At 70.1% G+C, this 40,727-nt stretch carries 37 protein-coding genes, 2 tRNA genes and 1 pseudogene (1 of these 40 running past the window's edge); 14 read left to right on the top strand and 26 right to left on the bottom strand.

What is annotated here, in order from left to right:
• Positions 1-138, bottom strand: a pseudogene (locus QQZ13_RS11110) (IS3 family transposase); the annotation flags it as partial.
• A gap of 62 nt (positions 139-200) precedes the next feature.
• Positions 201-1,097 carry a helix-turn-helix domain-containing protein gene (locus QQZ13_RS11105; protein WP_284529164.1) on the bottom strand — a complete coding sequence of 299 codons (897 nt, stop codon included), beginning with the start codon at positions 1,095-1,097 and terminating at the stop codon, positions 201-203.
• A gap of 201 nt (positions 1,098-1,298) precedes the next feature.
• Between QQZ13_RS11105 and QQZ13_RS11100 the strand changes: the two genes are divergently transcribed.
• Positions 1,299-2,435, top strand: coding sequence for a zeta toxin family protein (locus QQZ13_RS11100; protein ID WP_284529162.1), 1,137 nt, complete (start codon positions 1,299-1,301; stop codon positions 2,433-2,435).
• Here the strand turns inward: QQZ13_RS11100 and QQZ13_RS11095 are convergent.
• From QQZ13_RS11095 to QQZ13_RS11070, 6 genes are read right to left on the bottom strand one after another with little or no spacing between them, the layout of a single operon-like run.
• Positions 2,432-3,658: a hypothetical protein gene (locus QQZ13_RS11095; RefSeq protein WP_284529161.1), complete on the bottom strand. Its 1,227-nt coding sequence runs from the start codon at positions 3,656-3,658 to the stop codon at positions 2,432-2,434. The two genes, QQZ13_RS11100 and QQZ13_RS11095, sit on opposite strands and share 4 nt — an antisense overlap.
• Before the next feature lie 8 nt (positions 3,659-3,666).
• Positions 3,667-3,945 carry a hypothetical protein gene (locus QQZ13_RS11090; RefSeq protein WP_284529160.1) on the bottom strand — a complete coding sequence of 93 codons (279 nt, stop codon included), beginning with the start codon at positions 3,943-3,945 and terminating at the stop codon, positions 3,667-3,669.
• 1 nt (position 3,946) lies between these two features.
• A complete protein-coding gene (locus tag QQZ13_RS11085; RefSeq protein WP_284529159.1) occupies positions 3,947-4,243 on the bottom strand; it encodes a glutaredoxin domain-containing protein in 297 nt (98 codons plus the stop codon).
• Entirely contained in the window at positions 4,243-4,704 is a 462-nt protein-coding gene (locus tag QQZ13_RS11080; protein WP_284529158.1) for a hypothetical protein, read from the bottom strand. Before QQZ13_RS11080 ends, QQZ13_RS11085 begins: the two co-directional genes overlap by 1 nt.
• Complete coding sequence (locus tag QQZ13_RS11075) at positions 4,704-5,363, bottom strand: ParA family protein (protein ID WP_284529157.1); 660 nt, start codon at positions 5,361-5,363, stop codon at positions 4,704-4,706. The genes QQZ13_RS11080 and QQZ13_RS11075 overlap by 1 nt, the downstream gene beginning before the upstream one ends.
• Positions 5,364-5,366: 3 nt before the next feature.
• Positions 5,367-5,651, bottom strand: a complete 285-nt coding sequence (locus tag QQZ13_RS11070) for an AlpA family transcriptional regulator (protein WP_284529156.1) — start codon at positions 5,649-5,651, stop codon at positions 5,367-5,369.
• Between the two features lie 76 nt (positions 5,652-5,727).
• Here QQZ13_RS11070 and QQZ13_RS11065 point away from each other — a divergent pair, with 76 nt between their 5' ends.
• From QQZ13_RS11065 to QQZ13_RS11055, 3 genes are all read left to right on the top strand, one after another.
• Positions 5,728-6,321, top strand: coding sequence for a hypothetical protein (locus tag QQZ13_RS11065; protein ID WP_284529155.1), 594 nt, complete (start codon positions 5,728-5,730; stop codon positions 6,319-6,321).
• A 124-nt stretch (positions 6,322-6,445) separates the two neighbouring features.
• Positions 6,446-7,471 (top strand): site-specific integrase, encoded by a 1,026-nt coding sequence (locus tag QQZ13_RS11060; protein WP_284529154.1) that lies wholly within the window; start codon positions 6,446-6,448, stop codon positions 7,469-7,471.
• Positions 7,472-7,481: 10 nt separating this feature from the next.
• Complete coding sequence (locus QQZ13_RS11055; RefSeq protein ID WP_284529153.1) at positions 7,482-7,790, top strand: hypothetical protein; 309 nt, start codon at positions 7,482-7,484, stop codon at positions 7,788-7,790.
• A gap of 140 nt (positions 7,791-7,930) precedes the next feature.
• Here QQZ13_RS11055 and QQZ13_RS11050 read toward each other — a convergent pair.
• The 5 genes from QQZ13_RS11050 to serS form a co-directional block, all read right to left on the bottom strand.
• Positions 7,931-8,019: transfer RNA gene (locus QQZ13_RS11050), tRNA-Ser, on the bottom strand.
• A gap of 173 nt (positions 8,020-8,192) precedes the next feature.
• On the bottom strand, positions 8,193-9,503 hold the full coding sequence (locus tag QQZ13_RS11045; protein WP_284529152.1) for an LCP family protein: 1,311 nt from the start codon (positions 9,501-9,503) through the stop codon (positions 8,193-8,195).
• Positions 9,504-9,544: 41 nt separating this feature from the next.
• Positions 9,545-9,629: transfer RNA gene (locus tag QQZ13_RS11040), tRNA-Ser, on the bottom strand.
• A 135-nt stretch (positions 9,630-9,764) separates the two neighbouring features.
• Positions 9,765-10,694 carry an HAD family hydrolase gene (locus tag QQZ13_RS11035; protein WP_284529150.1) on the bottom strand — a complete coding sequence of 310 codons (930 nt, stop codon included), beginning with the start codon at positions 10,692-10,694 and terminating at the stop codon, positions 9,765-9,767.
• Complete coding sequence (gene serS, locus QQZ13_RS11030) at positions 10,691-11,974, bottom strand: serine--tRNA ligase (protein ID WP_284529148.1); 1,284 nt, start codon at positions 11,972-11,974, stop codon at positions 10,691-10,693. The genes QQZ13_RS11035 and serS overlap by 4 nt, the downstream gene beginning before the upstream one ends.
• A gap of 144 nt (positions 11,975-12,118) precedes the next feature.
• Here serS and QQZ13_RS11025 point away from each other — a divergent pair, with 144 nt between their 5' ends.
• The 4 genes from QQZ13_RS11025 to QQZ13_RS11010 all read left to right on the top strand — a co-directional run bounded on the left by QQZ13_RS11025 (position 12,119) and on the right by QQZ13_RS11010 (position 16,265).
• Entirely contained in the window at positions 12,119-12,703 is a 585-nt protein-coding gene (locus tag QQZ13_RS11025; RefSeq protein ID WP_284529146.1) for a hypothetical protein, read from the top strand.
• A gap of 17 nt (positions 12,704-12,720) precedes the next feature.
• Positions 12,721-13,158 (top strand): hypothetical protein, encoded by a 438-nt coding sequence (locus QQZ13_RS11020; RefSeq protein WP_284529144.1) that lies wholly within the window; start codon positions 12,721-12,723, stop codon positions 13,156-13,158.
• 577 nt (positions 13,159-13,735) lie between these two features.
• The gene (locus tag QQZ13_RS11015; RefSeq protein ID WP_284529143.1) at positions 13,736-14,905 is read left to right on the top strand and encodes a diacylglycerol kinase family protein; all 1,170 of its coding nucleotides are present in this window, start codon (positions 13,736-13,738) and stop codon (positions 14,903-14,905) included.
• A 10-nt stretch (positions 14,906-14,915) separates the two neighbouring features.
• Positions 14,916-16,265, top strand: a complete 1,350-nt coding sequence (locus tag QQZ13_RS11010) for a deoxyribodipyrimidine photo-lyase (protein ID WP_284529141.1) — start codon at positions 14,916-14,918, stop codon at positions 16,263-16,265.
• A 218-nt stretch (positions 16,266-16,483) separates the two neighbouring features.
• Here QQZ13_RS11010 and QQZ13_RS11005 read toward each other — a convergent pair whose 3' ends face one another.
• The 5 genes from QQZ13_RS11005 to QQZ13_RS10985 form a co-directional block, all read right to left on the bottom strand.
• Entirely contained in the window at positions 16,484-17,377 is an 894-nt protein-coding gene (locus QQZ13_RS11005) for a carbohydrate ABC transporter permease (RefSeq protein ID WP_284529140.1), read from the bottom strand.
• The gene (locus QQZ13_RS11000) at positions 17,374-18,339 is read right to left on the bottom strand and encodes a carbohydrate ABC transporter permease (protein ID WP_284529139.1); all 966 of its coding nucleotides are present in this window, start codon (positions 18,337-18,339) and stop codon (positions 17,374-17,376) included. Before QQZ13_RS11000 ends, QQZ13_RS11005 begins: the two co-directional genes overlap by 4 nt.
• Before the next feature lie 133 nt (positions 18,340-18,472).
• Positions 18,473-19,843, bottom strand: coding sequence for an ABC transporter substrate-binding protein (locus QQZ13_RS10995; protein WP_284529138.1), 1,371 nt, complete (start codon positions 19,841-19,843; stop codon positions 18,473-18,475).
• Positions 19,844-19,895: 52 nt separating this feature from the next.
• Positions 19,896-21,548: an alpha-amylase family glycosyl hydrolase gene (locus QQZ13_RS10990; RefSeq protein WP_284529137.1), complete on the bottom strand. Its 1,653-nt coding sequence runs from the start codon at positions 21,546-21,548 to the stop codon at positions 19,896-19,898.
• A 250-nt stretch (positions 21,549-21,798) separates the two neighbouring features.
• The gene (locus QQZ13_RS10985) at positions 21,799-22,806 is read right to left on the bottom strand and encodes a LacI family DNA-binding transcriptional regulator (RefSeq protein WP_284529136.1); all 1,008 of its coding nucleotides are present in this window, start codon (positions 22,804-22,806) and stop codon (positions 21,799-21,801) included.
• A 111-nt stretch (positions 22,807-22,917) separates the two neighbouring features.
• Here QQZ13_RS10985 and QQZ13_RS10980 point away from each other — a divergent pair, with 111 nt between their 5' ends.
• Together QQZ13_RS10980 and QQZ13_RS10975 are read left to right on the top strand one after the other, a co-directional pair.
• Positions 22,918-25,242, top strand: a complete 2,325-nt coding sequence (locus QQZ13_RS10980) for a hypothetical protein (protein WP_284529135.1) — start codon at positions 22,918-22,920, stop codon at positions 25,240-25,242.
• A 61-nt stretch (positions 25,243-25,303) separates the two neighbouring features.
• On the top strand, positions 25,304-26,365 hold the full coding sequence (locus QQZ13_RS10975) for an LLM class flavin-dependent oxidoreductase (protein ID WP_284529180.1): 1,062 nt from the start codon (positions 25,304-25,306) through the stop codon (positions 26,363-26,365).
• 23 nt (positions 26,366-26,388) lie between these two features.
• Here the strand turns inward: QQZ13_RS10975 and pheA are convergent, their stop codons facing one another.
• Positions 26,389-27,342 carry a prephenate dehydratase gene (pheA, locus tag QQZ13_RS10970; RefSeq protein ID WP_284529134.1) on the bottom strand — a complete coding sequence of 318 codons (954 nt, stop codon included), beginning with the start codon at positions 27,340-27,342 and terminating at the stop codon, positions 26,389-26,391.
• 118 nt (positions 27,343-27,460) lie between these two features.
• Complete coding sequence (locus tag QQZ13_RS10965; protein ID WP_284529133.1) at positions 27,461-28,366, bottom strand: EamA family transporter; 906 nt, start codon at positions 28,364-28,366, stop codon at positions 27,461-27,463.
• A gap of 73 nt (positions 28,367-28,439) precedes the next feature.
• On the opposite strand from QQZ13_RS10965, the gene QQZ13_RS10960 reads away from it, so the two are divergent.
• The gene (locus tag QQZ13_RS10960; RefSeq protein WP_284529131.1) at positions 28,440-29,360 is read left to right on the top strand and encodes a LysR family transcriptional regulator; all 921 of its coding nucleotides are present in this window, start codon (positions 28,440-28,442) and stop codon (positions 29,358-29,360) included.
• Positions 29,361-29,506: 146 nt separating this feature from the next.
• Positions 29,507-31,186 (top strand): phosphoglucomutase (alpha-D-glucose-1,6-bisphosphate-dependent), encoded by a 1,680-nt coding sequence (pgm, locus tag QQZ13_RS10955; RefSeq protein WP_284529129.1) that lies wholly within the window; start codon positions 29,507-29,509, stop codon positions 31,184-31,186.
• A 169-nt stretch (positions 31,187-31,355) separates the two neighbouring features.
• On the opposite strand, the gene QQZ13_RS10950 is transcribed toward pgm, so the two are convergent.
• The 5 genes from QQZ13_RS10950 to QQZ13_RS10930 all read right to left on the bottom strand — a co-directional run bounded on the left by QQZ13_RS10950 (position 31,356) and on the right by QQZ13_RS10930 (position 38,016).
• Positions 31,356-32,870 (bottom strand): alpha-N-arabinofuranosidase, encoded by a 1,515-nt coding sequence (locus QQZ13_RS10950; protein ID WP_284529128.1) that lies wholly within the window; start codon positions 32,868-32,870, stop codon positions 31,356-31,358.
• A gap of 1 nt (position 32,871) precedes the next feature.
• Positions 32,872-34,647 (bottom strand): beta-galactosidase family protein, encoded by a 1,776-nt coding sequence (locus QQZ13_RS10945; RefSeq protein WP_284529127.1) that lies wholly within the window; start codon positions 34,645-34,647, stop codon positions 32,872-32,874.
• 108 nt (positions 34,648-34,755) lie between these two features.
• On the bottom strand, positions 34,756-36,105 hold the full coding sequence (locus QQZ13_RS10940) for a sugar ABC transporter substrate-binding protein (RefSeq protein ID WP_284529125.1): 1,350 nt from the start codon (positions 36,103-36,105) through the stop codon (positions 34,756-34,758).
• Between the two features lie 67 nt (positions 36,106-36,172).
• The gene (locus tag QQZ13_RS10935) at positions 36,173-36,982 is read right to left on the bottom strand and encodes a carbohydrate ABC transporter permease (RefSeq protein WP_284529179.1); all 810 of its coding nucleotides are present in this window, start codon (positions 36,980-36,982) and stop codon (positions 36,173-36,175) included.
• Between the two features lie 98 nt (positions 36,983-37,080).
• On the bottom strand, positions 37,081-38,016 hold the full coding sequence (locus QQZ13_RS10930) for a carbohydrate ABC transporter permease (RefSeq protein ID WP_284529123.1): 936 nt from the start codon (positions 38,014-38,016) through the stop codon (positions 37,081-37,083).
• 131 nt (positions 38,017-38,147) lie between these two features.
• On the opposite strand from QQZ13_RS10930, the gene QQZ13_RS10925 reads away from it, so the two are divergent.
• Both QQZ13_RS10925 and galE read left to right on the top strand, forming a co-directional pair.
• Positions 38,148-39,224, top strand: a complete 1,077-nt coding sequence (locus QQZ13_RS10925) for a LacI family DNA-binding transcriptional regulator (RefSeq protein WP_284529122.1) — start codon at positions 38,148-38,150, stop codon at positions 39,222-39,224.
• Complete coding sequence (gene galE, locus QQZ13_RS10920) at positions 39,221-40,198, top strand: UDP-glucose 4-epimerase GalE (RefSeq protein ID WP_284529120.1); 978 nt, start codon at positions 39,221-39,223, stop codon at positions 40,196-40,198. The genes QQZ13_RS10925 and galE overlap by 4 nt, the downstream gene beginning before the upstream one ends.
• A 140-nt stretch (positions 40,199-40,338) precedes the next feature.
• On the opposite strand, the gene QQZ13_RS10915 is transcribed toward galE, so the two are convergent.
• Positions 40,339-40,727 carry the 3' end of a LacI family DNA-binding transcriptional regulator gene (locus tag QQZ13_RS10915; protein WP_284529178.1) on the bottom strand. The gene runs 583 nt beyond the window's last position, so only the last 389 of its 972 coding nucleotides appear in the window; the start codon falls outside the window, past its right edge — the gene reads right to left on this strand; its stop codon occupies positions 40,339-40,341.

The raw sequence follows: 40,727 nt of genomic DNA, 5'->3' as shown, positions 1-40,727 counted from the left end.
CCGGTAGTACGTCTGCTCGGACACCACGAGCTCCCGGCACACCGCCGCGACGTCCTGACCGTCGGCGAGCATCCTGTCGGCCTGCCCGAGCTTACGGACGACCTGCTCCGGGGTGTGACGCTTCCTGCTGTTCGTCATGATCTGACCAGTCTCCCTGCCCGCGACCGCGGACAACAGGACGACTCTCATAACGACTGGACCTACGAAACGGGGTCAGCCCATTCCCTCCGACCGATGCCATCGACGTTCGACCGACGCTTCATGTTCTTTCGCACGGCTGCGAGCGCGTCCGCCGCCATTACGGGCAGTGGACCCTCGAACGTCACGTTGTCGAGGAACCGCGTTCCAGACACCACCTCGGGTCCCTCGTCGGTCGGATAAACCACTAAAGTCGCCGACAGTTGGGGGAATTGTTCCTGCGGGTACCGTCCCATCGCGAGCAGGCCGCCGAGAGTTGGTGCTAACCGACCGTCCTCGGTCGGTGCGAGAACCTTCGCCCTCACCAAGGCGTCTTCTCGTGGCAGGTTGGCGAATGCGTAGGGCCGGCTGCGCCGCAAACGGTCAACGAATTCTGTAGTCAGTTGCTCGTCGAGCTCATCCCCGGAGAGATCACTCAGCACGGTCACGTCCTCAAGCGGCTGGCCACGATTCGCGACCATCGCCTGCACCTCGTATGGAGTGAGTTTGTGGTCACCGTCATTGACACGGATGTACGATCCAGCGTTCATGCCTTGGCCTCTGTAGTAACAAGGCTTGAGCGACGCTTCAATTTCCGGGATCTCGGCAAGGAAGAGATGCACGCCCTCGTACTCGACTACGGAGGTCACGGCGCGCACAGGGGGCTCGAGCTCGGTTGCACACATCGATGCGAAGTCGGCGGCGATGGCCGCCGGGTCCTGGAGGCCCGTCGCCGCAAACTGGCTCGCTTCGTCGAGCCCGAGCACCACGAGGCCACCGGCAGTGTTCGAGAAGGACGACAGAGTCTCACGTAGGGACTTCGGCAGTCCGCCCTGCGCCCGCTTAACTTCTACGTCGGTCAGGTCACTGCCGATCGCGCGTAGCCGACGAATCAGATCGTCGACCTCAGACGCCTCCACGATAACCCTTCGTCCACATACAGATGAGGATAGCGATCATCATGTGGATCGATATGTGGATTGATATGTGAATCGACAGCTCGATGAATGCGCATTGGCAAGCGAGGAGCGAACTCGTTCGCCGCCCCGCCGCCCGCGGCGCGAGCTCCTGATGGACTACAGACGAGGCGTCGTTCATAGACTGGACACGAGGGGGGCAGGATGAGGAACCGCAGCAGTCGTTGGCGGGTCAGCGACGCCGCCGCGTACTCGGAGCTCCGGTCCTACGTCGTGCGCAACGCGACGGGAACGATGTCTGCCGCAGGCGATCCCGCCGGTAGTTCGCTCATGGCGCGGGCGCGGGGCCTCCGTGCGCGCATCCTCGGGCTTGATGCGTACGATCGCAATTCGGTCGATGCGTTGAGGACTGATCTCGCGTCGGAGTCTCCTCGATCTGCGAATCGCCCCATCATCGATGTGGACCGGCGAGACTACTTCGAGTCCGTTATCACGGCGATGCTGTCGCCCGACAACTTCGTGCCCACCGGATCCGCCGCGCTCGTCATATTGATTGATGAACTAGCGCCTGGGACTTCGAGGCTTACCACTCCGGCTCTCGCGCTAGCGCCGAGCGCTGTGGTTGTAGGCATGGAGGAGTTGCGCGCGCTCCATCCGAACTTCGCGTCGGCGTCGTCAAGCGCGGCCGTGCTCAAGGATGTCGACGGCGCGGCGCGCGAGTGGCGCACGGCGCTGCTGGGCAGGGCGCAAGAGGACGGGCGCAGCGTGATCCTCGACGGATGGAGTGGTTCCCTCGAGAGTCTCGCGACAGTGACGACCCAGTTCAGTAATGCAGGGTTCAAGACTGTGGCGCTAGTTTCCCGGGCAACGCGAGCGCAGATCTTGCTCAATGAGCTCGAGAGCGAGTTGGTGTTCGGCGATGCGATGCGTCTTGGCCGCGCCAGCGACAGGCATGTGAGACCGTCATCCGCTGCCCTGCGTGATGTCTTCGACGAGGTAGCCGATCTGGACGGTCGAGGTCAGCCCCGTGATCCCGCTCTGTCCAACGTTGGGGCGATGGCGACTTTGGAGTCGATGCAGTGGTTGAGTAGCCTCCGTCGGATCCATGAGTATGTCGCCGGCTCACGGCGGGCCGCCGCGACTTACGGGTCGGGTGTCGCCGAGCTCCATCGGCTGGCGCTACAGGAAGTTCTTCCTTCGCTGAACCTGCCCGCGGGCTCGGCGGTCGCCGAACACCAGAGGCGGCTTCTCGTCGCCCGGACAACCGAATGGCAGCGGACAGCCGTCATGCCCGAGCCGTCTCCGACACCGACGCTCGACACCGGTTCGATGCGCATCTAGCGGCCGGCGCCGGCGGCAATACCAGAATCGTCGGTGCGTGCCGCGCGACTCCGACCCGTCGGCTCATCGAAGAGAGTGGGATGCGCTTCTCGTGCGGCGTTCACGACCTTCATCGCGTCGGAGAGACGCAGGTGGCCGTGGGGAAGTCGGTCTTTGAGCGCATGGAACGCGATGTGATGGGCGAGCACGTCTATCCGCACCTGCGGTTTGCCTGCTGCCTCGCGCAACCGGTTCTCTAGGGAGGCTTCCCGGCGGAGCCAGTCGGTGCGTTGCTCGACGTATCGGATGATCGCATGTCGCAGGTCCCGCGCCTCGATGGCTGCGTGGCGTCGGTCGTGGAGCGCACGGACGTTCGCTATCACGTGTGCGATGTCATCGGTTGTGAGGCGTTCCATGGGGTGGCGTTCGATTGCCACTGCGGCGGCGAGGGCCATCGCGACGTCATCAACCGTGCCGCTGAAGAGACCCACGCGTTCGCGCGCGGCGATGCGGTCAACTGCGCGTCGCCGTAGATCGTCGGCCCGGTTCCAGGCGATGCGGTCGATTTCGTTCTGGAGCTTGGCGAGCTGCAGGTACTTCTGTCTCACGTCGGCAGATGTGAAGAACTGATGCGCGTCGGTCTGGTTCGCGCGCCGCTCCGCGGCAGTCGCGCGGTGGACGCGTTTGGGTGGGAGCTCGAGTGCGACGAGCCGGCGCTGCACCTTCCGGGCTTCGCGGTTCGACTGGAGTGTCTTCGCGTAGCGATCGGGATCCTTACGGTAGCTGCGCTGGTACTCGGTGATCCGCTCGCGATTTGCTGCGGCCCAGTCGGCGCGTCGTTGTTTGACGGCGGATTCGTTGGCGTCGCGGTATCGCTGGGTGCGCGCGGCGATCTCTTCCCGGTGACGTTGGTAGTAGCGGCGGTGATGTTCGCGCACACGCTCCGGATGGGCTTCCCGCCAACGGCGCTGCGTTTCGCGAGCTCGCTCCGGGTGCGTGCGCTTCCACGCGCGTGAACGTTCGTTGGCGGCGGCCTTCTGCCGCGTGACGCGGAGGTGGCGCTGATGCCGCCTGCGCATCGATTCACGATTCAACTCACGCGAGCGATCAGGGTTCCGCGCCTTCCAGTCTTTCCTCGATTGTCGGACGCGGTCGGCGTTGCGCTCTCGCCATGCTTTCGCGGCGGCGCGGCGACGCTCACGGTGTGCGTCATCGTCCGACGACCGCTTCCGGTCGGTAGCCATGACGGCGCCTACGCGGCGGGTTCGTCGGAGACGACGGCGGCGAGTACGTGGTCACGCAGCTGCTTGCGTGCCGTCGTCGGGTCGCTGATCGCGTGCCGGCAGAGTCGTCGAAGCTCGTCGAGGTCCTCTGCCGGTAGTTGTGCGGACTCAAGGTCTTCGAGGACGAAGTCGATGTCCTTCTCGATGCTGTAGTCGGCGCTGGCGGCGCCTTCTAGGGGGTCGTAGTAGATGGCGGCGATGCCGGCGCGCATGAGGATTTCGTCGGCTTGGGGTCCGGTGAGGTGCATGTCAGTTCCTTCCGAGGGACACGGTGGTAGCCGGGTCGGCGGGCGCCGAGGCGGTGGCGGCATGGTGGGCGAGGTTGCGGATGAGGTCGGGGCGGAATCCGGACCAGTGGTTCTGGGGGTCGCCGTCAACGATGACGACGGGAGCTTCGGTGTAACCGAGGTCGACGTACGCGAGCGCGTCAGGATGATCGCGGAGGTTGGTCTCCACGTAACCGATGCTGGCGCGGTCGAGGATCTGCCGTGTCCGCTGGCAGGCACCGCATTGCGGGCCCGTCGAGTAGAGGTGCACGGACACCATCACGTCACCTCGATCCTCGAACTCACAGAGTCCGGATCTCCGGATGGCACAAACCTCCGAACTCCGGAAGTTCGCGTCTCCGTGAGGACCGGACGCGCGAGGTCCGCGAGTTCGGCAGGTCCGGCGTCCCGACTCGTGGGACTGCCCGGGTGTCGGAGCCCCAGACTCACGGAGTTCCGAAGTTCGGTCTCCGTCGCGCCGCGCAACTGATCGGCCCTTTCGAGGACAAGATCGATGGCGACGCGGATGAGGGTGTTCTCGGTGATGCGTTCGGCTTTCCTGATCCGTCGGCTCATCAGCATCCTCGCGAGCGCGGTGAGTGCCGTGTACTGGTCGTCGCGCACGCGCGCCTCTTTGCGGATCAGGCTCTCGAACGGCGCGGGCGACCTCGCCTCTGTTGACTCGGCGGCAACCCGAGCGCGGGTGTCGGCGAGCTTGCCGGTGAGGTCGACGCGTCCCATCACCAGGCTCCGTTCATCGCCGGGCTGAGCTGCTCGGTCATCTCGTACCCGAGGCGGGTCACGTCCGCTATGGATCCCTGGGTCCGCCTGTTGTCGCCGGCGGACGTGACCAGCTGGCCGAGGACGGGTGCGTCCGCGTGGGTCTTGTACTGCCGGAGGTACCCCTCGAACCTGGGGACACCGAAGGTCTGATCCAAGACCTCCCGCCAGGTGTCCAACTGCGATCCCAGGCGCCCGTCGATGCGGTTCAGTAGGACCGCGTGCCGCAGGTGTCGGGGCTCGATGAGCCGGCTGATGGTGCGCATGGTGGGTTCCACCGCTAGCGGCTCGGGCGTCATCGGGACGATCACGAAGTCAGACGCGTCGAGCGCGGTCTCCAGTCGCGGGGTGTCTTCGAGGCTGCCGGGGGTGTCGACGATCACGACGTCGTAGTCGACACCGAGATCCCGCATCCGCGCGAGGACGTTCGGATGCTGATTGCCGGCGAAGTCGAACGGCAGGCGCGCCCGGGCGTTCTCCGCCCACCACACCGTCGACTGCTGCGGATCGACGTCCACCACGAGCACCCGGAGCCGGCGCGACATGATCGCCGCGAGCTGCATCGTGACCGTGGTCTTCCCGACGCCGCCTTTCTGGTTGGCGACCGCGATGATCTTCATCGCTCACACCCCATGCGGCTGCACGTGGAGGTTGGCTTCCAGCCACTCCTGCACGCTCTTGCGGACGTACAGCGGCCGGCGCCCGAGCTTCACGAAGTCCGGTCCGTGACCCTCGTACCGCCACTGGGCGAGCAGCCCGCGCGACACACCGGGCAGTAGCTCGAGCAACTGCTCAATGCTCATCAGCTCCAGACCCGATTCGTCTACTTCACGTGACGAGCGCGGGTCCTGATCCGTTACCAGTGCCATGACATCCTCCTGACGTGTGATCAACAGCCTGATTGACATCAGTAGACGCTTTAAGCGACACTCGTGTCAAGAGGCCGTCCATCGAGGGCGCGACGCGGCAAGGCAAACTAAGGGGGTGAAGGTCGACGTGAAGACACTCGAGGGCAACCCGATGACGGCAGACGCCGCCACCGAGCCGCTCGGAACCGCGTTGCGCATCGCACCCGCATTCGTCGCCAGCTCCCCTGACGAAGAGACGGGCGTGCTCACAGAGATCCGTGCCGAGTACCGGCACAACGAGGGCGAATACGTGATCACCTCGATCACCACATCCGCTCTCCGTCCTGACGTGACCGTCAAGACGCTTCGGCAGCACACCGCGACATCTCCGATCGTCGCAGCCGCCGTGCCCCACTGCCTGGCGATGCAACTCGATGACGATCCGGGCACACCGTGGCGAACCGTTTCGGATCTCACCTCCGCAGACGGGCGCCTAATCCCCCGTTGGCTTGCTCGTGAAGTGGTGAAGCGCGGCGCGCGCGACGCCCGCATGGACGTTGTCGAGATCATCTACGGCGCCGCCGCGCTCGCCGGGCAACCACCCGTTCGCGCTGTCGAACGGGAACTCGAGGTGCCCTACCGCACCGCGCAGGACTGGATCACGAAAGCACGCGCCGCTGGTCGGCTGGAGGGCATGCACTACGCCGTCGGCCGCCAGGCGGATGGGTAGCGTCAGCTCTTACCAGACGGCATCCGGCAAGCGGTACCGCGTTCGCTACTTCAAGCCGGACCACACTCACACGGACAAGCGAGGCTTCCGGACCAAGCGTGAAGCGGAGCTCTTCCTAGCGACAGTGGAGACCGCCAAGGCCGCCGGCACCTACCTGGATCCCACGCTGGGCCGGGTTAAGGTCAACGACCTCGGACCGACCTGGCTCGCGGCGAAACGGGCGACGCTCGAGCCATCCTCTTTCGCACCACTCGAAGTCGCGTGGAGACTACGCGTGCAACCGCGATGGGGTCGCGTCGCGATTGCGGACATCAGCCACTCGGCCGTGAAGACCTGGGTCGCCGAGCTCAACGAGCGCAGCGGCGCAACCGTCGTCATCCGCACCTATGGCGTCCTCGCCTCCATCCTCGATGACGCTGTCCTCGATCGCCGACTTCCGTTGAATCCCGCACGCGGCGGTCGTATGGGCCTCCCAAAGAAGACACCCGGACGACACATCTACCTCTCCCATGCCCAAGTCGAAGCTCTCGCACAAGCTGCCGGCAAGCACGGAACATTGATTCGCGTGCTCGCGTACACCGGACTGCGATGGGGTGAGGTCGCCGGGCTCCGCGTCGAGAACGTCGATCTCCAAAAGTCGCGCATCTGGGTGTCCGAGAATGCCGTCGAGGTGGGGGGCACTATTCACGTCGGCACACCAAAATCACACAAGGTCCGCTACGTCCCTATGCCGCGCTTCCTCCGCGACGAACTGGCAATCCGGATGGCCGCAATGAAGTGGGGCCAACTTGTCTTCCCCACCGACTCGGGCGGGCATATGAAACGCGTGCGCACAAGCCACGGATCCAAGTCGTGGTTCAAGACCGCAGCCATCGACATCGGTGTGCCAACCCTGAAAATCCATGGACTACGCCACACCACCGCGAGCCTGGCCGTGCAGGCCGGCGCAAACGTGAAGGCCCTTCAGCGCATGCTCGGCCATGCGTCCGCTGCGATGACACTCGACACATACGCCGACCTCTTCGACGACGACATCGATGCCGTCTCGCGCGCGCTCGACCACAGACGCGCGATGCAGCTTAGAGACCTGCGCCAAACTCTGCCCCCTCACGCCGGGCTCGACGAGGGTGGTGTCGGCCCGCTCCGATAGCTTTCGCAACGTGACCGAATCGACCTGCGCCGCATTGACGGCTGTCTTTCCACTCGTCCTGCTGGCTTTCCTCAGCGAGCGCCGAAGCCTGCGCAGGAAGCTGCGCCGCACGCGGGTCTACCGTCGCGTCAACGACTGGATCAGCATGGCGACCATCCTCGGCCTGGGCTGGACCCTTGTTGGCGTACAGCTCGGCGGACTCACCCTCGGTCCAGCAATCGTCGCTTGGGTGCTCACTGCGATCTCCCTCGTCGGATTGCTCGCACTCGCGGCAATGCACGCCGGCAGCGCGGAGCTCGACGAGAGCGAGATCAGATAGCCCGGTTCTGATGCCAGAACGGTTTCCCGCGTTCGTTGATGGACCTGATCGGTCGTCCAGATTGGGCAAATAATGGGCAAACGGCCCAGAAATGCCCTTCGAAACGCCGAAAACCCGCGGAAATCCGCGGGTTTCTGTTGCGGAGACGGAGGGATTTGAACCCTCGGTCCCCTTGCGAGGACTCCACCTTAGCAGGGTGGTGCACTAGGCCTGACTATGCGACGTCTCCAGGGTGTTCACGCGAGACGGCGCGAACACACCCGGCAATCATAACCGTTCCTTCACCCGATGCCGAACCCGCGGTGCCCACACGGTGGAGCGCCCGAGAAGGTGGCGCAGATGAGCGCTATGGATGCCGGGAGGCCACCGGATGCGCCACTTCGGCGCGGCGGCCGGCGCGGGTCAGCGCTCGGCCTGGGTGCAGGTGACGTCGGCGGCGGTCGAGCCCGAGATCGTCGAGGGGAGGTCCACGGCGGTCTCGGTCGGCTCGGGGGTCTCGCCGGCGTCCGGCGTTCCCGAGGCGTCCGGAGTGCCGGTCGCCGACCCGGTCGGGGTGGGCGTCGGCGACGCTTCGGCCTCCGCCTCGCCGATGACCTCGACGCCGTAGCCCGAGCTCGCGCTGCCGGTGATCTTGATGGGCTGGTTGTCCTCCAGCGCCTGGAAGAGCACCGACGCGGCGTCGGTCACGGGCAGCACGCGGCCGCCGCCCGGCGCGTAGACCGTCGGGTACTGCACGAAGACGATGTCCTTGTACGGCACGCTCTTGACGGCCATGGCGATCGAGACCATGCGCTGGGGGTTCGTGAGCGAGTCGCTCAGCACGAGCTGCTGGGACTGCACCTGCGCGACCGCCGTCGTGGCGAGGTTGAACAGCACGGACGGGTTCGCGAGCACGCCGTCGGACTGGAGCTTGCGCACCATCGAGCTCATGAACTGCTGCTGGTTGGAGATGCGGCCGAGGTCGGAGCCGTCGCCGATGCCGTGACGGATGCGCAGGAACTGCAGCGCCTCGGCACCAACGAGCGTGTGCGTGCCGGCCTTGAGGTCCAGGCCGGTGTGCTTGTCCTTGATGTCGTCGGCCACGCACACGTCGACGCCGCCGATGGCGTCGGACATGTTGATGACGCCGGTCCAGCGGATGGCGGCCGCGTACTGGATGTCGATGCCCGTCAGCGCCTCGACCGTCAGCACGCTGCACGGGAGCCCGCCGTACATGTACGAGGAGTTGATCATCTGCGCGCTCATGGCGGAGTAGCTGCCGCCGTCGCCGGTGGGGCACGACGGGATCGGGACGATCATGTCGCGGGGGAAGGAGACGACCGTCACGCGACGCGGGCTGTCGCTGATGTGCACCAGCATCGTCACGTCGTTGCGCTCGCCCCCGGCGTCGTGGGCGCAACGGGGGAAGAGCTTCAGATCCTGGCCCTCGCAGGAGTCGGTGCCGACGACGAGCATGTTGACGCCGCCGTCGATCTCGCCGATGGCGGGGAGCTGGTCGACGTCGTCGCCGATGTCGACGCTGTTGTCGGAGAGGGCGCGGGCGGCGTCCCACACGTAGAACGCGCCGACCGCGCCGACGCTCAGGACGACGACCGCCACGACCGCGCCGAGGATCGTCAGGATCTGGCGGAACGGGCGCGGCGAGGACTGGATGCCATGGCGCGCCAGGGGCTGACGGCGGCTGGCCGGCGGGGCGTCAGGCGTCTCGCTCACGGACATCTCTTTCTGAGGGCGGGTACGGGGCTCCCACGATGCGGAGGGTGTGGGATTCGAACCCACGGGACATTGCTGCCCACCGGTTTTCAAGACCGGATCCTTCGGCCGCTCGGACAACCCTCCCGAGCAGACGCACACGGCATCCACCCGACGAGCGTTGATTCTAGTGGACGGGGGTGCTCCCATTCTGGCCGAGCCCGCCTGTGGACCGGCTGTTAACCGCGTCTGACCGGGGATGCAGCCCCGGCGCCGCCCGGCTCAGAGGTCGCGGAGGATCTCTGCGACGCCCCCGGCGTGCACCGACGACGTCGTCTCGGACGCCTCGCGGAGCACCTCTTCGGGGCCCTGCGCCATCGCGATCGCCCGGCCGCCGTGCTCCCGCGCCCAGCGGAACATGCCCACGTCGTTGCGCCCGTCGCCCATCACGAGCACGTGCTCGGGGTCGACGCCCAGCCACGTCCGCACCCGCTCGAGCGCGGTGGACTTGTCCACGCCCTGCGGGGCGATGTCGAGCCACGCCGACCAGCCGACGGCGTACGACACCTTGTTGAGCCCGATCCGCCCGACGAGTTCGACGAAGTCGGCGTCGGTGTCGTCGGGCGAGACCACCACGACGCGGCACACCGGCTGCGCCGACAGCCGGGCGAACTCCACGCGCTCGGCGTGGACGAGGTTCCAGTCGTCCATCTCGTCGGTGTAGAGGCGGCGGCCGTCGGCGAGCTCGACCATGTAGTGCGCCTCGGGGAGGTGCTCGCGCAGGAGCTGCAGGACCTCGGCGGGGTCGAACGTCTCGACGTGGAACCGCTCGTACGCGAGCTCCTCGGCCAGATCGCCCTCGAGACGCTTCATGATGACGGCCCCGTTGGAGCAGACGACGTACTCCGGCGCGAGCTGCAGCACGCGGAGGATGCCGCGGGTGCCCTCCCACGAGCGGCCGGTCGCGAGCATCACCTCGTGCCCCGCACGGTGCGCATGGGCGATCGCGTCGACGACGCCCGGGCTGAGCGTCTCGTCCTCGAGGAGGACCGTGCCGTCGACATCGAGCGCGATGAGCAGCCGCTCGGTGGCGACCGTCGGGTCCTCGGTCTCGTCGGCGATCCGCTCGACGAGCTTGGCGGCCTTCGTGGGCCGCACGACCTTCACCGACCCCGTCGGCGGCAGGTGCGGCTGACCGGCCTCGTGCGTCACGCGATCGGCTCCGCGACCTCGAGCCCGCCGAGGTAGGGGCGGAGGACCTCCGGGATCACGACCGAGCCGTCCGCGCGCTGATGGGTCTCCAGCAGCGCCACGATCCAGCGCGTCGTCGCGAGCGTGCCGTTGAGCGTCGCGACGTGCGCGGTCTTGGACGCCGGCGTGCCGTCCTCGCCCACCGGGCGGTGGCGGATGTCGAGACGGCGCGCCTGGTAGGTCGTGCAGTTGGACGTCGAGGTGAGCTCGCGGTACGCGCCCTGGGTCGGGACCCACGCCTCGACGTCGTACTTGCGGGCGGCGGAGGACCCGAGGTCGCCGGCCGCGACATCGATGACGCGGTAGCTGAGGCCGAGGTCCTGCAGCATCGCCTCCTGCATCGCGACGAGACGCAGGTGCTCGGCCTCGGCGTCCTCGGGCGTCGTGTAGACGAACATCTCGAGCTTGTTGAACTGGTGCAGGCGGATGATGCCGCGGGTGTCCTTGCCGTACGAGCCGGCCTCGCGGCGGTAGCAGGTGGACCATCCGGCGTAGCGCTTCGCGCCGCCGCTCAGGTCGAGGATCTCGTCCATGTGGAAGCCCGCGAGGGGCACCTCGCTCGTGCCGACGAGGTAGAGGTCGTCGTCGTCGAGGCGGTAGACCTCGTCGGCGTGCTGCCCGAGGAAGCCGGTGCCGCGCATGACCTCCGCGCGCACCAGCGTGGGCGGGATCACCGGGATGAACCCGGCCGCGAGCGCGCGCTCCATCCCGAGATTCATGAGCGCGAGTTCGAGGCGGGCGCCGATGCCGGTGAGGAAGGTGAATCGGGCGCCGGAGACCTTCGCCCCGCGCTCCATGTCGATCGCGCCGAGCATCTCGCCGAGGGCCAGGTGATCGCGGGGCTCGAAGTCGAACCGGACGGGCTCGCCGTGCGTGCGGAGGGTGACGAAGTCGTCCTCTCCCCCGGCGGGCACCCCGTCGATGACGATGTTCTCGATCTTGGCGAGCGCCTCGGCGGCCACAGCCTCGGCGGCGGTCACTGCCTGCTGCGCCTCCTTCACACGGTCGCTGAGGGCCTTGGCCTCGGCGACGAGAGCGGCCTTCTCCTCCTTGGGGGCCTGTGCCACCTTCTTGCCGTGCGCGTTCTGCGCGGCGCGCAGCTCCTCGAACGCGGTGAGGGCGGCCCGGCGGGCGCGGTCGGCGTCGATCGCCGCATCCACCGACTCGGACGACTCCCCGCGCGCCTCCTGCGAGCGCTTGACGAGGTCCGGGTTGTCGCGGAGCAGAACGAGATCGATCACCGTTCGAGTCTAGTAGCGGCCGGTTCGAGGGCCACGGGCGGGGTGAACGGCGAGTTATGCACAGATTCATCATGCTTTCCCGCACTCGCATAAATGAGCGCTATCGTGTGGTTCTCCCCCTCTTCACATCGAAGGGAAGATCACTTGACGAACCGAAAGAACGCGATCCTCGCCACCGTTGTCGCCTGCGCCCTCCTGCTGAGCGCGGCCCCCGCGTGGGCCGCGGGCGCACCGACCGAGCGCCTGGCGACGGCAAGCGCCGAGAGCGCGTCGCTCACGGCGCTCTCCGTGCCGATCAAGGGCTGCAGCACATCCGCGTGGAGATACGACTCCACCTCGCGTGGTACGCGCACACTCACCCAGATCGGGCCCACCCAGGCGAATCGCAATCGCACCGCCAAGAGCATGAGAGTCACCCTCACCTCAGACGTCGGCGGCACCGTCAACGCCCAGTTCTCCGGGGCGACCAACGTCAAAGGGTCCGTGAAAGTCGCCGAGATCTCCGCGGAGTTCGGCGTCTCCGCGGGCCTCAGCGTCACGGCATCCGTCGGGAACTCCGTCACGTTCACTGTTCCCTCCGGAAAGACCGGATACGGCGACTACGGCGTCTGGAGCCTGCCCGTGAGGGGCAAGGAGTACCGCACCCTCGGTCCCGATTGCACCATTCAGTCGCGCGCCGCGAGCACATTGGCCCCCTTCCGGGTGGGCTGGGACGTGACGGTCAAGTGAGGCGGACGATGTGGGCGATGGTCGGCGCGCTGGCCGCGGCATCGCTGACCACCGGCTGCGTGGCGGGAGTCTCCGCTCCCGCCACGTCGCCGGCCTCCCCTCCCAAACCTTCGGCATCCGCCTCACCATCCCCTGCGCCTACCGAACTGACGGTCACTCCCGCGCCCGGTGAACCGCGCGTGGGAACCCTGTCTTCGATCCGCGGCGCCGCCTCTACGGAACCCGCGCCGACGAGGACAGGGCGCGTCGCCGTGTACATCCGCTGCTGGGGCGACGACATCATCACCGTCGAGATCGAGAACTCTGCGACCATCACCCAGCGATGCCTCCCCGACGTCGATGACCCGGGAACACGGAACACCCTCGACGTGGTGGGCGAAACGGTCCGCGTGACGGGTACGGCAGACGTGGCAAACCTGTGGGCGATCGCCATCACGGAGGTACCCGCCGATTGATAAGGGCATCATCGGGATCGCTGGCTGGCTACGCGCGACGCAAACTGGTTATCGGTGCCGTTCTCGCGGTCGCGGCGATCGTTCTCGGAGTCGCCGGCGCCCAGTACGGCAGCTCACTACCGGACGTCCCGAGCACAGGTCCGCGGAACTTCGCGAACCCGACGTACTCCGCGTTGATCGTGGCGGGGATCCTTGCCTGGGTGTGCGCATTAGCGGTCCTCGACCGCGCCTGGCGGTCACTCTTCGGCGCCAGCAGCACGCTGCGGATGGCGTCGACGGGACTTGCCGTGGCCCCGGTCGCCTTGTGGGGGGCTATGGCTCTCATGAGTCTCGTCGGAGGGGGATTCGTCTTTCTGGCCGGAGCATTGCTGCTCCTCGCTCTCGCCAGTCTGATCGTCGGCGTCGCCGCTGCGGCGGCGCTTGTCGCGACGCGTCGACGGTTCCCCCATCCGCCTCCTCGAGGCCGTCGCTCTAGGTCGATCGCACCTGCGGGTCGCGAGCTAGCGGCACGCTGACGCGCGCGCAAGCCCGCACGGTCGAGCGGCCCATCAGCGCGACAGCGCAATACTCTGTACGCATGGCGACCGACCCCGGCAAGGCCCACGGATCCGACGACGCGAAGGATCCCGAGGAGGCCGCCGCGCCCGACGGCGTGATCCGGGAGCCGGAGGACGTCTCCCCCGACACCACCGACGGAGAGACGGGCGAGGCACGCCGGGTCGACGAAGAGGGGCGCACCGAGCCGCTCCCCGACACCGACGGCCGACCGAGCCCGAAGGCCGCACTGGTCTACAACCCGACCAAGGTCGACGGCGACGAGCTGCGCGCGCAGGTCGCGGCGCGCGCGAAGGACGCCGGCTGGTCGGAGCCCCTCTTCTACGAGACGACCGTCGACGACCTGGGCGACGACGTCACGCGGCAGGCGCTGGATGAAGGGGTCGACGTCGTCCTCGTGGCCGGCGGTGACGGCACGGTACGGGCCGTCAGCGAGGCGATGACCGGCTCGGACGTGCCCCTCGCGATCCTCCCGAGCGGGACCGGCAACCTCCTGGCGCGCAACCTCCGCCTCCCCCTCGACGACGCCGACGCCATGATCGCCGCCGCATTCGACGGCGATCGCCTCGCGATCGATGTGGGCATCGCGACGCTCGCGCGTCAGGGCGGGGACAGTGAGAAGCGCGCGTTCGTCGTCATGGGCGGCATGGGACTGGACGCCGCGATGATCGCGAACACCCGAGGCGACCTCAAGAAGAAGGTCGGGTGGGTCGCGTACGTCGACGGCGCCGCGCGCTCGCTCATCGGCGCCAAGCCGTTCCCCGTCATCTACCAGGTGCCCGGACACAAGGTGCACCGCGCCAACGTGCAGAGCGTCGTGTTCGCCAACTGCGGCTCGCTGCCCGCGGGGCTCGAGCTGATCCCCGAGGCCTCCGTCACCGACGGCGACCTCGACATCGCGATCTTCCAGCCCAAGAGCGCCTTCGGCTGGCTGCTCGTCTGGCGCCGGGTCGCCTGGGACAACAGCTTCCTGCGCCGGTTCCGCGCGGGCCGGCAGATCCTGTCGCTGCGCACGAAGGACAACGCCGTGCGGTTCAGCCGCGGCGCCGGCATCGACCTCGCCACCGTCGCCGCCCAGCCGGTGCAGCTCGACGGCGACGAGTTCGGCGAGGCGACGCACGTGACTGCGCGGGTGGAGGCGGGCGGCCTCACCGTCGCCGTGCCCCGCGGACACACGGTGTCGGGGATCTGAGGGGCCTGCCGTGACCTCGCTCGTGTGGCTCCGCGACGACCTCCGGCTCGCCGACAACCCGGCGCTGCGGGCCGCCGTCGACCGCGATGAGCCGGTGGCGGTGCTGTACGTCCTCGACGAGGAGTCGCCCGGCATCCGTCCCCTCGGCGGGGCCGCGCGCTGGTGGCTGCACCACAGCCTGACCGAGCTCGCGGCACGCCTCGCCGAGCGCGGCGGGTCGCTCGTGCTGCGGCGCGGCCCGGCGTCGCAGGTGGTGCCGGCCGTCGCCGACGAGATCGGCGCCGACGCGGTGTTCTGGAACCGGCGGTACGGCGGTCCCGAGCGGGAGATCGACACCTCGCTGAAGGCGCGGCTGCGCGAGGAGGGCCGGGAGGTCGGATCCTTCGCAGCGAGTCTGCTCTTCGAGCCGTGGACGATCCGCACCGGCTCCGGCACGCCCTACGCCGTGTTCACACCTTTCTGGCGTGCATGCCAGGAGCAGCCGCCGCCGCGCGCACCGCTTCCCGAGCCACGGACGATCGAGGGGGCGGACGCACCGGGTGACGACCTCGCCGACTGGGAGCTGCTCCCCACCCGGCCGGACTGGGCCGGCGGCCTGCGCGAGGCGTGGGAGCCGGGCGAGCGGGCCGCACGGCAGCGGCTGCGGACGTTCCTCGCCGACGACCTCGGCGACTACGACCGCGCCCGCGACGAGCCCGCCGCCGGTGCCACGTCGCTGCTCTCTCCGCGACTGCGGTGGGGCGAGATCAGCCCCTACACCGTGTGGCACGACACGGTCGAGGCGGCGGGCACCGGCGCCCACGCGGCATCGGCTCACCGCTTCCTCTCCGAGCTCGGGTGGCGCGAGTTCGCCTGGCACACCCTCTTCCACTTCCCCGACCTCGCCACCCGCAACTGGCGCTCCGCGTTCGACGCGTTCCCGTGGCCGCGGCTGAAGCCGTCGCACCTGCGCGCCTGGCAGCGCGGCGAGACCGGCGTGCCCCTCGTGGACGCGGGCATGCGGGAGCTGTGGGCGACGGGGTACATGCACAACCGCGTGCGGATGGTCGTCGCCTCGTACCTCACGAAGAACCTCGCCATCCACTGGCAGCGGGGCGAGGAGTGGTTCTGGGACACCCTCGTCGACGCCGACGGCGCGAACAATCCGTTCAACTGGCAGTGGGTGGCCGGGTCGGGCGCCGACGCGTCGCCCTATTTCCGGATCTTCAATCCCGAGCGCCAGGCGGAGAAGTTCGATCCGCAGGGCCTCTACATCGCGCAGTGGGCGCCCGACAGCGCCGAGCGCGAGTTGCTGGTGGACCTCGCGGCGTCGCGGCGGGAGGCGCTCGACGCCTACGAGCACGTCAAGCGCGCCCGCTGACGGCGGGTTCGGCGGCCGCGGCGGGTACGGCGGCCGCGGGTCCGGCGTCGGCGGGTCCGGCGCCGGCGGGTTCGGCGTCGGCGGGTCCCGCGTCGGCGGGTTCGGCGGCCGCGGCGTTCACAACTCCGGAGATCTGCGCCGACCGGGAGCGGGCGCCCGCACGATTCCGCGGCCCGCTCCCGGTCGACGCGGCCGATCTTCCGGAGTTGCGAACCGGATCAGCCCTTGACCGCGCCGCCGAGCCCCGCGGAGCGCAGGAACACCGACTGGAACAGCAGGAACATCGCGATCGGGATGAGCGTCGCGATGGCGAGCGCCGCCAGGAACACGTCGAGCTCGGTCTGGCTGGCGACGTCCGGCAGGCGCACCGACAGCGGCTGGACGCCCGGGTCGGGCAGCACCAGCTTGGGCCAGAGGTAGTCCTTCCAGGCGGCGATGATGGCGAACACCGACACGACCCCGAGGATGGGCTTGGACATCGGCAGCACGATCGACCAGAACAGCCGGAACGAGCCCGCGCCGTCGGTCTTGGCCGCCTCGAAGACCTCCCGCGGGAGGGAGTCGAAGAAGCGCTTCACGAGCAGGATGTTGAACGCGTTCGCCGCCATGGGCAGCCACACGGCGAGGTAGTTGTTGAGGAGCGAGACCTCCAGCAGCGGCGGCCGCACGATCGTCAGGTACAGGGGCACGAGCAGCACGATCCCCGGGATGAACAGCGTCGCCAGCACGAGGCCGCCCAGAATCGGCGCGTACTTCGGCCGCAGCACCGACAGCGCGTACCCGGCGGTCGTCGCGACCAACAGCTGCGTGAACCAGGCACCGACGGCGATGACGATCGTGTTGAAGAAGAACTGGTCGATGTGGATGTCGGTCCAGGCCGTGGACAGGTTCTCCCAGTCCACGCCGTTCGGCCAGAGGGCGAACGGGGCGGTGATCGTGTCCTGCGAGGGGGTGATCGCGGCCTTCATGAGCCACAGGATCGGCCCGAGCCCGGCGACGACGAGCGTCGCGAACAGGAACACGTGGACGAGCCGCATGCCCAGCCGCGTGCCGGGCCGCCGGCGCTCGGAGGCCGAGATGATCGAGCGTTCGGCGAGGTCGTCGACCTTCATGAGGTGCTCCAGCGGTTGGTGAGTCGGAAGTAGAGCCAGGACAGGATCGCCAGCACGATCGCCAGCAGCACCGACACCGCGGTCGCCTCGCCGTAGTCGCCGCCGAGGCTGTTGCGGAACGCCTTGTCGTAGATGTAGAGCAGGACGGTCTTGGTGGCCCCTGCCGGCCCGCCGCCGGTGAACAGGAACGGCTCGAGGAACACCTGCGCGGTCGCGATCACCTGCAGGATCAGCATGATGAAGAGGATGCCGCGCAGCTGCGGCAGGGTGACGTGCCAGATCTTCCGCCAGATCCCGGCGCCGTCCACCTCGGCGGCGTCGTAGAGCTCGGGCGGGACGCTCAGGAGAGCGGCGAGATAGATGATGATCGAGCCTCCCGCGGCAGCCCACGTCGCCTCGAGCACGAGCGAGGGCATCGCCTGCGCGGCCGAGGACAGCCACGGCTGGGGCGGGATGCCGACCCACCCGAGGACCGTGTTGAACACGCCGTTCGGCGACGCGTCGTAGAAGAACTTCCACAGCAGCACGGCCACGACCGGAGGGATCACGACCGGCAGGTACGCGAGCGCCGAGTACAGGCCCTTGCCGCGCTTCACCTCGCTCATGAGCACGGCCATCAGCAGCGGCAGCGGGAAGCCGAGCACGAGCGCGAGCACGGCGAAGTACAGGGTGTTGACCACGGCGCGACCGAGTTCGGGATCGCTCAGCACGGTGGCGTAGTTGTCGAACCCGACCCACTCGGAGACGATCAGGTTCGTCTTCTGCAGGCTCATGATCACCGACTGGACGATCGGCGACCACGAGAAGAAGAAGAACACGAACAGCATCGGGAGCACGAACAGCAGGTTCGTGAGCCCGCCGCCGCGCAGCCATGTGAGGGGCGTGCGGCGGGCGCGACGGCGCGCGGGGGCGGGGGGCGGGGCGGATGCCGTCACGCGGCGCTCCGGGACTGTCGTGGTCATGAGTGGCCTTTGCGGTGGAAGTGGGGCGTTTCGCCTGTGCGTTTCGTCTCGCTCCGCTCGCTCAACGACCGGCGTCACACACCGGCCGTTGAGCGAGGAGCGAAGCGACGAGACGAAACGCCCCGGGGGGGGCTCAGCCGTCGAGCTTGGCCTGCGCGTCGGCCTGGGCCTGCGCGAGCAGCGCGTCGATGTCGGCGTTCTCGTCGGTGAGCACGGTCTGCACCACCGCGTCGAGCAGGGCGTAGACCTCCTGGGTCTGCTTCTTCGGCTCGCCGACCGGCGTCTGGTCCCAGATCGAGTCGATGAACGGCGTCATCTGGTCGCGCGGGACGTTGATGTACGGCTCGATCCAGCCGAGCGACTCCTCGTACAGCTCGCGGCTCAGCACGGGCAGCACCGGGGTGCCCACCGCCTGTCCCGATTCGTTGAGGGTCTTCGCGTCGAGGATGGCGGCGTCCTTGTCGAGCAGCTTCTGCATGTAGTACCAGTCGATCCAGGTGACCGCGGCGGCCTTGGTCGCGTCGTCGACGGTGGGGCTCACCACCGCGATGTCGCCGCCGCCGAGCGTGCCGGGCTCGGCGCCCTCGGTCGGCACGACGGTCAGGCCGTACGACTCGGGCTTCAGGCCGAAGTCGCGGACGAGCGCGGTGTAGACGTCGGAGCCCGAGGTGTACATGCCGATGTTGCCCGCGGCGAACTCCTGGTTGATGGTCCCCCAGTCGAGGTCGACCTTGGCACCGAACGAGTCGTCCTCGAACCGGAGGGCGTGCAGGAACTCCAGGGTCGCCTTCGTGCCCTCGTTGTCGATCGTCGACTGCGCCGTGCCGTCGGCGTTGTCGACCTGCGTGCGCCCGCCGCGGGCGACGGTCTGCGCGGTCAGCTGCCATCCGCCGGTGTTGTTGATCGCCATCTGCGCGTACCCGGCCTTGCCGGTCTTGTCGGCGATCTGCTTCGCGTACTCGCGCACTTCGTCCCACGTGGTCGGCGGAGCATCGGGGTCGAGCCCGGCCTGCTCGAAGAGATCGCGGTTGTAGTGCAGGCCCATGGCGTAGGCCTGGCGCGGGAAGCCGTAGATCCGGCCGTCGCCGTCGGTCACGCCGTCGAGGATGATCGGGTTGAAGCTGTCGGTGTAGCCGAGCTCGTCGATCTCGTCGGTGACATCCATCAGCTGCCCGTTCTCGAGCAGCGTCTTCGAGTCGGTGAACGGGACGGTGAACACGTCGGGCAGGCTGCCGCCGGCCAGCTGCACGGCGAAGGTCGGGCCCTCCCACTCGTACTCCACCCCGATGATGTCGATGTCGGGGTGCTCGTCCTCGAACTGCTTCTCCTGGGCGGCGAAGGCCTCGTACGCGGCGGCGTCGGCGCCGGGCGGGAAGGTGGCCACCCGCAGTTCGAGCTTTCCGCCGGCCGTCTCCTCGCCGGTGCCGGCCGAGCATCCGGCGAGGGCGCCGATGGTCGCCGCGGCGGCGAGGCCGGCGATCAGGACGCGTCCTGGTGACTTCATTGTCTTCTTCCTTTCGTGCTGTGTGGTGCGGAGGTCCGAGGAGCGGCCGGGCTCAGAGGTCGAGCCAGACCGTGGTGTCAGGAGGCAGCGCACCCTCCTCGAGGGGCGCGCTGCAGAGGACCACCCCGCGGTGCGGGGGGAGGCTGATCGGCTCGGAGCCGAGGTTGGTGATCGACGCCAGCCGGTCGCCACGGCGGAATCCGAGCGCGTCGGGGCCGACGTCGAGCCATGCGAGCGCCCCGCTGCGCAGGTCCGCGGACTGGCGGCGGAACGCGAGGGCATCGCGATACAGGCTGAGCATCGAGTCGGGGTCGGCCTCCTCGGCGGCGACCGTGTAGGCCGACCAGTCCGCCGGCTGCGGCAGCCAGCTGCCGCCCGCCCCGAAGCCGAACGGCGCGGCGGCGCCCGCCCACGGCAGCGGCACGCGGCATCCGTCCCGCCCCGGATCGACCCCGCCGGAGCGGAAGTGCATGGGGTCCTCGATGACCTCCCGGGGCAGCTCGACCTCGGGCAGGCCCAGCTCGTCGCCCTGGTAGACGTACATCGTGCCGGGGAGGGCGGCCACCAGCAGCGCCGCAGCACGGGCGCGCCGGGTGCCGACGGCGAGGTCGGTGGGAACGCCGAAGCGCTTGCGGTCGAACGCGAACCCGGAATCCTCGCGGCCGTACCGCGTGACCGGACGGGTGACGTCGTGGTTCGACAGCACCCAGGTGGCGGGAGCACCGACCGGCGCGTGCTCGGCGAGAGTGCGCGCGATGGAGCGGCGCATGAGCTCCGCGCTCCACGGCTGCGACATGAAGTCGAAGTTGAAGGCGGTGTGCATCTCGTCGGGGCGGAGGTAGCGCGCGAACCGCTCCGCATCCTCCAGCCAGACCTCGCCCACGAGGATCCGCGTGCCGTCGTACTCGTCGGCGACGGCACGCCAGCCGCGGTAGATGTCGTGGAGCTCGTCGCGGTCCAGGTGGGGATGGGCGCCCGGTGCGGGAGCGGTGGGAAGCTCGGGAAGGGCGGGGTCCTTCACGGGCAGGGCGGCCGAGTCGATGCGCACGCCGGCCACGCCCCGGTCGAACCAGAAGCGGAGGATGTCCTCGTGCTCGCGCCGCACGTCGGGGTGGTTCCAGTTGAGGTCGGGCTGCTCGGGCGTGAACAGGTGGAGGTACCACTCGCCGGGAGAGCCGTCGGGGTTCACGGTGCGGGTCCAGGTGGACCCCTGGAAGCTCGAGACCCAGTGGGTGGGCATCTCCGACCCGTCCTCGCCGCGGCCCGGATGGAACCAGAACCGCTCACGTTCGGGACTGCCGGGCCCGGCGGCCAGCGCCGCCTGGAACCACGGGTGCTGATCGCTCACGTGGTTGGGGACGATGTCGATGATCGTGCGGATGCCGAGGCCCAGCGCCTCCTGCACGAGCGCCTCCGCCTCGGCCAGCGTGCCGAAGGGGGCGTGGATGTCGCGGTAGTCGGCGACGTCGTAGCCGCCGTCCGCGAGGGGGCTCGGGTACCAGGGGTTGAACCAGATGGCGTCGACGCCGAGGGCCTTCAGGTACGGCAGGCGGGCACGGACGCCGGCGAGGTCCCCGGTCCCGTCGCCGTTCCCGTCGGCGAAGCTCCGCACGTAGACCTGGTAGATCACGGCGTGCCGCCACCACGGGGGGTCGGTCTGCGGTGCCGCCGGCGCGGCGGCGCGGGTCTGGACCTCGGTGTCCACGGTGCTCCTCGTCGTTCCCGCCGGGTGTGGCTCCGGCGCGACACCGAATGTAGCCATATCGATCATCTATTGCAAGAACCTGCGTGATGATTGCAATTTCATGATTACGCAAGTGCCCGCAAGATCGCGCAAGCCGCCCCCTCCGCCGGGTTGTCCCACTTTCGGCGGCTGATGTCCCACTTTCTGCCGCTCAGGGGCGCAGGAAACGACCGAATGTGGGACATGGCCCCGGCGGGCGGGGTGCGGGGGGTCAGGCGGAGAGCGGCGCGGTCGACGCGCGCAGGACGAGCTCGGGCTCGAAGAGGAGCTCGTCGCCAGCCTCGGCGCCGCCCTGGATCTGCGCGAGCAGGAGCTCGATGACCGTGCGGCCCATCGACTCGATCGGCTGGCGGACCGTCGTCAGCGGCGGCTCGGTGCAGCTCATCAGCGCCGAGTCGTCGAACCCGACGACCGACAGGTCCGCCGGCACCGACCGGCCGCTGCGCCGCGCGGCGCGGACCGCCCCCAGCGCGAGCAGGTCGCTCGCGCACACGATCGCCGTCGCGCCGGCGGCCATCAGCCGGGTGGCGCCCGCCTGTCCGGACTCGAGCGAGTACAGCCCGCGGACCAGCAGATCGTCCGGCAGCGGGGCGCCCAGCCGGTCGAGCACCCGCCGCGCGGCGGCGAGCTTGCGCTGGGACGGCACGTGATCGGCGGGGCCGAGGAGCAGGCCGATCCGCCGATGCCCGAGCTGGTGGAGGTGGATGACGGCCTGCTCGGCGGCGGCCGCGTCGTCGGTCGAGACGGTGGCGAACGGCAGCGCGTCGATGCGGGCGTTGACGAACACCGTCGGCAGCTTCACCCGGCGCAGGCGCTCGTAGTGCTCGTGCGCGGCGTCGGTCTGGCTGTAGTTGCCGCCGAGGAAGATGACCCCCGACACCTGCTGCTGGAGCAGGAGGTCGACGTAGTCGGACTCGGTGATCCCGCCGGCGTTCTGCGTGCACAGCAGCGGCGTGTAGCCGTTCTGCGTGAGCCCTCCGCCGACGATCTCGGCGAGCGCGGGGAAGATCGGATTCGTCAGCTCGGGGAGCACGAGGCCCACGAGACGGGCGCGCTCGCCGCGCAGCTTGGTCGGCCGCTCGTAGCCGAGCACGTCGAGCGCGGTCAGCACGGCCTGGCGCGTCGCCTCCGAGACGCCCGGCTTGTCGTTGAGCACGCGGCTGACCGTGGCTTCGCTCACCCCGACCTTGCGGGCGACCTCCGCGAGACGCTTCGACATGCGCGTCATCCTACGCAAGTGCTTGCAGGATCGCGCAAGTGCTTGCAGGCCTCTTGTCGGGCGGGCGAGGCCGCAGTACTGTGCCCGGCAAGGCGCGGGAAGGGGAATCCGATGCGTCGCTGGGGGATCTTCGCCGTCTCGATGGCATTCACGGTCGCCGCGGGAGCATTGCTGGGCGGGTGCGCCGCAGCCGAGCCCGCGTCAAACGGCGAGAGCCCGCCGGCCACCGTCTGCGACGCGGCCGCTGCCTTCGTGGAGGACGGCGATCCCGAAGCGGCGATCACCCTCATCGACCGCTACCGTGCGCCGGCGATCGCGCGCCTCGAGGCCGGCGCCGGGATCGCGGGCGACGCCACCCGCGCCGTCGCATGCGAGGCGCAGAGGGACGAGGCCCTGCTGACGGCTCCGAAGCCCGACGAGCCGACCCCACCCGTCGGCGCGGTGGACGCGTGGAACGCGACGCTGACGTCCTGGCTGACGCCGCTCGGCACGCTCCTCGCCTGGGCGCTCGGGCTCACGGCCGCCCTGATCGTCTTCGCCCGCCTGCTCGTCTTCGTGGTCCCCTGGCCGTCGCTGCCGCCACGGTGGCGCCGCTCGGCGCCGTTCACCTTCCCGGGATCGTGGTGGCCACTGCCGGTCCTCTTTCTCGGATCTGCCGTTCTCGTGGGGGCGTGGGGTTTCCTCGCCGGCAACCCGGCGCAGTGGCCGGTCGCCGTCGCGGGCGGCCTCGTCGCCGCCTTCGCCACGTGGCGCACCGTGCACTGGTTCGGCGGCAGGCCGCGGGTCGTCGTGGCCGCCGTCGACAAGGAGGGGAACCCGTCGGCGGTCCGGTCGGCGCAGGTCGCCGCACTCACGGTGGAGCTCGGGGCGGGCGGCCCGGGCAGCGTCGACTCCGGGTCGAGCGACCTCAGCCAGCTCACCGACGCCACCGCGAAGGTGTCCGACAACGCGCTGGTCTCGTTCCTCACGGGCGTCGCGGACTTCGTCGTCAACGTGTCGCCGTGGCATGTGGGCGTGACGGAGATCGACGACACGACCTCGCTGGTGGACATCCGCTGGAACGGCCGCCCGGTGGGGGCGGCGACGATCCGCTCCTCCGCCGTGCTCGACGGCGTCGCAGACGCCCCCGCCGATCTGATGCAGCGGCTGCAGGCGGCGGTGGTGGCAACGACACTGGCGGCGCACTACTCCGACATGCGCGGGCTCTACGGCGCGACCAACTGGCGCAGCGTCGGGCTGGCCTTCGCCGCGACCTCCGCGAGCGGCGCAGCCGGTCTCCCCCTCCTGACACGTGCCGTGGAGATCGATCCGGCGAACGCGCTCGCTCGACGGCAGCGGGACAACCTGCTCTACGCCGACCCCGAGGACATCGCCGCCACCGACAGGTATCTGCGTGCACTCGAACGCGAGGCGAACCTCGTCGCCCCGCTCTCGGGCGACCGCGGGCCGTTCCCGTTCGCCTCGGATTGGTCACCGACCGGCACTCCCGGCGGAGCCGCGGCAGAGGCCGACTACCCCGCCCCCGGTCACCTGCTCGCCCGGACGCTCCTGCTGTGGGCGACCGCGCTGTGCAACCGCATCGCGCTGGCAATGGCGGACCCGACCACGTCCGCCGACACGCCCCCTGCGACGGCCGCGGCGCACGCCCGCGTGCTCGGCCAGCTGGTGGACCTGGTCGCACGTCTCCGGGCCGACAACACCGCGATTGCCGACCCGTCCTCGGTGTCCTCGTTCCTCGGGGCGATGCGCGGCCGGACCGCCATCGTCCTGCGACGACTCCACGACAACCCCTCCTACCGCGCGCACGTCGCGCATCTGCTGCCACCCACTCAGGGCTGGTACGACACCGCAGCGGCATCCGGCGACCCCGGGATGAGCTACCGGCTCGCCTGCCGCGCGGCCATGCGCGGGCAGCCCGTCGACGATCTTCTCGCCGTCGCCTTCCTCCGGAAGACCTACGTCGAGTGGGCGCCCAAGGATCCCGAGCTGTATTCGCTGCGCGACGCGCGCTGGGCGCTCCTGCACCCGGACGCACCGGTCGACGTGTGGGAGATCGAGCCCCTCGCGACCCATCGCGACAGGCTCGCCGAGATCGGCATCCGCACCGCCGCCGATCTCGCCGACGCCGGGCGCGACGCGCGCAAGGCGCTCGCGCTCGATGCGGCGTCGTTCGCGCACCTGCGCCGGGTCGCCCGCTTGGCGAAGCGGCTCGAGGAGCGGACGCCGGCGCCGTGGAAGGAGCGCGTGCCGCTCATCTTCGCCGCCCTGGTCGCACAGGACATCGACACCGTGGCGCTCCTGCGCGCCACCGGGCCGGGCGAGCTCATCGTCCCGCTGACGGATGCCGTCCGCGGGGTTCCGAGCCCCGCCGCGCCCGGCTCGTTCGTGCCCCCGGAGGAGGCCGTCGCGACGCTGTACGCCGCGTGGACGAGCTGACCGGCCGTCCCCGCCACGCCGAGGAGGAATGACCGCCGGCCGCCCGGCGTTGTCGGTGGTGATGAGCACTCCCCCGCCTCCCGCCCTGTCCGTCCTCGACCTGGTACCCGTCCGCACCGGTCAGACCAGCTCCCAGGCGGTGACGGCGTCGCTCGACCTCGTGCGCCGGGCCGACGAACTCGGCTACCGGCGGTACTGGTTCGCCGAGCACCACAACATGCCGGCGGTCGCCTCGACCACGCCGCCGGTGCTGGCCGCCGCGGCTGCGGCGCGCACGACGCGGATCCGCGTCGGCAGCGGCGGCGTCATGCTCCCCAACCACGCCCCGCTCGTCGTGGCGGAGCAGTTCGCCGCCCTCGAGGCCATCGCGCCGGGACGCGTCGACCTGGGCATCGGGCGCGCCCCCGGAAGCGATCCCGTGATCACGCAGCTGCTGCGGATGACGGGCACCACGAGCGATGTCGACCGCTTCCCCGAGCACATCCGCGACATCCTGGGGCTCGTCTCCCCCGAGGGCGCGAGCGTCCGGCTCGTGAGCCGGCCGGGCGGATCGGGCGAGCCGTACGCGGTGCACGCCACGCCGTCGGCGACCACGTCGCCCGAGGTGTGGCTGCTGGGCTCCAGTGACTACTCCGCCGGGCTCGCCGCGGCCTTCGGCCTGCCGTACGTCTTCGCCAACCACTTCTCCGGAGAGGGCCTCGAGCGCGCGCTCGACCTGTACCGGTCGCAGTTCACCCCGAGCGAGCACCTGGACGCGCCGCGGACCTTCGTGACCGCCAACGTGGTCGCCGCCGCATCCGACGAGCTGGCGCAGGAGCGCATGCTGCCCCAGGCGCGGATGATGGCGCGACTGCGCGGCGGACGACCGCTCGTCGCGCTCGAGACCGTCGAGCAGGCGGCCGCCGCCGAGGCGGAGGACCACCTGGCGTCGGCGATGCTCGACACCCTCCGCAGCCGCTGGTTCGTCGGCGCGGGCGACGACGTCCGCGCCCGGGTGGCCGCGTTCGCCGCGCAGCACGGCGTCGACGAGGTCATGGTGTCGCCGGTGGCCGCCGCCTACGACGGCGAGCCGATGGACGCCGCGGCCGGACGCGCCGAGACCCTCGAGCTCCTCGCAGCCTGACGGCGCGGGCCCAGGCCCCCGCCTCAGGCCTCGGGCTCACCGGAGATGAGAGCGCGCAGCCAGTCCCGCGCCTCGACGAACACGTCGTCGGAGTAGCGGTCGGGGTAGTGCACGATGGCGCGGTCGGCGCGGGGGTACGACCCGAGGTAGATCACCTTCGGGCTGAAGCGGCGCAGGCCCAGCAGCGCATCCGCCATCCGCTCGTCCTCGATGTGGCCGTCGGCGTCGATGACGAAGCGGTAGCGTCCGAGCGCATCGCCGATCGGGCGCGACTCGATGAGCGACAGGTTGATGCCCCGGGTGGAGAACTGCTCGAGGAGCTCCAGCAGGGCTCCCGGATGGTCGTCCGGCAGCTCGGCGATGAGCGACGTCTTGTCGGCGCCGGTCGGGGCGGGCGGGGCGACGGTGCGGCTCACCAGCACGAAGCGGGTGACGGCGTTGCGGTTGTCGCCGATGTCGGACGCCAGCAGCTCCAGGTCGTAGTGCTCCAGGATGCCGGGAGGGGCGATCGCGGCCTGCGCGGCGCTGTCGCCGTCGACGATGCCGACCGCCGATGCGACGTTGCTCGCGGCGGGGAGGTGGGCGTGCTCCGGAAGGTGGGCCGACAGCCACTGCAGGCACTGCGCATAGGCGACGGGATGCGCGGCGACGAGCGACACGTCCTCCAGCCGGGTGCCGGGACGCCCGACGAGCACGAAGTTGACCGGCACGAGGTATTCGCCCACGATGCGCAGTCCCGGCATGGTGGCCAGGGCGTCCTGCGCGGTGGACACGCCGCCGTCGATCGAGTTCTCGATCGCGATCATCGCCGCGTCCGAGCGGCCCTCGACGACGTCCGTCAGCGCCTCGCCGACGTTGCGCACCGGGCGCCACACCTGGTCCCGCGCTTCGGCGACCTGTCCGAGGGCCGCCTCGGTGAAGGTGCCGGCCGGCCCGAGATAGCTGTAGGTGCGGCGCGGGGCGGGGTCGACGGTCACGGGGGCAAGCCTAGTGCGCTGGACTCGGCGCGACGCCGATGCGCACCACTGCTTCGATCCGGCCTGCGGCGGCGCGGATCCCGGGTGGTTGCGGCCCGCTCGGCGGGTGACGAGGGAGTCACGCCGGTCCGGCGGCGGCGACCTCCCGCACCCGGATGCCACGGCGGATGCCGGTGACGAGCACACCGACGACGAGGATCGCGCCGCCGATCGTCTCGGCCGCGTTCGGGATCTGCCCGAGGAGGAGCGCCGCCGAGACCATCGCCACGACAGGAGCGAGGAGCACCCAGGGGACGACGGCTGCCGGGGGGTTCCGGGCGAGGAGCCCGTTGAAGATCGCGTAGCCGATCACCGTGCAGAGGATCGCGGTGTACAGCGTGGACAGGGCCGCCGCCCACCCGAACGATGCCAGGCCGGCGCCGACCGCCGCGGACCCCTCGACCGCGAGCGACAGCGCGAACGCGGGGACGGGCACCACGAGCGCCGACCACACCGTCAGCGACAGCGCTCCACCGCGTCCAGGACCCCGGACGTCGCCGGCGCGGCGGGCGATCACGTTCCCGACGCCCCACGACAGGGCGGCCGCGAGCGCGAGCACGACCGCGATCGCCGGCGCGTCTCCCCCGCGTCCGAGCGCGACGATCGCGAGTCCGGCGCAGCCGAGCAGGACGCCCACGATCTGCGCCGCCGTGGGACGCTCCCGCAGCACCCCTGCGGCGATCGCGATCGTGAAGACCACCTGCGCCTGCAGCAGCAGCGCGGCGAGCCCGGGCTGCAGGCCGAGTGCCATGGACGTGTAGAGGAGACCGAACTGGCCCAGGCTCATGAAGATGCCGACCCCGACCACGACACGCCATCCGGTGGCCGGGCGCGGGACGACCACGGCGAAGAGCGCGACGACGCCGAACCGGATCGCCACGAACAGGAGCGGGGGGATGCCGGTCATGCCCCACGCGATCACCACGAAGTTCACCCCCCAGAGGGAGGCCACCAGGGCGGCGAGGACCATGTCGCGTCGGCTCATGGCCTCCATCCGACCGCTGTTGGAGGTGAAGCACAAGCGATTGTTTTCGCGTCGAATTCGGTAGCATCGCTACATGATGGATCTGGATGCCGTCGTCTCCCTCCGCACCATCGCGACCGAGGGCAGCGTCGCCCGCGCCGCCGCCATGCTCGGCTTCACGCCGTCCGCCGTGTCGCAGCAGGTGAAGCGCCTCGAGCGGGAGACCGGCGTGGTGCTGCTCGAACGCGCCGGCCGCGGGGTCGTCCTGACCGACGCCGCCACGCGTCTGGTCGTCGCCTCGACGCCGGTGCTCGCCGACATCGAGCGCATCCGCGCCGACATCCAGTCGCTCGCCGAGGCGCCCGACGCGCTCGTCGGGGAGATCCGGATCGCCGCCTTCTCGACGGTGGTCCGGGGCCTCCTGCTTCCGGTGCTCTCCGCGCTCGGCGATCGGCATCCCGCCCTCCGGCTGCCGCTGCGCGAGAGCGAGCCGTGGGAGACGATCGCCCTCGTCGCGTCCGGCCAGCGCGACCTGGGCGTCGTGCACCGCTGGGGCGGAGTGGCCCTCGCGATGCCCGACCATCTGATCGAGACGCCGCTGTTCACCGATGTCGCGGACGTCATCCTCCCCCGGACCCATCGCCTCGCCGACCGCACGTCGCTCCGCCCGGAGGACCTCGCCGACGAACCGTGGGTGGCCACGTTCGACTCGACCATCTGCCGCCAGTGGCTGCGACGCCTCTTCGACGGGGTGAGCGGTGCTCCCCGCATCGTCCACGAGTCGATGGAGTTCCAGAACCACCTCGAGCTCGCCCGGGCCGGCCTCGCAGTCGCCCTCGTCCCCCGTCTCGGCCGCGGCGATCTCGGCGACGACCTCGTCGCGATCCCCACCGAGGGACCGGCGTCGGTCCGTGCGGTCAGCACCGTGCATCGCCGCACCCAGGCGGACTCCCCCGCGCTGCGCGCCGTGCTCGACGAGGTGGCCACGCGCGCGATCGACCTCGGCCGTTCGTAACTCCGGAATCCCGCACGCGTCCGGGGCCTCGGGGCCTCATCCCGTCCCGTCGACGGGCGGTCTTCCGGAGTCGTGGACGCGCGCCGGACGCCACGGAGTCTGTCAAGACCGATGCATCCCCGTCGCCGGGAGGGCAGACTGGACCCATGAGCCGCGCAGGACAGCCCGCCGAAGCATCCGACCTCATCGACATCGACGATCTGATCGCCGCGTACTACGACCGAAAGCCGGATGCCGGGGTGCCCGAGCAGCGGGTCGCCTTCGGCACGAGCGGTCACCGCGGCTCGTCGCTGTCGACGAGCTTCAACGAGGACCACATCCTCGCCACCACGCAGGCGATCGTGGAGTACCGCGCCGCGCAGGGCATCACCGGCCCCCTCTTCCTCGGACGCGACACCCACGGGCTCTCCCGCCCCGCCGAGCGCACCGCGATCGAGGTGCTCGTGGCGAACGGCGTCGACGTGCGCGTGGACTCCCGCGACTCGTGGGTGCCGACGCCGGCGCTCAGCCACGCCATCCTCACCTACAACCGCGCCCTCCGAGAGGCACAGGGATCGGATGCGGCACAGGGATCGGATGCGGCACAGGCGGGCCTCGCGGACGGCATCGTGGTGACCCCGTCGCACAACCCGCCGCGCGACGGCGGCTTCAAGTACAACCCGCCGCACGGCGGTCCCGCCGACACCGATGCCACCGGCTGGATCGCCGACCGGGCCAACGCCCTCATCGCAGAGGGCCTGAGCGGCGTGCAGCGCGTGCGCTTCGCCGACATCGCCGCCGGCCACGTGGGCTCCTACGACTTCCGCGAGGGGTACGTCGGCGATCTCGCGAACATCATCGACGTCGAGGCGATCCGCCGCGCCGGGGTGCGAATCGGCGCCGATCCGCTGGGCGGCGCCTCGGTCGAGTACTGGGCCCTGATCGCCGAGCGCTACGGGCTCGACCTCACGGTCGTGAACCCCGAGGTCGATCCCACCTGGCGGTTCATGACGCTCGACTGGGACGAGAAGATCCGGATGGACCCCTCGTCGCCCTCGGCGATGGCGTCGCTGGTCGCGCGCCGTCACGAGTACGACATCCTCACCGGCAACGACGCGGACGCCGACCGGCACGGCATCGTGACGCCCGACGCGGGGCTCATGAACCCGAACCACTACCTCGCCGTCGCGATCGACTACCTCTACTCGCACCGCCCGGGGTGGCGCGCCGACGCCGCCGTCGGCAAGACGCTCGTGTCGTCGATGATCATCGACAAGGTCGTCGCCGCGCTCGGGCGCCGGCTCGTCGAGGTGCCCGTCGGCTTCAAGTGGTTCGTGCCCGGCCTGCTCGACGGCTCGGTCGCCTTCGGGGGCGAGGAGTCGGCCGGCGCGTCGTTCCTGCGGACCGACGGGGAGGTGTGGACGACCGACAAGGACGGCATCCTCCTGTGCCTGCTGGCGTCGGAGATCCTCGCCGTCACCGGCAAGACCCCGTCGCAGCGGTACGCGGAGCTCGAGGCGGAGTACGGCGCCTCGGCGTATCAGCGCGTGGACGCACCCGCCACGCCCGCGCAGAAGGCGGCGCTCGGCAAGCTCGCCCCCGAGTCGGTGTCGGCGACGACGCTGGCCGGCGAGCCGATCACGGCCAAGCTGTCGCACGCACCCGGCAACGGCGCGGCGATCGGCGGCCTGAAGGTGCAGACCGAGCACGCGTGGTTCGCCGCCCGCCCGTCGGGCACCGAGGACGTCTACAAGCTCTACGCTGAGTCGCTGCGCGGCCCCGAGCACCTCGCCGAGGTGCAGGCCGAGGCGCGCGCCGTCGTCAGCGAAGCCCTCGGCGACGCCTGAGCCCGGCCCCGGGCCCGGTCAGGGACGGCGGTCAGGGACGGTGGTGGTGGCAAAAGCAGGGCCATCCGGGGCTGGCCACGGCTGACCGCCGCCCGCGGGGCGCTGCAGCCTGCTTTCGCCACGCCACGCCTCGCCACGCCGCGCGGCCGGCACCCGAGGTCCCGCCGGATCAGCTCAGGCGCACGGCGGCCCACGACACGGCGGGAAGCGGCAGCACGAGGACGCCGTCCTCGACCCTCACGCCGTCGAGCGCGCGGGGCGCGACGCGGCCCGGGTCGCCGAAGGTGTTGGCCGCGTCGGCGTCGTCGTCGTGCAGGAGATGGGCCTCGGTCACGGTGAGAGCACGCCCGCCCGCCGCAGCGGACAGATCGAGGCGCACCTCGGTGGCGTCGGTCGTCGAACGGTGGGCGACGAACACACTGATCCCGGCATCGTCGACGGTCGCGACGGCGTTGACGGTCGGCACCACGCCGAACCGCGTGCTCTCGAACGTGGCGGATTCGACCGCGATCCGCCGCACCTGCTCCCCCGCAAGGCGGGACGTCAGGGCGAACGGGAAGAACGTCGTCTGCCGCCAGGCGGGGCCGCCCGGCTCGGTCATGATCGGGCCGATGACGTTGACCAGCTGCGCCAGCGACGCCGACCTCACGCGGTCCGCGTGCTGCAGGAGCGTGATGAGGAGGTCGCCGACGACCACGGCGTCGCGCACGGTGTACACGTCCTCGAGCAGGCGCGGGGCGACCGGCCACTCGTCGCGCGGCTGCGAGCCCTCGATCGCGTTCCACCGCGACTGGTACCACACGTTCCACTCGTCGAACGAGATCATGATGCGCTTGTCGCTGGACCTCTCGGCCGCGACCTCGTCGGCGATGCGCACCACCTCCTCGATGAAGAGGTGCATGTCGACGGCCGAGGCCAGGAACTCCTGCGCATCGTCGCCGATCGGCTCGTAGTACGCATGGCAGGAGATGAAGTCCACGTCGTCGAACGTGTGGGCGAGCACCTCGCGCTCCCACGCGCCGAAGGTCGGCATGGTGCGCGACGACGAGCCGCACACGACCAGCTCGAGGTCCGGATCGAACCGGCGCATCGCCTTGGCGGTGCGGGCCGCGAGCTTGCCGTAGTCCGTGGCGCTCCGGGCGCCCACCTGCCACCAGCCGTCCATCTCGTTCCCGAGGCACCACATGCGCACCCCGAACGGCTCGGTGCGGCCGTTGGCCGCGCGGGCCCGGGTGTGCGCGGTGTCGACCTCGGCGTTCGCGTACTCGAGGAGGTCCAGCGCCTCCGCCGTGCCGCGCGTCCCGAGGTTCACGGCGAGCATGAGGTCGGAGCCGACCTTCTCCAGCCACGCGGCGAACTCGTGGAGTCCCACCTCGTTGGTCTCGGTCACGTGCCAGGCGAGGTCGAGCCGCCGCGGACGCTCCTCGCGCGGCCCGACGCCGTCCTCCCAGCGGTAGCCCGAGACGAAGTTGCCGCCCGGGTAGCGGATCGTCGAGACGCCGAGCTCCCGGACGAGCTCCACGACATCGGTGCGGAACCCGTCGGCATCGGCTGACGGGTGGCCGGGCTCGTGGATCCCGTCGTAGATGTGCCGGCCGAGGTGCTCGACGAAGCCGCCGAACAGGCGCCGGTCGAGTGTGATGCCGGGGCCTGTGTCGACGGTCCCGATCGCGGGGCTGGTCATGTCAGTGCTCCGTGTGTCCGAGGGCGAGGTCGTCGAGGAACCGGAGCGCGTCGATGTCGAGCGCTTCCAGTTCCAGCACCGTCAGCGTATTGGCCCCCGCGCGGGTGAGCGGAGCGGGGATGTACAGGGAGGCCTGGGGGCCTTTGCGCCAGTAGCGGCCGAGGCAGGTGTCGCCGATCCACACGAGTCCCTTGCCGAGCCCCGCGGTCGAGAGGGAGAGGTCGGCGGGCTCGTCGAGGGCGAACGTCGCCTGCCACACCGTCGCGCCCACGCCCGGGGCGCCGAGGGCACCGTCGCCGCCCGCCGGTTCCGCGGCGGGGACCGCGTCGAGCTCGACGGCGGACACCTCCCAGGCACTCAGCGGCGAGCCGTCGAGCGTCGCCGGTCCGATCAGGCCCTTCGGCTCCCCGATGCGAGGGCCGTAGTTCACGCGGCCCTCGTCCTCGACGAGGATCTCCAGCAGGCCCCGCCCGGAGGGGAGGGTCAGCGTGCGCTCGTGCGCTTCCCGTGCGAGGGAGCCGACGGGCGCCCCGTCGAGGAGGACCCACGCGCGGTCGCGCACCTCTCCGACCGACAGGACCGCCGGCCCGGCGGCGCCGGCGAGCGCGGTCCGGTAGCGCGCGAAGCCGCGCCAGATGCCGACGGCGTCCATCGTGGGAAGCCCGTCGTGGGTCGTCCACACCGCCGGGGCGACCTCGGCGAGGGTGCCGATCGGACGCAGCGGCGCAGGCTCGGGCACGACGAGAGCGGTGCTCGCCGTGCGCTCCAGCGGCGGCACGGGCGCGTAGCGGGAGATGACCTCGCGGAAGGCCCAGAACTTCTCGGTCGGGCGCCCGGCCTCGTCCAGCGGGGCGTCGTAGTCGTAGCTCGTGACGGTCGGCTGGTAGACGCCCTTGTCGTTGGCGCCGTTGGTCAGCCCGAAGTTCGTGCCGCCGTGCAGCATGTAGATGTTCACCGACGCTCCCGCCGCGAGCAGCGCGTCGAGCTCGTGCGCGGAGGCCGCCGGGTCGGTCACGTGATGGTGGGCGCCCCAGTGGTCGAACCAGCCGCACCAGAACTCGCTGCACATGAGCGGACCGCTCGGCTGCTGCGCGCGCAGGGCCGCCAGGCGCTCCGGCACGCGTGAGCCGAACGAGCCGGTCGTGAGCAGCTCGGGGAGCGTGCCCGCCGCGAGCATGCCGGGGTGCGGCTGGTCGACGGTCGTGAGCGGCACCGTCACGCCGCACGCACGGTAGAGGTCGGTGAGCGCGCGCAGATAGTCGTGGTCGGCGCCGTAGGCCCCGTACTCGTTCTCCACCTGCATCAGGATCACCGGCCCTCCGCGATCGATCTGCAGCGGCACGACGATCTCCATCACGCGCCGGAGGTACTCCGACACCGCCGCCATGTACTGCGGCTCGAGGCTGCGGACGCCGACCGGTCGCGCCTCATCGGCGGCGCGGAACAGCCAGGCCGGCAGGCCGCCCCCATCGAACTCGGCGCAGATGTAGGGGCCGGGGCGGACGATCGCGTGCATCCCCTCCTCGTGGACCGTCTGCAGGAACCGCGCGAGGTCGAGGCGACCGGTCGTGTCCCACGTCCCCTCCTCGGGGGCGTGCTCGTTCCACGCGACGTAGGTCTCGATGGTGTTCAGACCCATCCGCCGCCCCCAGCGGATGCGGTCGCGCCACTGGTCCGGATGGATGCGGAAGTAGTGGAGGGCGCCGGAGATCACGCGATGGGGAGAGCCGTCGAGCAGGAAGTCGCGGTCGCCGATCTCGAAGATCGGTGCGGTCATGGGTACTCCAGAGAGGGGCCGGAGGCGGCGGCGAGGGGGGCGGGCAGAGGCGGGCGGCCGGATCCGGACGTGGATCCGGCCGCCCGTGGGACGTCCCGGGGGACGAAGTCACTCCGAGACGGTGAAGCCCTGCTCCGAGCCGTACGTCACGTTCTGCTGCTGCCACGCGGCGAGGCCGTCGGCGATGGACGTCTTGTTCAGGTAGGCCTGTCCGACGGTGTCGGCGTAGATGCTGTTGGCGTAGGACTGCCAGGGCAGGTACTGCCATCCGGTGCTGACCGAGTTGGCCGCCTCGACGAGCACCTCGTTGATCTTCTGACCGCCGAAGTAGTCCGACTCGTAGTTGAGGAAGTCGTCCGAGTTGAGGTCGGCGACCGTGGCCGGGAACCCGCCGCTCTCGAGGAACACGTCGATGGAGTCCTCGGACGAGTTGAGCCACTTGAGGAAGCCGGCCGCCAGTGCAGGGTTCTTCGACTGCTTGGTCACCGCCTCCGAGCTGCCGCCGTTCTCGGCCGTGACCGCCGCGCCGCCGTCGTAGGTCGGCATCGGCGCGACGCGCCAGTCGCCGGCGCCGTCGGCAGCGCCCGACTCGAACACGCCCGGCATCCACGCGCCGATCGGCAGCGTCGCGATCTTGCCGCTGGCCAGGCCCGCGAACCACTCGTCGGTCCAGCCGGAGATCTGGCTCATGAGGTCCTCCTGCACGAGGGTGTCCCACGTGCTCGCCCACTTCTGGGTGCCCTCGTCGGCGAGGTCGACGGTGATGTTCTCGCCGTCCGCCTGGAAGGGACGCCCGCCGGCCTGCCAGATCATCGACGTGCCGAAGCCGGCGTCGGTGCCGGAGTCGTTGGTGATGAAGTACTCGGGGTCGGCGGCCTGCAGGGCGCGGCCCGCCTCGATGTACTCGTCCCAGGTGGTCGGGACCTCGAGGCCGAACTCGTCGAAGACGCGCTTGTTGTAGAACAGCGCCATCGGGCCCGAGTCCTGCGGGAGGCCCCAGATGCCGCCCTGCTGGGCGACCGCGCCCCACGGGCCGGGGGTGTACAGGTCCTCGAGCTCGCCGAAGCCGTAGTCGGTGAGGTCCAGGAGCGAGTCGGAGAGGATGAACTGCGGCAGCGACTGGTACTCGACCTGCACGACGTCGGGGGCGCCCGACCCGGCGGCGATCGCGTTCTGGAGCTTGAGGTTGTTGTCGTTGGCGCTCGCGGTGTTGACCACGGTGACCTCGACGTTGGGATAGGCGTCCTGGAACGCCTCGACCTGGGCCTCGGCGGAGGGGGTCCACGTCCAGTAGGTGAGCTCCCCGCCCTCCTCGAGCGCCGCCTCGATGGCGTCGGCGCTGCCGGGCTCCGCGTCGTTGCCGGGGGTGGTGTCGCCGGCGCAGGCCGCGAGGCCCGCGCCGATCAGGAGGGCGGCGGCGCCGGTGGCGATGCCGCGGACCAGAGTGCGCTTTCTCATTTGCTGTGTCCTTCCGCTTCTTCGGAGTCGGATCGTTGGGGAGGATGGTTCGACGGTCAGCAGTCCCCTACTGCTTGACGCTTCCCGCGCTGAGCCCCGACTGCCAGAACCGCTGCAGCAGGAGGAACGCGATCACGATCGGGACGATCGTGAGAAGTGCACCGGTGATCACCAGGTTGAAGATCGGGTCGGACCCGACGCCGGTCGCCTGCATGTTCCACTGCTGCAGACCGATGGTCAGCGGGAACAGGGCGGGGTCGTTGAGCATGATCAACGGCAGGAAGTAGTTGTTCCAGGTGGCCACGATCGCGAACATCGCGACGGTCACGATCCCGGGGGCCAGGAGCTTGATCGAGATGGTGAAGAACGTGCGCAGCTCGCCGGCGCCGTCCACGCGCGCCGCCTCGAGCAGCTCGGTGGGCACCGAGTCGACCGCGTACACCCAGATCAGGTAGAGGCCGAACGGCGAGATCAGCGACGGGATGATGATCGCCCACCCGGTGTTCGTGAGGCCCATCTGGCTGAACATGAGGAATGTGGGCACCGCCAGCGCCGTTCCCGGCACGGCGATGGCACCGAGCACCACCGCGAAGATCGCGCGCTTGCCGGGGAAGGTGAACTTGGCCAGGCCGTAGCCGGCGAGGGTGGCGAGGATCGTCGCGCCGCCGGCGCCGGCGACGACGTAGAGCAGGGTGTTGCCGAGCCAGCGGACGAAGATGCCGTCGTTGTAGGTGAGCGTCTCCACGACGTTGTCGAAGAAGGCGAACGGACCCGAGAACCACAGCCCGAACGACGTGTAGAGCGATTCCTGCGTCTTCGTCGAGCTGATGACGAGCCACGCCAGCGGCAGGAACGAGTAGACGAGGAAGAGCGACATCGCGATCGTCAGGCCGACCGAGCGGCGGGGACGGTCGAGCAGCCCCGGGGAGCGGTCGAGGGCGCGCGCCCGGCGGCGCGAGACGGTGGTCGTGGCGGTCATCGCAGCTCCTGCCGGTTGCCGCGCAGCTGCACGACGTAGGCGATCACGGCCGTGACGACGCCCATGATGATCGCGACCGTGGCGGCGTAGTTGACCTGCTGTCCGAAGAAGCTGAGGTTGTAGGCGTACATGTTCGGGGTGAAGTAGGTGGTGATGAGGCTCGGCGCCAGGGGGCGCAGGATGTTCGGCTCGTTGAAGAGCTGGAAGCTGCCGATGATCGAGAAGATGGTGGCGATGACGATCGCGCCGCGCAGGGCCGGGAGCTTGATGCTCCAGACGATCCGGAACTGCCCGGCGCCGTCGAGGGCGGCGGCCTCGTAGATGTCGCCCGGGATGGCGCGCAGCGCCGAGTAGAAGATCAGCATGTTGTAGCCGACGAACTCCCAGGTGACGATGTTGCCGATCGCGACCAGGATCCACTGCTGGGTGAAGGGCGTGATGAGGTCGAAGCCGAGCAGGTTGTTGACGTTGCCCGCCAGCCCCATCCGCTCCGAGTACATGAAGCCCCACATGAGCACGGCGACGACGCCGGGCACCGCATAGGGCAGGAACAGGCCGATGCGGAACAGGGACGATCCCGCGAGGCGGCGGGAGTCGATGGCGAGGGCCGCGACGAGCGCCAGCGCCAGCATGATCGGCACCTGCACCGCGAGGAAGAGCGAGACCCGCAGCGCCCCCTCGATGAACTTCGGGTCGGTGAAGGCCTGCAGGTAGTTCTCGACGCCGACGAACGAGTTGCCGCCGACGAGCTTGTTGCGGAAGAGGCTGAGGTAGATCGAGTACGCCACGGGCGCGAGGAACGTGACGGCGAACACGATCAGGAACGGGGCCACGAATCCGAGGCCCGCCCATTGCCGCGTGGTGGTGCGACGTCCGCGGCGGCGGCCGGCGGCAGCCGTTTCTGCGGGAACCGCGGGAGCGATGGTCGACATCCTCGTCTCAGTCCTCTTCGTCGGGGGTTCGGGCGCTGGCGATGTTTACGTCAACATCGTCGGGGCGAGAGTAGCATGTTCACGTCAACATCTGTCAACCCCGATTCGTCCGAAGGCCTAGAGTGAGGCTGATGTCCCTGGCCAACGAGCACCCCCGATCCGTCTCCCTGCGCGAAGTGGCGCAGCGTGCCGGTGTCTCCGGGCAGACGGTGTCGCGGGTCGCGAACAACGTGCCGAACGTGGCCGAGCCCACCCGCCGCAAGGTGCTGGCCGCCATGAGCGAGCTCGGCTACCGGCCGAACGTCGCCGCGCGCGCTCTGCGGCGCGGCTCGTTCGGCTCGATCGGCGTCGTGGTGTTCACGCTCGGCACCCTCGGGAACATCCGCACGATCTCGGGGATCGTCGCCGAAGCGGCCCGCCGCGACTACGCCGTGGAGCTGATCCAGGTGCAGCCGGCGACCGAGAACGACGCCACCGAGGGACAGGTGTCCTCCGCGCTGTCGCGACTCGGGCAGGACGCCGTCGACGGCATCATCGTCATCATCGAGTCCCACCTGATCTCCAAGTCGGCGCTCGAGTTCCCCGACGGCATCCCGAGCATCATCGTCGAAGCCGGCGCCCGTCCCGACCGGCCGTCGATCAACGGCGACCAGACCGCGGGGGCGCGCCTGGCCGTGCAGCATCTGCTCGACCTCGGGCATCCCACGGTGTGGCACGTCGCCGGACCGGCCGAGTCCAACTCCGCCCGCGAGCGCACCGAGACCTGGCGCGACACCCTCGTCGCCGCGGGGCGTCCCGTCCCCGAGCCGTTCCAGGGCGACTGGAGCGCGGAGGCGGGCTACCGCGCCGGGCTGCGGCTGGCCGAGATCCCCGAGGCGAGCGCGGTGTTCGTCTCCAACGACCAGATGGCCCTGGGGCTCCTGCGCGCGCTCCACGAGCGCGGCATCCGCGTGCCCGAGGATGTCAGTGTCGTCGGGTTCGACGACATGGACGAGGCCGCGCACTTCTGGCCGCCCCTGACCACCGTGCACCAGTTCTTCGAGGATGCGGGATCCTTGGCCGTGTCGCTCATCATCGACGAGATCCAGGGCCGCGACCTCGAACCCGGGGAGCGCAAGGTCGGCATCGAGCTCGTCACCCGCCAGTCCAGCGGCCCCTACCGGGGACCGCACCCCCTACCCACCCCCATCCCGCAGGAGGATTCATGAGCTGGCTCGTCACCGGAGGCGCCGGGTACATCGGCGCCCACATCGTCCGCGCGCTCTCGGACGCCGGCATGTCGCCGGTCGTCCTCGACGACCTGTCGAGCGGGCACGCGGAGTTCGTCCCGGAGGGCGTGCCGTTCGTGCGGGGATCGATCCTCGATCACTCCCTCCTCGTCGAGACGCTCCGCAGTCACCGGGTCGCCGGGGTCATCCACGTGGCGGGCTACAAGTACGCGGGCGTCTCGGTGCAGCGCCCTCTCCACACCTACGAGCAGAACGTCGAAGGGACGCGGGTCGTCCTGGCCGCGATGGCCGAGACCGGCGTCTCCCACCTCGTGTTCTCGTCCAGCGCGGCCGTCTACGGCACCCCCGACGTCGAGCTCGTGACCGAGGACCTCCCCAAGCGCCCCGCCTCCCCCTACGGCGAGTCCAAGCTCATCGGCGAGTGGCTGCTGCGCGATCAGGCGGTCGCCACGGCGTCCTCCGACGCGCCGCTGCGGCACACGTCGCTGCGCTACTTCAACGTCGTGGGCTCCAGCGACCCGAGCGTCTACGACACGAGCCCGCACAACCTCTTCCCGCTGGTGTTCGAAGCCCTCATCGAAGGGCGCACGCCCAAGATCTTCGGCGACGACTACGACACCCCCGACGGCACCAACGTCCGCGACTACGTGCACGTCGGCGACATCGCGGCGGCGCACGTCGTCGCCGCGCAGCGCCTGCAGGCCGGCGAGCCGGTGGAGCCCGCGTACAACCTCGGCTCGCGCAACGGCCTGTCGGTGCGACAGATCATGGACGCCATGGCACGCGGCACCGGCATCGACTTCGAGCCCGAGATCGGCCCGCGCCGGCCCGGCGATCCCGACCGCATCGTCGCGACCGGCGACCTCGCCGCCCGCGACCTCGACTGGCAGAACCGCTACACGGTGGACGAGATGGTCCGCTCGGGCTGGGAGGCCCGCCGCGCCGCCGGCTGATCCCGCCTCACCCTGCTCGTCGCCGACCCCACCCTCTCGCCCCGACCCCACCCTCTCGTGCGCGCACGCACGCGGTGGGCTGGGCGGTACGGGGTGGGCTGGGCGCCGGTGGCGGGGCGGGGCGGCGGGGCTGGGCGGGGCTACGCGGAGGCGCGGGGGACGAGCGTCGTCGGGACGACGGTGTGCGTCGCGGGGGTGTTCGCGATCGCGGCCACGAGCGCGCTGACGGCGGCCTCGCCGAGCGCGTCGAAGTCCTGGCGCACGGTGGTCAGCGGCGGGCGGAACTCCGCGGCGTCCGCCACGTCGTCGTAGCCGACGACCTGCACGTCGACGCCGACGACGCGGCCCGCCTCGGCGAGCGCCCGCAGCAGACCGAGGGCCATCTGATCGTTCGCCGCGAACACGGCGGTCACGCCGGGGCGCGCTGCCAGCTCGACACCGGCGGCGAAGCCGGAGGCGGCCGACCAGTCGCCCCGCACGAGCGGCGGCACCACCGCACCGGCGGCGACGAGCGTCTCGCGCCAGCCGC

Origin of the sequence: Microbacterium sp. T2.11-28, assembly GCF_950097975.1 — a bacterium.
Lineage (GTDB): Bacteria > Actinomycetota > Actinomycetes > Actinomycetales > Microbacteriaceae > Microbacterium.
Note: the sequence above shows the minus strand (reverse complement) of the source record. Positions and strands in the feature narration are given on the sequence as shown.

Bases quoted from the DNA above. Each gene is read 5' to 3' on its own strand.
- QQZ13_RS10985 (WP_284529136.1), bottom strand. From the start codon at position 22,806: ATGTCGAAGCGTCTCGCGGAGGTCGCCCGCAAGGTCGGGGTGAGCGAA.
- QQZ13_RS11005 (WP_284529140.1), bottom strand. From the start codon at position 17,377: ATGAAGGTCGACGACCTCGCCGAACGCTCGATCATCTCGGCCTCCGAG.
- QQZ13_RS10925 (WP_284529122.1), top strand. From the start codon at position 38,148: ATGTCCCTGGCCAACGAGCACCCCCGATCCGTCTCCCTGCGCGAAGTG.
- QQZ13_RS10945 (WP_284529127.1), bottom strand. From the start codon at position 34,647: ATGACCGCACCGATCTTCGAGATCGGCGACCGCGACTTCCTGCTCGAC.
- QQZ13_RS11070 (WP_284529156.1), bottom strand. From the start codon at position 5,651: ATGTCAATCAGGCTGTTGATCACACGTCAGGAGGATGTCATGGCACTG.
- QQZ13_RS10975 (WP_284529180.1), top strand. From the start codon at position 25,304: ATGAGCACTCCCCCGCCTCCCGCCCTGTCCGTCCTCGACCTGGTACCC.
- QQZ13_RS11020 (WP_284529144.1), top strand. From the start codon at position 12,721: ATGGTCGGCGCGCTGGCCGCGGCATCGCTGACCACCGGCTGCGTGGCG.
- QQZ13_RS10930 (WP_284529123.1), bottom strand. From the start codon at position 38,016: ATGTCGACCATCGCTCCCGCGGTTCCCGCAGAAACGGCTGCCGCCGGC.
- QQZ13_RS10965 (WP_284529133.1), bottom strand. From the start codon at position 28,366: ATGAGCCGACGCGACATGGTCCTCGCCGCCCTGGTGGCCTCCCTCTGG.
- QQZ13_RS11100 (WP_284529162.1), top strand. From the start codon at position 1,299: ATGAGGAACCGCAGCAGTCGTTGGCGGGTCAGCGACGCCGCCGCGTAC.
- QQZ13_RS11090 (WP_284529160.1), bottom strand. From the start codon at position 3,945: ATGCACCTCACCGGACCCCAAGCCGACGAAATCCTCATGCGCGCCGGC.
- QQZ13_RS10950 (WP_284529128.1), bottom strand. From the start codon at position 32,870: ATGACCAGCCCCGCGATCGGGACCGTCGACACAGGCCCCGGCATCACA.
- QQZ13_RS10960 (WP_284529131.1), top strand. From the start codon at position 28,440: ATGATGGATCTGGATGCCGTCGTCTCCCTCCGCACCATCGCGACCGAG.
- QQZ13_RS11000 (WP_284529139.1), bottom strand. From the start codon at position 18,339: ATGACCACGACAGTCCCGGAGCGCCGCGTGACGGCATCCGCCCCGCCC.
- QQZ13_RS11095 (WP_284529161.1), bottom strand. From the start codon at position 3,658: ATGGCTACCGACCGGAAGCGGTCGTCGGACGATGACGCACACCGTGAG.
- QQZ13_RS10940 (WP_284529125.1), bottom strand. From the start codon at position 36,105: ATGAGAAAGCGCACTCTGGTCCGCGGCATCGCCACCGGCGCCGCCGCC.
- QQZ13_RS11015 (WP_284529143.1), top strand. From the start codon at position 13,736: ATGGCGACCGACCCCGGCAAGGCCCACGGATCCGACGACGCGAAGGAT.
- QQZ13_RS11075 (WP_284529157.1), bottom strand. From the start codon at position 5,363: ATGAAGATCATCGCGGTCGCCAACCAGAAAGGCGGCGTCGGGAAGACC.
- galE (WP_284529120.1), top strand. From the start codon at position 39,221: ATGAGCTGGCTCGTCACCGGAGGCGCCGGGTACATCGGCGCCCACATC.
- pgm (WP_284529129.1), top strand. From the start codon at position 29,507: ATGAGCCGCGCAGGACAGCCCGCCGAAGCATCCGACCTCATCGACATC.
- QQZ13_RS10980 (WP_284529135.1), top strand. From the start codon at position 22,918: ATGCGTCGCTGGGGGATCTTCGCCGTCTCGATGGCATTCACGGTCGCC.
- QQZ13_RS10995 (WP_284529138.1), bottom strand. From the start codon at position 19,843: ATGAAGTCACCAGGACGCGTCCTGATCGCCGGCCTCGCCGCCGCGGCG.
- QQZ13_RS10935 (WP_284529179.1), bottom strand. From the start codon at position 36,982: ATGTCGCTCTTCCTCGTCTACTCGTTCCTGCCGCTGGCGTGGCTCGTC.
- QQZ13_RS11085 (WP_284529159.1), bottom strand. From the start codon at position 4,243: ATGGTGTCCGTGCACCTCTACTCGACGGGCCCGCAATGCGGTGCCTGC.
- QQZ13_RS11080 (WP_284529158.1), bottom strand. From the start codon at position 4,704: ATGGGACGCGTCGACCTCACCGGCAAGCTCGCCGACACCCGCGCTCGG.